The sequence below is a fragment of the Butyrivibrio hungatei genome, assembly GCF_001858005.1.
Taxonomy (GTDB): domain Bacteria; phylum Bacillota; class Clostridia; order Lachnospirales; family Lachnospiraceae; genus Butyrivibrio; species Butyrivibrio hungatei.
Genome location: NZ_CP017831.1, coordinates 288,358 through 343,718 on the forward strand (window position 1 = coordinate 288,358; position 55,361 = coordinate 343,718).

Below are 55,361 nucleotides of genomic sequence, written 5' to 3' on the forward strand. Positions count from 1 at the left end.
TGACCGCGTTCTATTAGAACACTGGGGATTCCGGCCATGGAGGCTGTGTTGTAGGCGCCTTCGGTGGTGCAGGTACTCTTTACGCAGTAGGAGGCGTTGACGCAGTCTACCATCTTTTTTGCAATATCACTGGCAGGAGAAGCTCCCACGTAGTATGCGTAGGGGATAAGAGTCTCATATCCATCTCCGCTATGCAGGTCAATGTAAGCATCAGCGTTTTTAATAAAAACATCAAACAGAAGGCTTGCCAGTCGATCGGCGGCTGAACCATCCTTGTCTCCCGGGAAGACTCTGTTGAGATTCTTGCCATCCTCATAAACAAGGGACATGGTTCTGTTTTCAAAACCTGACCTGTTGGCTAAGGGGATGATGATAAGATTTCCTGAAAGGTCTTTGGGAGAAATCTCATTAGAGAGTTCAATAGCTGCCTGAATGCCGACATATTCTGCGTTGTGAATGCCGGCTGTGACAAGAACGGTTTTGCCCGGCTTTTCTCCGCAGATGATGATGTGGGGAATGTGTATCTCAGTTCCGCCGACATGTATATGATCTTTTATCGTCTTGCCGGAGGAAAGTTCGTGTCCGGCTATATTTATTTTCTCCATAGTTTTTAAACCTCACTTCAGAGCCAAGGTTATCATGTTAGGACCGGGACTTTCAAGCCCCCTGGGGGGTTACATAGCTCCCGCGTACACAAAAAACCATAAACATCAGTACCACTTCAAGGCTTATCGTTGATAAGATTTCTCACGTTTGATAAGGATAAATAACCGATACAGATATTTATTGATTTTAACAGAACTGCGCATGTGCTTTTATTGAAGTTCCTTGATGAGTGGGGCAATAGATCCTGCTGAATAAGAATAGGAGATGAGACAGAAAAAATACTGCAGTACTATTGAAAATGGAGTTAGCGTATGCTAACATTTGAGATAGCTGATAATTATTTTCATGATATTAAATATCTATTAAAAACACCCGGTTAGTGCGGGCTTTTCTTTTGAGAATGGGTTAGCTAAAACTAACGAAATAATGTTTGGCTGGAAGTGATGGCATGATGAATAATGAGCAGATTGTTAAGGCTTTAAAAGAGAGCGGTATGAGAATAACCAGACAGAGAATGATAGTTGCAGATGTCATTGCGGATAATGACGGAGCCAGCTGCAAGGATATCTGCTGTATTGTACGAGGCAAAGATTCTTCTGTGGGAGTAGCTACGGTATACCGCATGATAAATGTACTGGAAGATATCGGAGTAATTGAGAGGATAGATATGATCAAACATAGGAGGAATGGCGATGAAGGCTGATTACAAGAATTGGATGCCGAAAGGGATGGTACTTGGGACGATTGGAATTACTGCAGCGATATTCTTTGTTGCAGTAATTGTAGGTATGGCTTCAATAGTGGGAAAGGTATTGCTGATTTTAACTGTGCTGTTTGCCTTGATATCTTTGTGGATGTACCTGATGTACAGGGCATTTTCATATAACGGAACACGTCAGATGTCTAAGCAGATAATAGAAGGTGTTTCATCCTATGTAAAAATCCCGGATGGCGGTAAATGCCTCGATGTTGGATGTGGAAGTGGAGCTCTAAGTATTGCCTGTGCAAAGAAAAATCCAGGCGCTCAGATAATTGGTATAGACAGATGGGGTAAAGAGTATGCTTCATTCAGCAAGAGTCTCTGCGAAAGTAATTCTGTTGCTGAAGGTGTAAATAACACATCTTTTCAGCAGGGCGATGCCTGTAAGCTTGATTTTGCAGATGAGACTTTTGATGCAGTAACAAGCAACTATGTATATCACAACATACCAAGTAAGGACAGACAGGCGATTCTTCTTGAAACACTAAGGACCCTTAAGAAGGGCGGAACATTTGCTATTCACGATATTATGTCCAAGGCAAAATATGGAGATATGGAAAGCTTTGTAGAAAAGCTTAAAAATATGGGATACGAAGAAGTAAAACTTGTTGATACTACTAACGGTATGTTCATGAGCAAGTGGGAGTCCACCTGGATGGCTCTTACAGGTTCTGCGCTTCTTATGGGGAGGAAATGATTTATGGGACTTTTTAAAAACTTTGTAAGTCAGACAAGAAAGCCGGAAGGTTTCCTGGGACAGATGATGGTCAATGGCATGAACAGTGGGCACGCGAAGATGGCCGACTGGGGAATGGCACATTTAAAAACTATTGCACCGGAAGAAATTCTTGAAGTTGGATGCGGTGGTGGAAGAAATGCACATGAGTTGCTACGGAAGTATCCATCTTCTAAGGTTACGGCGATTGATTATTCAGATGTTTCAGTTGCAAAAGCAGCAGCTTACAACACAGGCATGATACAGAAGGGACGCTGCAAGGTTCAGCAGGGCGACGTTTCTAATCTGAACATGAATGAGCAGTATGATCTTGCAACAGCTTTTGAGACCATTTATTTCTGGCCAGGACTTGAGAAATGCTTTTCAGAGGTAAACAAGGCACTTAAGCCTGGTGGAATCTTCATGATTGTAAATGAGTCAGATGGTACTGATGAGGCGAGCCTTAAGTTTGAAAAGATCATAGAAGGCATGACATGCCACACTGTGGAAGAAATTGAGAGAGCTTTAAAAGGAGCCGGTTTTTCCAAGGTTAAAACTGATCATCATGAGAGCAAACCGTGGATAACTGTTATAGCAAAGAAATAAGGAGCGGATTCAGTATGAATGCAATTGCTGCAGGCCTAATATGGTCGGTATTGTGGATTGGATATATATTTGTTGTTCTCAAGTGGTATCCGTGGGAACTTCTTCATGATTATCCGGAAGATATCAAAGAGACCGCTACACTTCCTGAACCTACGGACAAACAAAAGAGGCAGGCAAAACTTTCGTGCGGAATCATATGCCTTGTGATATTTGGTTCTCTGCTTGCATTTGGATTAACAAGATTTGCTGCTGCTCAGACCTCTTTTTTTGCTGTGCTTATATACGTATTTATCATAGGCATGATGTGGAACGCTATAGATCTTCTTGTCATGGACTGGCTTCTGGTATGTTCAATCACACCTAAGATTGTAGTCATTGAAGGCACAGAAGGCTGTAAGGGATATAAAGATTACATGTTCCATTTCAAAGGTTTCCTTATAGGATGTGTATATACTGCGATTATGGCAATTATATTTTCAGGAATCACTTATGGAATACTAAGATTTTTTATCTGGAATTGAGGGAGATGATGGAAATGATCAAGTTGAAGGGACTGTCAGAATCGGAAGTCGAAGTTATTTCAAAGCAGATTGCAGATGCTTTTTATGATTACAATTACAATGAGGATGATGAGGGACTGATAAAGTTCATTTCAAGCAGAGAAAAGATGTATATCTATATTGGAGCAATCGTAAGAGCTGCATACAAAAGCGGGATGCTCTACGCAACATCCAAGGACAGAGAAGGTTTCCTGGTGCTCTCTGGGGAAGGGGTGAACTCTATTGGATTTGCAGATGGGATGAAGATGATATTTGCAGAGAAAAGTGCTCTTGGCGGTTTTAAGAAGATGAAGCAGTTTATATCTGCATGCTTTGCTGAGGGTGGTTCCATAGAAACACGGATGAAAAAAGCCAAAAGAAAATTTCTGAGAATTGAAGTTTTGGTTGTGAGAAAAGAGTTCCAAAAGCAGGGCTTCATGAAACAGATGATGGATTATGCATACGAGCTTGCAGATAAACATGGTGTTCCGGTTATTCTTGATACTGATGATAAAGATAAGAGTGATCGATATGAACATCTCGGAATGAAGCTTGATAGGATCAGAAACTGTGGCGAAAGATTTCATATGTATGATCTGATAAGAGAACCTGAAGTAGCCTGATGACAGAGGTTAAGATATATGTATCATATCAAGAAAAACACAGTACAGGAGACACTGATAATACCTTTATTCGGTAGAAAAGTATGCTCGGAGCACTTTCCGGATTTGTTTGAAGACCCTGAGGCAGAGCGCATCTGCTCCATGCTTGATTATGATTTTACAGAAAAGGGTAAGAAGATGGAGAGTGCAGTAGGGCTTTTTGGTGCACTTGAAGTCGCACAAAGACAGTATGATCTTGCATGGGAGGTTAAGGATTATCTTAAGGAACATCCAGGCGCAGCGGTAGTAAACCTCGGGTGCGGACTGGATGATACTTTCAGAAAATGCGATAACGGAGTCTGCAAGGGCTACAACATAGATATGCCGGATGTAATAGAGGTAAGAAACGAGATCCTTCCTGCTGGAGAGAGGGAGATTAATCTTGGATATGACCTTAATGATGAACGCTGGATGGATGAAATAGACCCGTCTAATGGGGCTGTGTTCTTCGCATCCGGTGTTTTCTATTATTTTAAGACTGATGCGGTAAGAGAATTGTTCCAAAAGATGGCAAAAAGATTTCCCAGTGCAACAATAGTATTTGATACCTGTAATAAGCGCGGTGCAAAGATGATGACAAAGACCTGGCTGAAGGAAGCAGGCATATCAGATGTGAATGCTTTTTTCTCTATAGAGGATAAAGCTGAAATCGAGGCATGGTGCAGCGATTTTGCATCTGTAACCGCGCGAAGCTACATGAGAGGTTACAGAGATATCTACAATGAAGTGAGAATTCTGCATAAGATGATGATCAGGTTCTGTGACAGCCTTGTAAAGATGCAGATCATAAAGGTTGCGTTCAGGTGAGGTGTCCGTGATGACTATTCTGATACAGCTGATTTTATATTGCTTGTTGTTTACAGCTATGGTGAGATTTGCGGTTAGAGGTGGAGCTATTGATGGCTTGTACTTCTATCCAAGGCCGGTACAGGAAAGAGCTATAGAGATAGGCTTGACAACAAAGGAAATAATGCAGAAAAAGCGCAGGATTTTTATGACAGAGTTCTACATTGTTATGCTGGCGGCACTTGTGCTTATCATTGGATTGTGGAATAGGGTATCAGGGTTTAAAGCGGCATATTTGCAGGCATTGCTTTTTCTTGAAGTAATGAATGTTTATGACGGCATTGTCATAGATAAGATATGGGTTGGACACAGTAAGTTTTGGCTTTTGCCCGGATGTGAAGATTTGCCATACGTGCAGACCTGGGGACAGGTATTAAAGAAGCGCAGCATTCTTGCACTTATTTGGATGGCAGGCGCAGCTTTAGTTGCTGGGATAGTAGTGGTTATTTTTAAGAAGGCGCGGTTATGATGAAGTATAAAGGAACTTATCTGAAACTGTTTTCGATAATGCTTAAGAAATATCTGAAGGAACAGTATGGATCTGACGTAACAAAAAAGGCTCTAAAGGGATCAAAGAAAATTTACAGAGAAATGCTTGAAAAGGTTGATGATATAGGGGCGGATAATCCAATGGCGAGCAATATCTATTCCTGCTTTGTATTTCTTGCCATATGGAAAGCTGCTGAGGGAGCAATCGATGTCGAAAGCTTAAGGATTGTAATAAAGAAATTCATGAAAAGCCCTATGGTAAGTAAAATCATGGGCGGAACAGATTTAAACAGACCGGAAGATATGCAGAAAGCGAAAGACAAATTTCATGCCATGCAGGCATGGGCTGATGCACACCCGCAGTATAAGGATAAGACCTGGGATTTCAATTTTGATGAGACTAAGCATAAAGATGGCAGTTATTATCATTTCACTCATTGCCCATTGGAAAAATTTGCCAGGGAAAATGGTTACCTGGAAGTTTTGCCAGTGTGTTGTGAAATAGATTATTTATCCACAGAAGCTTCTCATGGAGTGCTTCACAGAGATTATACTTTGGCTACTGGAGGAAGCATCTGCGATTACTGGATTGTGCCGGATAAAATAGTGAATCCTCAGTAAAGACGGAGGATAAGGGATGAACAAAAAGATAAAAGCCTATCAAAAGATATATCGAAAAGCGCTGGTAAAAGCAGGGGTGAAAGATATAGATGCCAAGGCAGATGTATATGCTGTTCGCCTGTCAGAGATGTATGCTTCAGATAATTTCAAGAAGCATAATGTTTATCCATCAACAAGTACTCCGCATGTATATGCGGTTATCGCAATGTGCCTGGAACTAAAGAACTTTGGGCTATCAGACAGTGAAATCATGGACACTATTAATTCCGGCTTTGTAGCAAGAAGGACATTTTTCAATGTGATAATTGCAATAATCAATTTACTTCCTAACAGCTTTGACATAGCAAGGAAGTGGAATGTTGGTGACCATGAAAAGCGAGTAGCTGATGGCAGCATAACTTACGATTACTTCAATGTCACAAGGGACAAGGTAGAATATAGAATTTCTAAGTGTATGTATGTCGAAATGTTTGAAACCTATGGGATAAGACCGCTTTGTAAAATATTCTGCAATACAGATACAAGAGCCTATTCGGGACTTACACGGCATGTAGAGTTTATCAGACATTCGGATTTATCAGATGGGCCTGCATGTCATGATGAGGTGATCAGAAAATGTTAAAGAACTACATGAAGGAAGGGCAGAAGCTCCCTCTCTTTGGAGTCGGGCCATATATTGTTTATGGAATTGCTATGGTCAATGTAATAGGAATTATCTTGCTTGGCTATGTGCTTAAGATAGGAATCCTGTATGATCCATGGATACTTATTTTCCGAGTGGTTGGTACATTACTCATCATAATTGGGATCGGTGTATGGTATATAGGAGCTGTCCGGTCAGATATGGATGATTCTATAACAGAGAACAGGCTTCAGACCAATGGCATTTATTCATGGGTACGGAACCCGATGTACAGCGGCTGGTGGTTTGCGCTATCTGGGATTACCCTTATGTGGCATAATGCATGGCTGCTACTTTTTCCGATTGTTGACTGGATTATTATGACAGTTGCACTTATAAAAACGGAAGAGAAGTGGCTTTTGGATTTATATGGTGAGGAGTACGCTGAGTATAAGAAAAACGTAAACAGATGCATCCCGTGGAAACCTGGCATTGGGATATATAGAACGGAGATATCCACAGCTAAGTGGATGATATATGATTTGCTGGGGAATGCAGGCTGGATAATATGGATTGTTTGTACAGTGAAATGTTTGAGGCAAGAGGCGAATATGTATGCCGTACTTTCTGTCATAGTAGCAATTTTCATGATGATTGGCGTGTTGGAACTAATTAGTGAGAGGGTGGCAGGGCTTAACCGCATCCTTACAGCGACAAGGCTGCACAGGGGCTTTGGAGCATTGTCGCTGGGCGGACTAGTTGGAATCCCTATTTCAATATATGGAATCCTTTCAAATACTGATTATGGATTATCCCTATGGATGCTGACAGGAGCAGTATTATGTGCTCTGTTTGCAGGGCTCATCTTTGTGACCTTTAAAAGAGAGGAATGATATGAGAATACTTGTTTATGGAGCAGGAGTGTTGGGTGGAAATCTTGCAAGCAACTTGTACAGGCAGGGAAAAGATGTCACACTTCTTGCACGTGGAAAATGGTATGAAGAGATAAAAAGAAATGGGCTTAGTATTCATAATTATTTCGGCAGAAAGACCAATGTGAAGATACCTGTGATTAATGGGTTGAGATCGGATGATAGATACGACGTTATATTTGTGGTGGTCAGATATACCCAGATAGATAGTGTTGTTCAACCTCTTAAAGATAATGCTTCCAGAAACATTGTATTTGTTGGGAACAATCTTAAGACAGACGAACTCACAAAAGCACTATCGAAGAAGTCAGTTCTTTTTGCATTTGCAATGTCTGCCGGGCACAGGGAAAAGAGCTATATCAGATCAGTGTCACTGAATAAGATAACAGTTGGAAATACTAAGGGGACTCCCTCGCAGGAGAATTTTGTAAGGAATGTATTCTCCGGAACAAACTTTAAAGTAGTCTATGAATCAAATATGACAGACTGGCTCATATGCCATGCAGCATCAGTAATACCAATAGCTTTTGCCTGTTATTATGCAAATGGTGATATAAAAAAGCTTAGGCGCGACAAAGTCTATGTCAACAGGATCATGGACGCAACTATTGCGGCTTATACAGTACTGGAAGACAATGGGCATGAAATTATGCCTGATTCCGACAAAGACTTTAGGAATCCAAAGTTCAAAAAGAAATACCTTCCGTTCTATCAATTCATTTTCGCAACGAAGCTTGGAAAACTCTGCACTTCAGACCATGCGATGAATGCAGTCGATGAGATGAGTGCGCTCAACAGGGATTTCAAGGCATACATCGGGCAATACGGCGATATTCCAAAGCAGTGGACAGAACTTGAGAGGGATACTAACGGATATCTGGTGTAAATATGGAGGCCGGACGGGGAAATCCATGGATGCTTGCTGGACTATTGATTATGGCGAAAAAGGCTAAGGTTGTTGATATATGACTATACACGAATTTGGAAAAGAAAATGACAAAGTCATAGTGTTGGTACATCCATCAGTTGTCATGTGGGATTACTTCGAGTATGTTATACCACTTATGGAAAAGAAATATCATCTGATTATTCCAGCAATTCCGGGATATGACCCTGACAATAAGAGCAATTTTACAAGCGTTGAGGATATTGCAGCAGAGCTGGAAGATTGGCTTATCAAGCATGGACTAAGTGATGTTACTTGTCTCTATGGTTGTTCTATGGGTGGCAGCGTAGTGGTCAGGATGCTCGCGGATAACAGATTAAACATACGAAGCGCAGTTATAGATGGCGGTATCACTCCTTATCAGCTGCCATGGATTATTACAAGGCTGATAGCGATAAAAGATTTTCTCCTGATATACACAGGGAAGATTGGCGGGGCAAGGCTGCTGGAAAAGGCATTTTCAACTGATGAACTGTCAGAGGAAGATGCGCAATACGCGGCAAAGGTTCTTAAAATGATCAGTGCCAGAACAATCTGGAGGACATTTGAATCCTGCAACAATTATTCCATGCCGAAGTATATCCATATTGACTGTAAATACATAGAATACTGGGTCGCAGAAAAAGAGGTAAAAGATAGAAAGTGGGATGTGGAATATATAAAAAAGATCTTTCCACATACAGTATTTAGAAAGATTAAGGACACAGGCCACGGAGGGCTGGCTCCATTTAAGCCGGAAAAGTTTGTGAGGGGGATCAATAGCGTTATATGGAAAAGTATGATATCACAAGGCCGGTAATTCTGAAAAAGGGCGTATATAATCTCAATGACGAAGCAAATTTTAATTATCAGCTAAATCGCGTTATCAACTGGGATGGCGGCAGACTTGATGATGTACAAAAGGTTGCCGGCAGGATCCATAACAGTGATGATTGGAAAAGAGAACTTATCTTGCTCGGCGATGAAGCCATGAAAGAGGGCAGGACAGATAATGCCATTGCCTATTATCGAATGAGCGAGTTCTTCATGTATGACGGTGATCCTGATAAGAGAAAGTACTATGAGAAGGCAACCAAGCTCTTTTACGAGTACTATGCAGATTTCTTTGAGGGAGAAAATCCAAAGATTGAAAGATATGATGTCCCCTATGAGAATGTGAAACTCCCTGTGATGCATGTGGTGCCTTATGGTGAGAGCAAGGGGACTATACTTATCCATGGCGGCAATGACAGCTATTTTGAGGAATTTCTTTTCACTGTCCTATATATGCAGGAACAGGGCTTTGAAGTCTACATGTTTGAAGGCCCCGGGCAGGGTGGCGTAATGCGCGTTCAGGGAATGCATTTCACCCATGAATGGGAGAAACCTGTTAAGGTAATCCTGGATTATTTCAAGCTTTCTGATGTGACTATCATAGGCATATCTCTCGGAGGTTATCTTGCCCCAAGAGCAGCGGCTTTTGACAAACGCATAACTAAAGTGGTTGCCTGGTCCATATTCCCATGCTTTCAGGATATTCTTGTGAGTATGCAACCACAGGGTACGCAGAGAGCATTCCATATCCTCATGAAGCTACATGCCCGTCCACTTCTTAATCTGGTATTTGGCAAAAAAGCTAAGAAATCTCCCATAATCGACTGGGGAATCAAGCATGGATGCTATGCCTATGAGGCAAAGGATGCATATAGTTATGCCAAGAAGCTGAAGCTATATGACATTGCGCCCGTCGCAGATCAGATTACGCAGGATATGCTGATTCTTGGGGCCAGTGGAGACCATTTCATTGATTACCATCTTATCGGAAAAGAGATCAACATGCTAAGGAATGTCAGAAGCCTTACATTTCGCCTGTTTACTGACAAGGAAGAAGCGGAAAATCATTGTAATGTGGGTAATGGGAAATTAGCTATAGATGAAATACTTAGTTGGATTACACGTATTGGGAGTAAGGAATGATTGTTACAGCTGTCGCAGTGGGAACCAGGGGAGATGTAAATCCTCTGGCAGAGCTTGGCGAGGAAATGACAAAAAGGGGACATGAGTTTCGGATACTGACATCGGAGGCTTTCCGTCCGCTCATAGAAAGTAAAGGCGTGACCTTCTTAAGGCTTGATACGGATGCAGATCATGTCATGAAATATATGGTTACAGACTATAAGACTAGCCTTGATTTTGTTAATGGGCTGTTTAAGCTTAAGAAAGAAAATCCGAGGTTCATGGAGCAGACCATTGATGCTATAAAAGGCTCTGACCTTGTAATGTATGGTACGTGCTCAGCTTTTGCAAGACATGCGGCTGAGTATCTTGGAATCAAATGTGCAAGATATTTTTACAGTCCGATGGATCCGACCAGACAATACTCGCTTTATACTGATGATTTTAATTCGGACAAAGTGCTTAAAAGCTATGATGGACTTCCGGATGGAATGAGCCTCATGACAATGGTAGCTCTTAATAAATGGAGAAAGAGTGCAGGACTCTCAAAGTGGAAGATAAGCAGCAGATATACGGAACTTGATGGAAGAAAAGTACTTACTTTTTATCCGACAAGTCCACTCCTTATGCCTCCGGATCCTTCATGGGGAGACTATATACATGTGACAGGATACTGGTATCACCCGGAAGAGAGTATAAAAGATTATAAAGAACCCAAGGAACTGACGGATTTTTTGATGGCGGGTGGAAAACCCATATTTGTGGCTTTTGGAAAAGCAGAGTCACCTGAACTTGCAAGATTACAGCTGCTGACATTAGAAGCTTTGAAAAAGACTGGGATTCGTGCTATCGTGCAGGCGTTTCAGATACCTGAAAAAGACAGGATAAATACAGACAAACTATATTTTGTCGATAACGTACCATATGCTTACATCTTCGAAAAGGTTAGGGCTGTGGTTCATCATGGTGGAAACACTACGAATGGTCTGGGGCTTAGGGCAGGTCTTCCTACGCTGGTGATAGCACTGGCTCTTGATCAGCATTTCTATGGCAGGGTGGATCACAAGCTTAGATGTGGACCAAAACCTTTATACATCAGAAAGAAGTTATGTACAGCCACAGAAATCGCAGATTCTCTTAGAGACCTGGTCAGTGGAAATTACGATGTTACGGCGCAGACAATTTCTGAGCTGATAATGAAAGAAAATGGCATAGAAGAGGCTGTTAAAGCAATAGAGGACTATGTTTCAGAGGGGTAAATGAGTATGCTTTTAACTGTTTTTCTTACAATTGTTTTCTGTGCTGCGATAACGCTGATGATGTTTTCTGCGGTGGCATTTATACAGAATGAAAAGTTCTTTTCTTCAGCGCCAAAGGAAGCACAGGCGGTGCTTCGTCATAGAGACAAGGAACTTTTCTATGGGGCGAGGATAATTGGATGGACACTTATGATATTCAGCCTTCTGATGATACTTGGTGTTGGAGTGATTTCAATCTGGGATGGCTTCAGGAGTGGGTTCACGTTTGGGCAGTTCTTCTTCAGATTTGTTTTTATATTCACTGTCTATAAACTCTATGACATGATCTGTTTCGATTACTTTTTGCTGATTAAGTTTCATTTCTTTCAGTTTTATTATCCAGAGGTGGAAAATGTTTATAAGAATAGGAAGTATGGCTATAACATAAAGAGTCAGTTGCTGAAGCTATTTATAATATTCCCGGCAGCGTCAGCTATTGTGGCCTGGATATGTACATTGTTTTAAGAAACGTGGAGGAGGCAGATATGTCTGACAGGAAAACTGAGATAAAGAGTGCGTATAAGAGTCTGGGAAAGGCTCACGGCTTTTATGATGGGATGATGACCTGCAGTACCTTTATGGGCAGGTTAGTCACAAAACTTGTGTGGAACATGGACAGAGAGGATGCGCTGGAATATCAGGCGAGAGCTTTTGAGATGATACCTGCAGACTTTTCAGGGAAACTACTTGAGGTTCCGGTGGGCACCGGTGTCCTTTCAATGCCGGTTTGGAAAACGCTTCCGAACGCAGACATTACATGCCTTGATTATTCGGAAAACATGATGGCATCTGCATCTCAAAGAGCAGATGAAATGCGGATAAAGAACATAGTATTTAAGCAGGGGGATGTGGGAAATCTTCCTTTTGAAGACAGTACATTTGATGCGGTTGTTTCGCTGAATGGTTTTCACGCATTCCCGGATAAAGAAGCTGCTTATAAGGAGACATTCAGAGTTCTCAAACCAGGTGGCATTTTTACCGGATGCTTTTATGTAGAAGGCGCCAACACACATACTGATAAGATGATAGACAGGTTTTACATAAAAAGCGGATTCTTCACAAGACCGTTCGAAACAGTAGAGTCCCTGGAGAAGCGACTCAAGGGACTGTACATTGAAGTCAATGTTACAAATGTTGAGAGCATTGCGGTATTCCAGTGCAGAAAGAAGGAGCTATGAGCATTAAATATGAGATCCTTAAGCGGGTAGTGAAAGCCGCGGGTTTAAAGAAGATGTGGGATGGAAAAACTGCTGAGGAGATTGTTGCAGCAAAGAAAAAGGAAAATGCAAAGAACCAGATTCCTGAGCTTAAAGATCATGAGTTTGATATAGACCGGATCAAGGTGATGGGATTTACGGTGATCAGGATGAAGCATAAAGCTAAGGCATCTCACGCTAATCTCTTTATCATCGGTGGCGGAATGGTAATGGCACCAAGACCTGACGCTGTCAAGAAAGCACTCCGTTTTGCCAAGGAAACAGGAGTGGATGTGTACGTGCCTTACTATCCCCTTTGCACGGATTATCCCCTTACCAAAGCATATGCAATGATCCATGAGACATATAAAGAGATGCTAAAGGACTATGACGCTGGGAACATCTCGGTTCTAGGTACATCATCAGGCGGTAATCTTGCGCTGGGAATGGTTCCATACATCAATGACGGGCATGATGATACACCGATGCCTGGCTATATTCTTGCCATTTCACCCGGAACCTGCGTTGAAACAGATGAAGAGTGGGAGCGGATGCTGAAGCTTAATAAAAAAGATGTGGCAATTCCGGCAAGCTATATGAGAACCGCTGTGGATATCATGAGACATGGCGATTTGTCAGTTCCTGAATACATGATATGGCTTCAAAAGGCCGATTTTACCAATTGTCCGCAAGTGACTTTTGTTTATGGCTCCGAAGAAACGTTGTATGCCTGCGCTCCATCTTTCGAAAAAGTCATGCAAAAATATGGAGTGGATTATGAGATGATCGTAGGCGAAGGCATGTTCCACTGCTATCCGGCATTCCCAATAGTGAAAGAGGCCAAGGAAGGCTGGGATAAGATGGTGGATTTAATCAGAAATACTACAAAACAGGGGAGTATAAAAAATGCAATTTGAAGAAATTGGGAATATGTCAGGAAAGACGCTTATGCTGCTTCCCGGGACATGCTGTGACTGGCAGACAAACTTTGGAACAGTAATCGATAGGTTATCAGAGAAATATCATCTTATATGCGTGAACTATGATGGGTTTGATGGAAGTGATGGTATCTTTCCTGATATGATTACGGTAACAGAGAAAATCGAGAAATATATCTGTGAGAAGCATAATGGCAGGCTTGATGGAGCTATTGGATCTTCTCTTGGTTCAAGTTTTGTGGGTCAGCTTGTTATGAGAAAGAACGTGCATATAGATCATGCTATCTTTGGCAGTCCTGACCTTGATCAGAGCGGGCCGGTATCAGCAAAACTCCAGTCAATGCTTGTTGTGCCTCTTTTAACAAGCTTTACAGGCAGTGAAAAGAAACGGAATAAATCCAAAGAAAAGCTGAAAAAAATCTTTGAAATGGATGATGAAAATGCTGAGAAATTCATGAACTGTTTTTCCAAGTTTAATCCCCGGTCCATAAAGAATGAGTATTACACAGACCTCCTGACCCATCTTAGGGATGATATCAATGTTGAACATACAAGAGCTCATTTTATCTATGCCAACAAAATGGGTGAGAAGTATCTTGAACGCTATAAGAAGTACTTCCATGATCCTGACATCAGAGAGTTCAACATGCAGCATGAGCAGTGGCTGTTCGGTGGGAAAGAATACGCAGAACCTGTGCTGAAAGCTATAGATGAATTTATGGTAATGACAGTTTGAGGGTAATATGGGGGTGACTATGGTTCTAATATTAGAGTGCATTGTGGTTTGCTTTATACTATTTCTCCCCTGTGTAGTTGTTATAGCAAATGGAACAGAACAGGGAGCTTTTTTATATGAAAAAGATGTACAGGATCGCGTCGTAGAGATGGGACTTATAACAAAGGCACAGATCGATAAGAATTGTAAATTATTCAAGATAGGCACACTTACAGTGATGATTGCTTTTGTGCTGTGGTCAGTTTATGGCATCAATGGAGCAAGAGGATTTATAGTGCCATTTCTCCAAATATATGCTATGACAATGGCAGAAGGACTATTCGATAGATTCTTTATTGATTGGTATTGGGTGGAGCATACAAAAGCCTGGACGATTCCGGGAACCGAAGATCTAAGGCCTTACATCCCCAAAAAGACGAAGATTGTGAAGTGGCTGATTACGATTGTAGGCAATCCTATTATTGCAGCTGTACTGGCAGGGATTATGATGGTCGTATTATGAGGGAGGGAAGCAGGTAACATGGTTTGGTATGTATTGGTAATTGAAGCGATAGTATTTGCAGTATTATTTACAACAATTCTTTTTGTGTCTTTTCATGGGGAAAAAATGTACAGTCCGGCATGTATCCATAATTACCCGCCTGATATTCAAGAAGAATACTTCAAAACACATGAAAGAGTGGATGTTTCATATAAATCAAAAAAGGTAGTACTGGCGAAGTCCTGTGGAATAATCATGTTTACAGTTATTCTTACCATATGCGCGAAGTTTGCCGGGGCAGTTACATTTTGGCAGGGATTCGCGATCGCTTTTGGACTCATGGTATGGATTGGAGCCTATGACACACTCTTTCTGGACTGGGTGTTATTTGCAAATATGAAAATGTTCAGGCTGGAAGGAACAGAGCACATGGACAAGGCTTACCATCAGAAGTGGTTTCATTTAAAAGGTGCTATATTCCCAGGGCTGTTGTTTGCACTGATTCCGGCAGCGATTGTAGGACTGTTCATAAGTTTGATGGGTTGAATAAGAAAAGAGCTTTGATTAAGTGGTAAGCCAGGAACAGAGCATGAAACATGTGGGTACAAGAACGCTTGGGGAAAAGAGCTTTATGTATGATCTTGTAAGAGAAAAATGAAATGATAAATTTTTGAGAAAAGTTAGCAACAACTAACATTAAGTAGTATCATGAAGTATAGTAAGTAAAAGATTGGGGATAAAGAAGTGACGGAGAGCAGTCTGTATGAGCAATACTCTTAAAAAATCTTCTATATTTAAGCGTTTTTATTCGGAATTGGCTGAGAAATACGGAAAAGCTAAGGCAAAAGATATATGGGATTATGCTGAAGAGGAGTTTTCCAGATTAAAGAATGCTGAACCATCCGCAGATAAGGCGAGTGTGTCATATGTCTTTCCGGCAGTAGCACTGTATCGTTCAGTTGAGCATTTCTATCCCGGAGAAGCTTTGGCTGTTACAAGAGGCTTTGGAACAAAGATGGGACGCAGATTACAAGGTATCTTTAGCAAGATTACTGCTTTGCCGGGCATTCCTTCACTCATGTGGAAGAGGATGGATAGAATTGCTGCAAAACTGAGCGATGGATATGAAATAAAGAACCTTAAAATTACCAAAGAACAGTGCTTCATGGATGTGGTAAGCTGTCCTCTTTATGATAAGGCACGGGAACTTGGGACTCCGGAAGCTGTTCAGATGATCTGCTGCATGGATAAAGAATATATGAACGGCTTCAGGGGAGTTGATTATAAACGGACTAAATCAGTGGCTGAAGGTGATGACTGTTGTGACTACAGGCTCACAAAGTCGTTGTAAAGGCTATAGACATGAGAAAAAGAGAATACTATGATTTAAAGTTAGCGTGGGCTAACAATTTTAAAAAGGAGGAGTGTACAATGGAACTTACTTTTGGTGATGTACAGGAAACAGCTCTTATTCCACTTGCGATAAAGGCAAGCGAGACAGCAAGATCTAATGCCAGGATAATTGATCTTAAGGCAAAAGAGATCATTGATGCGCTTGGAGTTGACGTTAGTAAATACGATCCCTTTTTATCACATGAGGGTGTAGTGGCTAGAACAATACTATACAGAAATGAGTTGAAGCGGCTTATCAGTAAATATCCGGATGCACTCTGCATAAATCTTGGATGTGGCTTTGATGATAAGTTCTTGCAGGTAGACAATGGCAAGATCACGTGGTTTGATGTGGATCTTCCGGATCAGATAGAGAAGAGACGTAAAGTGTACTCTGACAGGGACAGGTGCACAATGCTCGATGGGAGTGCGCTTGACGGAGAATGGACAAGGAAACTTCCTAAGCGAGACATGACCATCGTGGTTATGGAAGGAGTCCTTGAATACTTTTCCAAAGACCAGGTAAAGACATGCATCAACATGCTTTGTGACAGCTTCGAACATGGATATCTTCTTGCGGAGCTTCATTCTCCGTTCCTTGAAAAGAATGGTAGCCATCACGATGCTGTGAAACATACTAATGCTTCTTTCGGCTGGGGAACAAAGTCAGGCCGTGAATATCTGGATCTTGAACCAAGGATGAGCCTTGTGTCTGAAACGAGCTATAACGAAGAAATGAAGAAGTATTCATTGCGCGGAAAACTCTTTGCTATCGTTGGAAAGAACATCAACAACAGGCTTGCTGTATTTAAATGGTAAAGCATTAAGGGCGGAATGTATGGATAAGTTTAATGACATCGGAATAGATAACAAGTTAGACTGGGACAGGATAGAAAAGCTTATGCGGATAGGCATGTTTGCCGCATGCATGGTGCTTGTGGGAGATGTGCTTATAGGTTATGGGATGCATGATTCCTCTAAAACAGGTATGGAATGGTTCTTGTCAGCATATTTGCAATTATCAGATACCAGAATGTTTTGGTCAGCATTTCTGGGATTCATAGGTATTCCGCTTGAGGCACTTTGCTATTTTGGAGTGTACAGGCTGATTGTTCCTAAATCACAGAAATATGCTCATCTTTATAGAACAGGAATACTTGGGGTATTGGCTTTCGCGGGATGTGGAGTGCATGTCCCGTGTTTGTCCACATGCTTCTTTTACAAGTATATGAACGATGCTGCCCCGGAGATTGCAGTAGATGCAGCAGTGAAATTTGGTAAATACTTTCTTTTGCCGGGAATGATAGTGTTCTTTCTATTCTGGATCATCCAACATGTGGCACATATTGCAGCATTCACAAAAGGGCTGACTCCATATCCTAAATGGTGCTGGATATTCTGTCCTGCGGTAGGAATGGCCGCAGTCATGCTGTTTAAGTTCCTTCCTGAATCAGAAGTTCGCAATGCTATTACTGCTGCTTGGATCAGTATAGGGAATTTGTGGATGTTCGTTGGACTTTTGGTTATGGCGAAGAAAGTCAAGGTTGGTGACAGATGATTATTCTGATACAGATGGTTTTATTCTGCCTGCTTTTTACTGCGATGGTCATGTACGCGGTAAGAGGGGGCGCTATTGATGGATTGTATTTCTATCCGAAAGCAGTACAGGAAAGGGCTATAGATATAGGTCTTATAACAAAAGAAACTATGCAGAAAAAGCGCAAGGTCTTCATGACAGAGTTTTACATAGTAATGCTGACAGCGCTTGTACTCATTATCGGATTATGGAACAGAGTCTCTGATTTCAAAACGGCATATTTACAGGCTCTGCTATTTCTTGAAGTAATGAATATCTATGATGGTATTGTCATAGACAAGATCTGGGTTGGACATAGCAGGTTTTGGATTTTGCCTGGCTGTGAAGATATTCCATATGTTCAGACTTGGGGCCAGGTTTTGAAAAAAAGAAGCTTGCTGGCAATGATATGGATAGCAGGAGCTGCTATAGTTGCAGGGATTGTGGTGTTTTTGTTTTGAAAGGGAAATGAGATGTATATCAACGAGTATGGAAATCCTAATAATCCAAAGCTCATATTGCTGGCGCCAATGATGATATCCGGTGCAAATCTGTATGATCTGATGAGTCCGTATCTTAAGGGAGATTACTTTATCATCGCTCCCGATCAGGGAGGCCATGGTAAAGCCGGGGCATATATCAGCGCTGATGATGAGTATAGACAGCTTAAATCGTATCTGACTGATAAAGACTATAAGGATATCAAGCTTGTATACGGAGCTTCACTTGGCGTAGCAGTTGCATGGCGGCTATTCTGGGATTCTGATTTTAATTTAGAACGTGCCTGGTTTGACGGTGTTGCACTCAATAAGAGTTCTAAGATGGCAGAAGTGCTTGTGTGTAATCTGTTCAGAAAGAGAAAGAAACAGCTGGATAAGACTCATGTGGAAGCATCAAAATCCCTAGTGGATTGGTATGGCTATGACTTCGCAAAGATGATGACTAAGAACTTTGAAAGAATCACGCTGAGTGATATCGATGCAATATGCCATGCGTGCTGTACCTACGATATGAAGCCGTTGTCAAAAGAGCATCAGGCTAAACTGCACTTGGAGTATGGCGAGAAAGACTTTGACCTGAAGCTTTCTAGAAAATCTTTTGCCAAGTATATGCCGGATGTGAAGGTGGTTATTAGAAAAGGATATCCGCATTGTGGATACATGGCTGCGCATACCAGAGAGTATGTGGAAGAGATTGAAGATTTCACAAATAGATGAAAATGAAAAAGGGGAAAGTAGTGATGAATAATAAGTGGAACAAGAAAAATGCGATATGGATGGTTGTATATGCTGTAATCTATGCGGTATTCACGGTTTTGGTTTGCGTGTTGGGAGCTATTCATCCGGTAATGTTTGTGTGCTACCAGATTACAGCAGGAATCTTGTTGTCTGGTGTTGCTTTCTACGCATTTAGAAGGATACAGGCACCGGGGTGTGCAGCCATCTTCTCTCTGATGATCATCCTGCTATTTGTGATAACAGGGGATGCTGTGCCGTGGCATGTGATTCCGGTAGTTGTGATCGGAGTTTTGGCGGAGGCTGTCAGGTTCTTGTGCAAGTATAAATGGAATGGGGATGTGATCAGCACTGTAATAATGAGCTTTTCCACGTTTGGATACTATGGGCAGATATGGTTCAATCGTACATATACTTATGAATGTGCAGTAGAGGAAATGCCAGAAGGATATGCAGATACTCTGATGGCAGTAAGCCCTTTTTGGAGCCTTATAGCAGTGTTGATTGCAGGTGTGGCTCTTTCTGTGGCAATCACTGCTGTTACAGCTAAGATATTTACCAATTGAAAAAGCGTCCCCAAATGTCACCCAGATGTCACCCAATTGGCACCTAAATGACACCCAAATGGTAGTTTCCATGCGATTTTGGGCATGATATTATTATAATGAGCCAAGGAATGAACGAGAGAACAAAATCGATTCATTCTTTGGTTTTTCTTTTGCAAAAGAATAACTGTTGTGAAGCGCTGCTTCCGGTATTCCTACCGGGGTGGCGCTTTTATAATGTCCAAAAAAGAAAGGGAAATGTATGGATTTTGAACAATTCAAAGAGGAACTTGCTTCCAGCGTGAAGGAGATCATGTATTCCAAGTATGGAATGGAGGTTGAGATTGAGGCCAGAACGATGGAGAAGATGAACTCCTCCTATGAGGCACTTACTGTTAAGCCTGAGGACAGCATCATCGGTGTTAACCTCAATGCCACAGCACTTTACCAGCAGTACGAAAAGGGAATCGATATTGATGTCATTACTTCCAAGGCTGCTGAGCTTGCAGAGAGTGCACTTAACAGCAGACCTGATTTTGATATCGACTCTTTTAAGGATTACAGCAAGATGAAGGAAACACTGACGATGGAAGTTGTTTCTGCTGAGAGAAATGCTGCACTTCTTGAGACTGTGCCTCACAGGATTATGGAGGATATGGCTGTTGTTTACCGATTTGAGGTGAACACAACTACTACGGAAAGAGGTTCAATCCTGGTAACAAACCAGATGCTGGACCAGTACGGAATCACAGCTGAGCAGCTTCATGCTGACGCGTTGATTCATGCTCCTGAGGTCAAGCCTATTGTGATCGAGGGAATGGCACAGGTCCTTGCCAAGCAGATGGGAGTCGAGGATCTTGAAATGCTTGGTCTTAATATTCCACCTGAGCAGGAACAGATCTTTGTTGCTTCTGTAGAGGGAAATGTCCACGGAGCAGGAGTAATTGCTTATCAGGATTTCATGAAGTTATGGACAGAGCCTACAAGAATAAGGATTATTATAAGAATAATCCTATGCTCAAGAGCACGTTTGATTTTCTGAAAATGGTGGTTGACAGTTGGTTTGCCCATGAGTAAAATATAGTCACAAAGAAAAAGTTTGACTTTTGCAGAGCGGCATTGCACATTGTGTGATGTTAGCTCTGTTTTTCGTTATAAAGATATTTCTCGCCCTGTTTGGGGCTTTTTTCATGTATAAGTGAAATTGGGTTTGTTTTATTATCGGAATGATAGAATAAAGAAAAATGTTGATAGATGAAAAAGGAGATATACCATGACAGATTGGAATGGGAATTATTAACGATGCTATAATAATTTAGAAATACATAGTATCAAGGGGGGATTAGTTATGGCTGACCTTTTGTCCAATCCATATACATTGCTGCTATTAGGGGATATAGTAGCTCTTTTTCTGTACTATGCCATGCATTTGAGTTTTTACGTGATGCGAGAATTCTTTAAGAAGCATAGGATTCTCGTATTTATGATATATGCATTAACTGTGCTGTCTTTCTTTTACGCCAATACGCTGGGAGTGATTTATATAAATATGATAGCATCATACCTGGCATTCCTCATTCCATTATTCATTTGCTATAAAGTAAATAATATTCGAGGCATAATATATTTCATTTTCTATCTTGCTGCCCAGAGCGTAATTGAAGTATCCATCACGTTTTATGTTCAAGGCGTTCAGAGTATGGATATGGTTAAGATAAACTATGACTTTATGAATCCTCAGAGCTATGGAATTATCTTGTCTTTGCAGATTATTGTGGTCAGAGTCATCTGTCTTTTCGGAAATAAGGATAAGGACAAGAGGCTTGATAAGGAAATTCTTCCATATGTTGTGCTGCCAATCGCTACTATCATTATTTTGGTTATTGATGGCAACAGATATCTTAGAGGAGAGGAATATAACCTTTCCCAATATACTGAACTTATGGTGGTTCTTGTAGCTATTAACATACTGGTCTTTGGATTTCTTGAAAAACACACAAGACTCATGAAAATGGAGATTGAAGCAAGGCAAAATGAGTCAAAGCTTCAATCAGATGCGGTTATTATGGAGATTGCAACCAAAGCCATGAGGGAACGACTTGCTATTTCTGAGAGCATCATGCAGCAGGACAGAGCTATGCGTCATGACAGAAGACATTTTGAGGCTCTTCTTCAAACTCTTTTACAGGATGGAAAGACGCAGGAAGCCCTGGATTGTCTTAATGAGAGGCTCAAACAGGAACCCCACTCTGTAAAAAGATATTGCGAGAATACTACACTTAATGCGGCAATCACACATTACCTGTCTATGGCCGAAAAAGAGAATATAAAGGTAAATATATCTGCTAATATCCCTGTAAATCTGAATGTGGATGAGATGCAGCTTGCCATAGTGATCAGTAATCTTATAGAGAATGCTATCCATGCTTGCGAAAAAGTTCCTGAGAGTGAGAGACGGATTGACATCACGGCAAGGTATAAAAGTCAACTTCTGTTTGAGATCACGAACTCATGCGCTGAGGAAGTAAAGTTGGATGAGGAAGGACATCCGTTTAATACTGAGGAAGAGCATGGAATAGGAACTAGAAGTGTTCTTAACTTTATAAATCAGACAGATAGCGAGATTAGATATATAGCAGAAGAGAAGACTTTTAAGGTCAGGATGCTGATAAATTAAAGAATAAGTGTAAAACAGACCTTAATCAGTGAAACTGGGGTGGTTTGTTTTATTTTTGGGGGATAATAGTATTGAGAAAGGGATGTAAAGTAATAATGAAACACTACATAATAGCTAAGTTCAAGGATAGAGATGATACAGAGAAGCTCCTTCCGGAGATTAAAGCTCTTTTCCAAAAGACTCTTAATATAAAGGGCATTGAGAGCGTGATCATTCATAAGTCAAACAGTACCAGGGATAACAGATACAGCATCATGATTGAGATGAATCTGTCTCCTGAGGGACTTGAGAACTTTGACGCGTCTGAGGTCCATAAGGAGTGGAAGGCTACTTATGGCGATAGGCTTGAGAGTAAGGCGATATTTGATTGTGATTGAGGTAAAGTTGTAAAAGGTTTGAAAAATATAACTTCCAGCATAATGTACTAAGGAGAATTTTATAACCCCCCATGGGGCTTGTGGCTGTTTTTTGGTGTTGTTATCATAATAGAAGTTTTGAAAAAAGAAACCAGGGGGTTAAGAAAAATGAAACAACAAAACTTAGTAAAAAATATGGTAACAACTGCGATGTGTATTGCGTTGTGTGTTGTACTGCCGATGGCATTTCACATGATTCCGAATGCCGGATCAGTGATCAGCCCTATGCATATTCCGGTACTTATCTGCGGATTGGTATGCGGATGGCAGTATGGTCTTGTATGTGGACTTGTCGGACCGCTTCTTTCATCGATGCTTACAGGAATGCCACCAATGGCTATTTTGCCTGCAATGATGGTTGAATTGGCTGTTTATGGTATCTGTACAGGCATTATGATAAAACTTGTAAATACAGGAAAAATATATGCGGATCTTTATATAAGCCTAGTTGTAGCCATGCTAGCAGGCAGGGTTATCGGTGGTTTGTCCCGCGCTCTTATCTTTGCAAGAGGTGAGTATTCAATAAAGGTATGGGCTACAAGCTACTTTGTAACAAGCCTTCCAGGAATTATCATTCAGCTTATATTCATTCCTACAATAGTATTTGCTTTGTATAAAGCAGGATTAGCAACAAATAGTACAGTAAAAAAGGCTGCATAACATATGGATATTGTCAGTAAAGAACAGGTAATTGAATTTTTTGATGGACTGGCTGAAAAATGGGATGACTTTGCAAACAATGATGAATCTGTTACGCGTGATATCATCAGAAATCTAGGTCAGCTTGAAGGGAAAAAGGTGCTGGATATTGCCTGTGGAACAGGCTTCATGATTCCGTATTATCTGGAAGCAGGTGCAAAAAAAGTGACCGGAGTAGACATTTCAGTTCAAATGCTGGAAAAGGCCAGGCAAAAGTTCAGAAATCATTCGAAGGTAGATTTTATTAACGGAGATGCGGAGCAGTTTGAGTTTGACGAAAAGTACGACGTATGCGTTATATATAATGCATTTCCTCATTTTCCGTCTCCGGAAGTTCTTTTGCATAATCTGTCAACAGCTTTGGCAGATAACGGGAGTATTTGCATTGCTCATGGAGCCAGCAGAGAGGTTATAGATGGCTGCCACGCAGATGGAGCCTGCCACGTGTCACGGGGACTTCCTTCAGATCAGGAATTTCACGAGCTGCTTGAGAAAGAATTTGTCATTAAGACATTCATCTCAGATGAAAGAATGATAGAACTGATTGGGATAAAAAAGTGACCTTCAAATACTTTAAATACCTTATGTTAATATTACATTAGTCTTGCGAAGATAGTCTTGAAAATTACTTGAAAGTCTTTTTTATCTGCCCCAGAAACTTTTCAGCAATAGGAGTAAAGGCCTGATATTTATTCCATATGAGATATAGTTCTGACTTCAGTTCAGGTGAAAGTGGTCTGAATACCATGTCAGTTCCTTCGGTATTTATCAGATCCTTAAATGTAAGAAGTATTCCAAGGTTTTCTCTTGCAAATACAGAGCCGTTATAAGATAGTCTGAAGGATCCTTCAAGTTTTAGCTCAGGAAATCTTTCTTTAGCCCATGTTTTGATTTCATTGTTCCAGCTTTGCTCAGAGACAAACAGAGGCTGTCCTATCAGGTCAGAGACATGGATGGATTTTTTCTTTGCAAGGGGATGTGATGAAGATATGATTGCTCCCCATACATCAGCTTCCGGAAACTTAACATATTCATATTTATTGCTGTCAGGTGTTTCACACAGTACAGCAAAGTCTAAAATGCCCTTATCAAGCTTTTCAGTAACCTGCTCGGTATCTCCGCTGGTTATGTGATAAGTGAAATTAGGGTATTTTTCTTTTAACTTATAGATCTCTCTGGCAAGGTATCTGATCTGATAGCTCTCAGCCAGTCCCAAATAAATATCTCCACCTGTTATATCATCCAGGGAGTTAAATTCCTGCTCTATTTTATCTGACATAGCCACAAGATCCTGTGCCCGGTCACGCAGAAGCATCCCCTCATCAGTAAGCGAAATACTGAAGCTGTGCCTGACAAACAGCTTCTTTCCAAGTTCTTCTTCTAATGCTTTTAATGTCTTTGAAAGAGTGGGCTGGGAAACGTGGAGCTGCTCAGCAGCTTTTGACATATTTTCTTCCCTGGCAACTGCAAGGAAATATCTGAGATTTTTTATTTCCATGAAATCCTCCTTAAAGCTGACTATTTAAGCGTTATTCCAAAAACGAATATCATGATATTTATTTTATTCATTAGCGAAAATCCGGTCAAGGTTTTAATATGAAAACTGGAAGGAGAAATAAGATGGATACAGTAAAGATTCTTGAAAACCTTTCAGATATGGGCTGTGACGAAAAACAAATATACTTCATGAAGAAAATGTATGAAGAAGGTGATACTGATACGCTTTTACGAGATCTTAGGAAATGCCGTTGTCACCTTATGGATGAGCTTCATGAGAGCCAGAAAAAAGTAGATAACATGGATTTTTTAATAAGACAGATACAAAAAGAAAAATGATTCAGGAGGATGACAAAATGATCAGAAAAGAAGAATTAAACCTTGTAACTGAGTGGGATAAGACATTTAAGAAAAGTGATAAGGTAGACCATAGCAAAGTCACTTTTGCAAACAGATATGGAATCACCCTTGCGGCAGATATGTATGTTCCAAAGAACGCGGAAGGAAAGCTCCCTGCAATTGCTGTAAGTGGACCTTTTGGCGCGGTAAAAGAGCAGTGTTCAGGCCTCTATGCGCAGACAATGGCAGAAAGAGGATTCTTAACAATCGCTTTTGATCCTTCTTTTACAGGAGAGTCCGGAGGAAATGTAAGATACATGGCATCGCCTGACATTAATACGGAAGATTTCATGGCGGCAGTTGATTTCATTTCCTTGAATGAGAAGGTTGATCCTGACAGGATTGGAATCATCGGAATTTGTGGCTGGGGTGGAATGGCTGTAAATACAGCAGCTCTTGATACAAGAATCAAGGCTACAGCTGCTATGACAATGTATGACATGACAAGAGTAAATGCCAAGGGATATTTTGATTCAGAGGACAGTGAAGAAACAAGATATCAGCATAAGGCAGCTATGTGCGCACAGAGATTGGAGGACCTTAAGGCTGGTGAATATAAGCTTGGCGGCGGAGTTGTAGATCCACTTCCGGAGGATGCACCTTTCTTTGTAAAAGATTACTATGATTACTACAAGACCGACAGAGGTTATCACAAGAGAAGTCTTAATTCTAACGGAGGCTGGAATGTGATCGGTTGTGAGTCCTTCGTTAATCAGCCAATCCTTAAGTACAGCAATGAGATCAGAAGTGCAGTGTTACTTGTTCACGGAGAAAAAGCACATTCCTGCTATTTCTCAAAGGATGCATATGCAGATATGATTAAAGACAGCAAGTACGCGGATAGTAAGGAACTTATGATTATCCCTGACGCGGTACATACAGATTTATATGATGGCGGAGATAAGGATTATATTCCTTTTGATAAGCTGGAGAGCTTCTTTAAGGAGAATCTGAAATAATGATAACGGTTGAGGAAATACTGGAATATCTTAATAGAGAATGTTAAACCGATAGAGAAGAAATAAAGGATGGGATGATATGAGTAAAGTGTTAGTGATTTCTACAAGTCTTCGTGCAAAGAGTAATTCCGACATACTTACGGAAAAGCTTATAGAGGGAGCAAAAGCTTCAGGTCATGATGTGGAACATGTAAGCCTGAAAGGGAAAAATATCGGTTTTTGTATAGGCTGTCTTGCCTGTCAGAATACTCAGAGGTGTGTCATTAATGATGATGCTGTCAAGATTGCAGAAAAAGTAAAGAACTCAGACACGTTGGTATTTGCAACTCCAATTTATTACTACGAGATGAGCGGCCAGATGAAGACTCTTTTGGACAGGCTCAATCCTCTGTATCCTTCAGACTATAAGTTCAGGAATGTATATATGCTCTCTGTTGCGGCTGAGGATGAAGAGTTTGTGCCTAAAAAGGCTGAAAGCGGACTCCAGGGATGGGTTGATTGTTTTGAAAAGGCAGAATTCTCCGGCTCCTTATTCTGTGGAGGCATAGGCAATATGGGAGAGGCTTCAAGTAAATCCGAGGAATTAAGTGAAGCTTATGATTTTGGAAAGGCTTTAAAATAAAGGGAATTGTCTATGAAAAAGAGATTGATTAAGATGGCACTCAGTGTGCTCATGATGGTTTGTGTTAGTGCCTGTTCAGGTAATGCGGAAACAGTTGATGAAAATCATGATTCGAGTGCAATATACCGCACAGAAGAAGTTGATAATCAGGCTGCTGAGAATAATACTTCTTTTGATGAAACAGACATTGGAGAAACCACTATGATAATGAAGATCGGTGATACAAAAGTAAATGTGGATTGGGAAGACAACCAGGCTGTAGCAGCACTACGGGATATGGCCAGAGAAGGTGATGTCACAATCCAGATGTCAATGTATGGAGGTTTTGAGCAGGTAGGTTCAATAGGACAGAACTTGCCACGAGATGATAAGCAGACAACAACGACTTCAGGTGACGTTGTACTATACTCCGGAAATCAGATGGTAGTGTTCTATGGTTCTAATAGCTGGTCATATACAAGGCTTGGTCACATATCTGATAAGAATGCGGAAGAAATGACTGATCTTCTGTCTAATGGAGATGTTACTATAACCATTAGCCATTGAGTGCGAGATGAATCACAACTATGAGCTGGGTAGATGGACTTGGATTAGAATAAGGAGAGGTAAGGATGAGCGAGAAAATAGTACAGACAGCTGGAAAAAATCAGCTTGGAGAATTTGCACATGAGTTTGCGCACTTTAATGATGACATTCTCTTTGGAGAAAACTGGAATAATCAGGACATTGATTTAAAAACAAGATGCATGATCACAGTTGTGGCGCTTATGGCGCAGGGTATCACTGACAGCAGCCTTAAGTATCACATTGAAAATGCAAAAAATCACGGTGTATCCCAAAAGGAAATGGCAGCAATCATAACACATGTGGCTTTCTATGCAGGATGGCCAAAAGCGTGGGCAGTGTTTAATCTGGCAAAAGAGGTTTACGGTGAACAACTTCTGGATTGACAGATAAGGAGGTTTGACACAGCTATAAAAAAGACCGGAACAGTAATGCGTATAATTACTGCTCCGGCCTTTTATGTGTCAGTCTTCCAACAGATTCGTCATGCTCTTCATACTAAGAGCAATAGTGGATGCATTGTGAAGAAATGCGGTGGTCGTTGGAGTGAAGATTCCAAGCATACCCATGATGATCAGGAATGAATTGAATCCAATAATGGAATTATAATTCAGGTTGATCCTTCTCATCAGCCCAGTACTTAGATCTCTGAGAGTCAAAAGAACTCCGAGATCATCGGAAGATATAGTTATATCTGCAATCTCTTTTGCAATGGAAGCTCCTGTGCTTACTGCTATTCCGGCATCAGCTTCGGAAAGAGCAGGGGAGTCATTGATACCATCACCGATCATGATTACCTTTCTTCCTGCCTCATGCTCTTTTCTTATGAAGTTAGCCTTGTCTTCAGGAAGGACTTCCGAGAAGTATCCGGTAACGCCGGTTTTTTCCGCAACAGACCTGGCAGTTCTGTCGCTGTCTCCGGTCATCATAACAACATTTTTAAAGCCTGCTTCTTTTAACCTTCTTATTACTGAAGGCGCCTCGTCTCTTAGAGGATCCTCGATAAGTATTACAGCAGCAAGTTCTTCGCCTATAGCCATGTACAGGTGCGAATATTCAGGCGGAAGAGAATCGAATTTCTCAGTAAATCCGCTTGGAACAGTACACTTTTCATCCTCAAAGATATAATGATGACTTCCGATGCACACTTTTTTACCATCTATTGTGCTGGAAATACCATGCGCAACGATATAGGCGGCTCTTGTGTGCTTCTCCTCATGAGTGAGTCCTTTGACTTCTGCAGCCTTTACCACGGCGTTGGCTATGGAGTGAGGGTAGTGCTCTTCAAGGCATGCAGCAAGGCGGAGCATTTCATCTTCGTGGTTGTCTCCAAAAGTAACAACCTTCGCAACTTTAGGTGTGGCATGAGTCAGAGTGCCGGTTTTGTCAAAGACGATCGTCTTTGCTTCGGCTACAGCTTCCATGAACTTTCCGCCTTTTACAGAGATCTTGTAATCACCGGCTTCTCTCATTGCTGAGAGTACAGAAATTGGCATTGCGAGCTTTAACGCGCAGCAGAAATCCACCATAAGTATGGAAGTGGCCTTGGTAGCATTTCTTGTAAACAGCCAGGTAAGAAGTGTCGCTCCAAGAGTGTATGGGACAAGTCTGTCAGCCAGATGCGCTGCCTTTGCCTCTGATTCGGACTTGAGCTTTTCGGATTCCTCTATCATGGCGACAATCCTGTCGTATCGTCCCTGACCCTGAGCCTTCTGCACTGTTATTACAAGTTCACCCTCATCAATAACGGTACCTGCATATACAAGTGACCCTTCGATTTTGTGCACCGGTTCGGATTCACCGGTCATGGCAGCCTGGTTTACAGATGCATCACCACTGCATACAACTCCATCAAGAGGAATCATTGTGCCGGTGCGGACTACGATTCTGTCATTCTCTTTTATGTCGGAGATATTGGCCAGCACTTCCTGACCGTCAGAGGAGAGCGTCCATACCTTGTCTACATTGAGGGACATGGCTCTTGCGAGGTCATCAACGGATTTCTTGTGAGTCCAGTCTTCCATCATTTCGCCCATTTCAAGAAGGAACATCACGTTGCTGGCTGTCGCATGATCACCTCTAAGCAGTGATACTGCGATGCTGGTAGCATCAAGGACAGATACCTCAAGCTTGCCGGAAAGTAGGCACTTAAGTCCCTTGATAATGTAAGGAACAGCCTTCAGGTAAATGATCACTTTTCTTATCGACAACGGGATGATGAAGCTGCGCACAAGTTTTCCTGCAATGTGGAAAAACATCCTGTCTTCGTACTCGATACGAAGATCACGACCGGTATGCTCAGGCACAGCAACATCCGTGCTTTCGCTATACTCGGAAAAAGCCTGTATCAGATCATTCCTGCACGAAGAGTCATAGAAAACTATGGCATTTGATGTTCGCTCATTGACATCAGCTTTTTTTACAAAGGGAAGTGAAGACAGATAATATTGGATTTTATCTGCTTCAAAAGAAGACATATGGCGCACAGCTATGTGTACGCGCATACGTCCCCCATTTTCATGCAATATTTTACAGTTCATAGTATGCCTTTCAAATTAAGCTTACTGATTGCTTATGCATTAGCTGCTTCTGTCTCAGCATTAGCGAGAACAGCCTTTGCATCCTCTATTTCTTTTGCCCTTTCATCAGCATATCTTTTCTCGTTGATCTCTTTAGCATCAGCGCTGATATCCTGACAGTTCTCCTTGATATTTGTATAGGTCTCAAGGCATGCGTCCTTGCATCTGTATGCTGCAGCAGTTACATGTGTGTAGCATTTCTTTGCATCTTTGCTGGAGAGAATCTTAACGCCTGCTGTACCAAGTACAAACCCGCATGCTACCTTTCCTATTGTGCTCCAATTGATCATAAAAAAGCCTCCTAACTATATGATTACAATACGTATTCTTTCGTGTTGTTGCCCTAATTATAAATCAGTAAAAAGAGTGTAGAAGCGGCTAACAAGTGATAATTTTTCTCAATAGCATGTGGATGGCCCATCTGCCTGCTTATGGAAGAGACAGCTGCTCCTTTTCTTTTGCCAATGTGATACAATTGTGTTAGTCATGACTAACTATAATCAAAGAGAAATGGTAATCTGAGGGAGAATGAATCGTTTTGGACTATAAAAAACTGAATGCAATTATATATGCATTACTTGCGGCGCTGTTCTATGCGATAAACATACCATGTTCGAAACTGCTTCTTAACAACGTGTCACCGACATTCATGGCTGCATTTCTTTATCTGGGAGCAGGTCTTGGAGTCGGGATCATGTATATTTTCCATGCAAAGAAAGAATCCACAGAAGAAAGGCTTGGAAGAGAAGACGTACCATATACTTTTGCAATGGTTGTTTTGGATATTATAGCGCCAATCCTGCTGATGATAGGCATAAAACTGGGAACAGCAGCCAACGCATCACTTCTTGGAAATTTTGAGATCGTTGCAACAACGTTGATCGCATTCGGACTCTTCAGAGAGAAAGTATCCACAAGGCTGTGGGGAGCAATATCTCTTATTACAGTGGCAAGTATAATACTTTCATTTTCAGGAGAGGGGAGCTTTTCTTTTTCACTAGGATCGGTGTTTGTCCTTGGGGCAACTGTTTGCTGGGGACTTGAAAATAACTGTACGAGAAAGATATCCGGGAAAAGCACTTATGAAATAGTGACTATAAAAGGAATCGGATCGGGGACAGGATCGTTCATAGTTGCTATGGCACTTGGAGAGAACATCCCGAGGCTTTCATATATAGGAATAATTATGATTCTTGGTTTTGTTGCGTATGAACTCAGTATATTCACGTACATCAGAGCACAGAAGACTTTGGGAGCCGCAAAGACAAGCGCTTATTATGCGGTAGCACCGTTTATTGGCGTGGTAATGTCAGCTGTATTTTTGAAAGAAAGATTTACGATGTTGTTTATAATTGCGCTGATAATAATGATTACAGGGACTGTACTTATTGTCAGGGATACACTGATACATAGCCATAAACATGCTCACACACATCTGATAACGCATACGCATGACGGATCTACACATACGCATGCTATCGAGCATTCCCATGATCACACCCATGTGATCATGGAGGGAAAACATGGGCATACACACAGTGTAGAGGAGTTGGAAACCGCTCTGGGACATAGGGGAGAATTGTAAGATAAATTGGAAGTTAATCTAATCACACCCATAAACATTTAAAGAATATTGCCGATATAAAAGATAGCAACGGAAATGCGTGTCTTTTCAATGGAATGAACATCCTTGGAAGGGCACGTTTTTTCATCCTAAATTATCTGGAGGCAAACATGGGTATAGCAGCGATAGCGAATGATTATTTAACAAGACCATTAAGATCTGCAGCTGGAAAAGAGACAACTCCCGTCATAAGTGAGACTGAAAGCTTTGGACAGAAGCTACAGGCTGAAACTGAGAAAAAATGTCCATACAGCTTTCTGGCGAAGGATGGAGTCATACAGTACAAAGGAGTTACTTTTGTCTGTGATTACAAGCAAAATGCCATAACTCTGGGAAATATGTATGAAAAGGATAAGGTCCTTAAGATTGCCCTTCCTAGTGGTGGGAGCCTTCATGTCAACGTGGACAACATTGATACTCTCGCCAAGGCAGCGAGTATGTTCACTCCAGAGGATCTCAACGCTATAATGCGTGCTATCCATGAGTATAATCATTGCACCAGGAAACGCATGGAGATAGAAGAAGAGAAAGCTGAGACTGTAGAGGAAGCTGCTGCAGAGTCAGAAACTCCTGATGCTGAGAAAGAGTCAGAGGTGGACAATACTGCACTGACAGAGCAGATCAGCGCGTTCAGGATGGAGCTGTACTACAAGCTCATCAATAATGAAACTGAGATCAAAATCCAGATAGGCAGCCAGGAGATGAGCATAAAGGAATGGGATAAGCTCATGGACAACATTGATAAAGAACTTGAGACTATTCACGAAGCACTTCTGGAGAAAGAAGAAAAGCAGTCTGAAAAAGAGCAGGAAGAACAGATCAGAAAGCTTTTTGAAGATAGAAACGCAAATGAAGAAATGACTAATGTTGTTGGCGTATAATTTGTGCCATAAAAAACGTCCCCAAATGTCAACTAAGCATATTTTTTTTACATATAAATCGGAGTTATCGCCCATAATAAATACAGTGTATTAGAAAGAAATTGCAACTTGTACTATCATTTATTTCATACTAGGATCATGATTGCATATGTGAGGTGAATCCGATGATAAATACAAAAGTAAAGAGTTTTCTAGAGGAGAATGGCTTTGGTGACAGGCTTACAGAACATGTTGAGACAATAGACACAGTAGAGCATGCCGCACAGCAGATAGGTTGTACGGAACCTGAGATTGCAAAGACCTTGTCTTTTATTGTGAATGAGAAACCTGTGATCATTGTAATGTCAGGCGATGGAAAAGTGAACAGCTCCAAGTTTAAGTCTTTATTCCATACCAAGCCTCATATGATACCCAGAGAGCAGGTCGTTGACATTACAGGCTTTCAGCCTGGTGGAGTGTGTCCTTTTGCTGTGCCAAAAGATATCCCGATATGGCTTGACGTTTCAATGAAGAGGTTTGAATACGTTCATCCTGCAGGGGGCAATGAATTCACATCAGTTAAGATAGCACCGGATGAACTTGAGAAGGTAGTAGATACTCAAGGCTGGTGTGATGTGTGCAAAGGTTGGGAAGAAGAGTAAAAGTAGAGCTTATATTGAATAACCGGCACTGTGCAGAATAAAAACAATCCCGCAATTTTTGCGTGGATTGTTTTTTTATTGCGCGTATATACTATGTATATACAGTTGTTACAAGAATACGCCAGTTCATTAGGAATTAAAACATAGACGTAATTACTTATCCCAAATTACGCAAAATTTTTTAGATAAAGCTTTTAGACGTAAAGGTACTATTAAAATATATGTGCAGGCTTGATTTTGTAATCGCAGATATTATGGGCATGAAGCTTGTAAGGACAAAGACATTGGCGGAAGGAGCGGATTTGTGTGATTTTCGCTATAGCAGGGGATAAAAGTGTAGAAGAATTAAGACTTTGAGTCCATGAACAAATATGCTCCAAGTACTGCATTGAACCCTACTGCAGCGAAAACGCTGAATCGTTCAACAATCCCAAAGTAGTCTGGCGATACCGCACTCTTGCCGATTGCACCGACAAACATCATAGCAAGTGCGATCGAAGCCCAGATACCAATTCCCTTCATGCCATTCTTTTTAAATCCTGCTACGATCAGTATGGTCAGTGATGAGATGGAAAGTAGCACGACAGCTATCGTAATAACAATATGCATTTTTTCCTGAAAAGTAGATATTTCTTTTCCACTGTCAGTAAGCGGAAACATCCTGTATCCAATCGCCGAGATCCAGTTCATAATGGCAAAAAGATAAATACCCAACCGAAACAGTTTTGTACTGACTTTTTTATCTGATACAAAGATAGAAACACACATCATGCATACCGGACTGCATACATTATATGCCGCCGCTAATTGGTTCCACAGAAGCCGCGATGGTGCCGTTTCAGCAGAAAGATCGCTTACTGCCTGTGCCATCCAGTTATATCCTGGATAAGCCAAAGGAGCAAAGATCACAGCTAAAGCGTAGCTTATTAATGATATAACACCGGTTAGTCCGGACAGGTTGATCAATTTTTTTTTCATCTTCATGCCTCCATTTGCTTACAGAACCACTGTATATATTCTATTATTTCCTTTGGCAGTTCTGCTGCCATATGCACATCACTTTGCCCTGCCGTGATCATATCCATCTGTCTGTCAACGAGAGAATGGACTGTCATGGCGTAGGAAAGTGCTGCTGTATCTACATTCTCATTCTTCATTTTCCCGTGTACTACCAGACCATAGAAGAGATTCTTCGTAAGGGAGATCATCCGGTCGGTCTCATCCAGCATGATCTGAGCCGCAACAGGGGAAATGCTCCGCTCGGAATAAAGAACCTTGAAGAACTTCATCATGTTCTCATCTGAAAGGAAACAAAAGTAAGTAGATATGCTTTCCATCAGTATCTGTGCGAGGCTCTTATCTTCCGGGAAAGCGTCAGCCTGGGATGTAGTACTGGAACCCAATTTTGCCTTTTCCCTAAGAAACGTATACATACTTTTTACAAGTTCTTCTTTGGACTTGAAATGATTGTATAGCGACGGTTTTCTGATTCCGACTTTATCTGCAATCTGAGATAGCGATACGGATTTCAGCCCATATTCAGATGCAAGCTCTAAAGTAGCATAGATTATTTCTTCTCTTCTATTCATTATTCTGTCTCACTTTCGTATGGTAGTCATTATACTACCGACTGTTAGTTTGTCAATAGAAATGTGACAGCATCATTATGAAGGCGTGAATTATGGATATATAGTCCAAACTTATAGCCAACAATAAAGATCATGTATTAGCCAGGATGAGTAAGCTCCATTATGATTATTCTCAACAAGAAACAAAAGAAATGATGGCTTGAGAAATGTTTAATTTATACTGGAGGAGGATCATTATGGAGATCAATGTATTAGAAATTGTAGCACTCATATCGGCACTGGCATTATTTGGAGTTTTGTATTTTCTTAAAAGAAAACATGTGGATTTTGGAATCAGGACACTGATTGCGACAGCCTTTGGTGTGTTATTAGGTCTGATTTTCAAAGAGAATTACAAGTATGTTGCAGCTTTTGGAACAGTGTATGTAAACGCACTTCAGGCATTTGTGGTTCCGCTTTTGTTATTCAGCGTAATAGCAAGTATCACAAATCTTGGAGATCAGGTTAAGCTTCATAAGGTAGGACTTAAATCAGTTCTTTTCCTTCTCCTGAACACTTTTACAGCAGCAGTCATTACTCTTGTAGCAGCTCTTTTACTGGGGCTTGGAAAAGGCTTCCAGTATACTGTAGAAGCAACAGAGGCAAGAGAAGTTCCTACAGCAGTTGAGGCAATTGTAGGTCTTTTCCCAAGGAATCTTATAAATGAATGGGGAAGCAACACCGTTGTACCTATCCTTATATTTGGACTGGTAGTGGCGCTTGCATATAACAAGGCTGTGAGAAAAGATGAATCGGTAAAGCCTTTTAAAGCATTTGTAGATGCGGCAAATACAGTACTCGGCAAGGCAGTAAGTTTCATTGTATCCTTCACACCTTATGCAGTAACAGCGCTTATTTCAAGGGCGGTTGGAAGAAGCAAACTCGAAGATCTTTTACCACTTCTTTCTGTACTCGTGGTTGCATACGTACTTGCAGCAATACAGCTCTTTGGAATTGAGAGCATTCTCATAGCTGCGATCGGAAAGCTTAATCCTGTCACATTCCTTAAGAAAATCGCACCTGCAGGAATCGTAGCATTTACTTCACAGAGTAGCGTTGGTACACTTCCAGTTACAGTCAGCAAATTGAAAGAGGACCTTGGAGTTGATGGAGACGTTGCAGCATTCACAGCAGGACTTGGAGCAAACCTTGGAATGCCAGGATGCGCAGGAATCTGGCCTGTACTTCTTGCAGTATTTACGATCAACCAGCAGGGAATCAGCTACTCAGCAGGACAGTATGTGCTTCTTATAGCACTTACACTTCTCGTTTCAATTGGAACAGTAGGAGTTCCTGGAACAGCAACTATCACAGCAACAGCTCTTTTCACAGCAGCAGGACTTCCAGTTGAGCTTATAGTTCTTTTCTCACCTATCTCATCAATCGTAGATATGGCTAGAACTGCGACAAATGTAGTCGGAGCAGCTACTGCAACAGTTCTGACAGCTGAGACAGAAGGACTTCTTGATCATGAAATATATAATGGCAAGGTGACAGAAAACGTAGCTGAAGCCAAGAAAGTATCAGCAGCTTAAAAGTGAATAGGGTGGTTATAAAAATTTAATAAGCTAAAGAGCGTACGTAATAACGATAATATGCTACTATAAATTGTGTAAGTATCATGTACGAAGGAGGTGCACGAGTGCAAGTTATAGTAGGTAAATCATCAAATTCTAATGCTGAACTGGCTGTAAAAGAGGCAACATCCGGAATTGCTTCTGCAGCAGGTATGTTTTTCCAATGCCCATTCGATATGTTAGAGGAAGTTTCATCCTTACTTTCTGAAAAGTATCCTGATGTCCCTCTGATTGGAACTGGTGGAACATCCTATATTGGATCAGAAGCTACAGATAAAGTCCTGGTAATAGTGGCTTTTGAATCAGGGGCAACTACGAAGGCTGGTGTTTTACGTTATCTTTCTTCATCACCTCTCTTTGATATTATGAATCTTGAAAAGGCACTTAGTGATGTAAGGCCAGGGCAGCAGGATACCGTATGTCTTGAATTTTGCACAAATGATGAAGAGCGACTGGTTACTTCTATGAATGTAGCTCTCGAGAAGTCGAATGTTCCTGTAGTCGGAGGAACTGTTTTTGGTACTCCATCTGGAAAAGTAAGTAAAGTATGCGTAAATGGTGTGCTTTATGAAGATGCATGTGCGTGGATAGTTGTAAAGAATAACACAGGCAAGATCAGGACATATTCGGAAAATATCTACGAAGTTCCTGAGAATGCCAAGACTCATGTAGCTACCAAGGTCAATGCCCAGAAGCGAGAGCTGGTAGCTCTGGATAACAGGCCTGCAGCTGATGTTTATGCAAGTGAGCTGGGCATCTCTAAGAGCAATATCGTTGGAAACGTATTTAAGAATCCTCTTGGAAGAATTGTGGGGGATGACACCTATATCATCTCTCAGTATGAGGTAAGTAGTGACGGAGGTCTTATAAATTACAAAAAAGTCTGTGAGAATGATACCATCTGTATTCTGGAGCTTCAGGATTACAGGGCTATCAATGAGAGCACAAGAGATAAGATAAAATCTGAAAACGGTAGGATCTCCTTTATTTATTCCGTTAACTGTATATATAGACATCTGTTTTTCAATAATGAGAAATACCTGGGCACTTTCCTAAGTGATATGGCAAGAGTTGGCAATCATGTAGGCATTGTAGGAGGCGGCGAGCAGTACAAAAAGCAGCACGTCAATCAGACAATGGTATGTGCAGTGTTTGAATGAAAAATGGAGGGATAATACATGTTTTGGAATAGAAATAACGAAGAACAGTCAGTTCAAAAAGAGTTAAAATCCCCATCAAAGTCGCTGAAAGAGCAGCTTGCACCTCTTAGTGAGATTGGACGTTTTGCGATAGAGCAAAAAAACAAGCTCCAGGAAGAGGAATCTGTGACAATTGAAGGAATAGAGACTATCGAGAACTCTTTTGGCCTTGTTCAGCAGAAGTATGGAAACATCGTAGGAAGTGTTGATAGTTTCCAGAGCCAGTTTAGCTCTATCAGAGAGGTTACAGACCATTTTGACAACATCATAAATGAACTTATGAAAACTGCAGATAATTCCAATGCAGGAATGAAGAAGGTTGATGAGAGTTCAGACTCTGTTTCTGAGACCATAACAACAATGCAGTCGGTATTTGATGAGTTCCAAAAGAGCTTTGATGATATCAAGGACAAAGTTAATCAGATCAATTCCTTTGCATCTCAGACAAATCTTCTTGCTTTAAATGCTTCTATCGAAGCGGCAAGAGCTGGAGAAGCAGGAAAAGGATTTGCAGTTGTTGCAACTGAGGTCAATTCTCTTTCTCAGGAGATAAAAGCACTGGTAAATGAGATTGGAACCAGCATGGCAGAGCTTCTTGAGAATAATAACAGGCTAATGTCTTCCCTTGAGGATACCAGAACAGCTATCGAGCAGTCACATGAGAGGATCACAGAAACGGAAGAAGTGATCAATTCCATCAGAGAGGTTGCTGATAATGTTAGGGAAGAAGGCGAGCAGATGAGCCGCGTCATCAAGAGCTGTGATGATGAGATGGATAACGTTGCCGGAAATATCGAGGAATCAAAAGGATACTTCAGCGATGTGGAGAGAAATGTCAAACAGCTCAAGAACAAGATAACCATGAAGGGATACATGTTTGAGGACATGAACAACGTACTCGAACAGATCTCACCTCTGGTAACCAAGATAGTTGAGGAATCAGGAAAATAAATATTTTAAAGTAAAGCTCACGATCTGTGAGCTTTATTTTTTTGGATTGAAAAACAGACAGGTTTTGTGAATTCTTTGTAAAATATTTTAAAAACAACTTGAATAAAGGACTTTATCGTGGTAAAGTGTTTCCTGTTGCGCGTAAGCGCTGGGTTTGGCATACCTAAAGATCTTATATATTGGCCACTTAGGAGGAAATATTATGAAAAAGTTTTTAGAGTCCATTACCTTTCAAAATCTGTTTGTCTATTCACTCATCCTGGTAGCATTCATAAGCTACGCACTGGTAGTCAACTCATCTATGACGGCTATCGTATCACAAGCAGTTATCGCAAGTACCAACGTATCTGAGGTACAGTCTCAGGAATCAACCCTTAGACAGGATATTATCCACATTTCAGCAGAGATCAACAAGAACCTCGGTCAGTTTAGTGCCGGAACCAAACTGACACAAAGCGACTTTGCAGATTATGATGCATATGTAGCCGACATCGAGACACGCATCAGCTATCTGGAAGGAAGTCTTGTGGCTACCAATACAGCGGAAGGCGCTGAGCAGGTGGCAACACTTCGTGCAGCGTTAACTGAATACGTTGCAGGCGCGGAGGAACTTGAGAAATATATTCTTGGCAATAACCTGGCGGGAGCCATGGGCTACGTATCTACAGGTTATGGAACAAGCCTTGATAATGTGAATTCAGCTCTTTCAGCTGTGGAAGAATCTATCACAGGCCTTGTAGAAGGCATGGATGCATATCTTACAGGTGAAAAGCATAATGCAAATGCCAAGGGAAGTGTGATCCTTGCAATCGTTATCCTGGTGATCATTGCATCATACCTACTGAGCTATTTCAGGATCAACAAAGTTGTCACTGGAATATCAAAAGAAGTAAGGACGATCATTTCTGACATCGACGAAGGAAGGGGTGATCTTACTTCACGAATCCAGACAAGGACTAATACAGAGCTGGCTATGATCTCAGATTCTTTTAACCAGTTCATGGAAACATTACAGGGAGTCATCCGTGACGTGAAGAGCGGAGCAGATGTTCTCACAACATCAAGCGGCAGTGTCCTTAGCAGGATCCAGAACGCTGGAGATAACGTAACTAATACAACAGCAGCAATGGAAGAGCTCTCAGCTTCTATGGAAAGCGTAGCAACAGCAACAAATGAGCTTCAGGAAAGAGTTCAGGTTGTTCGCGAGGCATCAGATGCCATCGATGTTCAGGCCAAAGCCGGTGAAGAAAAAGCTAACGTGATCAAAGAAGAAGCAGATGTCATCAGACAGGAAGCTACAGCCAAGAAAGAAAATACAGGCGTTAAGATGAAGGAACTTTCTGAAGTTCTGGAAGCATCTGTAGCAGAGTCAGAGCAGGTTAATCATATCAGTGAACTTACTAATGAGATCCTTGAGATCGCAAACAAGACAAATCTCCTTGCGCTCAACGCATCAATCGAAGCTGCAAGAGCAGGCGATGCAGGTAAAGGTTTTGCAGTAGTTGCTGATGAGATCAGTAAGCTTGCTGCTAATTCAAAGGAAACAGCAGGTAACATCCAGCAGATTTCTGACATTGTTACAACAGCAGTCAAAACCCTTGCTGATAACGCAATTCAGGTCATCGAGTTCATCAATGAAAACGTACTTGCTGACTATGATGCCTATGTTGAGACAGGTGCCAAGTATGAAAATACAGCACTCCTTATTGAGGAGATGCTCGTTAACTTCTCTTCAGGTGCCAACAAGCTCAATGAAGTTGTGGGCGATATGACAGAGCGTATCAACAGCATTTCATCATCAGTTCAGGAGAGCTCAAATGCGATCAATATGTCTGCTGCATCTTCTACAGAGATCGTTGGTGAGATCCAGGGTATCAACGAAGCTATGGAAAAGAATACAGAAGTAACAAGACAGCTCAACGAGCAGACACAGAAGTTTGAAGTAGTATAAGAATCATAACCTCCACTTACGATCAGAGATGATGCCCCCTAGGTTTATGCCTGGGGGTATTTTTGTTATAGGAGAATGAGTATAATGTACTTATGGCAGGAAATATGTTAGGAGGAGTTAAGGGATAATGGTAAAAAAATACAGACTTGGAAATCCGATAGAAACAGATTCAGTAGTGGTTTCAATACAGGAAGAAAAAAGCACTATCCCATATTTTGATATAGTACAGGGAAAAAATGAGCTTAGATTCGACATGGATGAAAATGACCATGTATTTGGACTTGGCGAAACTGTACGAGGAATTAACAAAAGAGGTTATATCTTTACCAGCAAGTGCGCAGATGATCCAAATCATACTGAGGATAAAAGATCTCTGTATGCTGCTCAGAACTTTTTTGTCATCTGGGGAAACGGCAAGGGATTCGGAATGTACGTGGATACACCAGGATGTGTATCCTTTGATATAGGCTATACAGATACAAATGTCTTTTTCATTGAGTTTGAAGATTTTGATGCCAACATATATGTGATCGATGGCGCAAGTATCCTTGATATCGTAAAAGAGTTCAGGGGCATTATCGGAAAGAGCTATATTCCTCCAAGATGGGCATTTGGCTTTGGTCAGAGCAGATGGAGCTATATGAATGAGGACCAGGTCAGAGAAGTTGTAGATAATTACGACAAGAATGATATTCCAATCGATAGTGTTTATCTTGATATCGATTACATGGAAAGATACAAGGACTTTACAGTCAGCGATGAGAGATTCCCTGATTTTAAGGCCTTTGTAGAGGAGATGAAAAAGAGAAACATACACCTTGTTCCTATCATCGATGCCGGTGTTAAGATCGAAGAAGGCTATGATGTATACGAAGAAGGCGTAAAGAACGACTATTTCTGTAAAAAAGAAAATGGTGAAAACCTTGTTGCCGCAGTCTGGCCGGGCAAGGTTCACTTCCCTGATTTTTTGAACGAAGATGCAAGAAAATGGTTTGGGGATAAGTATAAAGTTCTTTTGGACTACGGAATAGACGGCTTTTGGAATGATATGAATGAGCCAGCTATCTTTTATACAGAAGATCATTTAAAAGAAGTATTTGAAAAGATAAAGGAATATGAAGGAAAGAATCTTGATATCAGATCCTTTTTTGACATGCAGGGCATGGTTGGAGGCCTTGCCAACAACGATGAAGACTACAGGCGATTCTATCATGAGTACAAGGGAAAAAGATACAGACATGATAAGGTTCACAACCTGTTTGGCTACAATATGACAAGAGCTGCAGGTGAGGCTTTTGAGAGACTTTCTCCTGACAAGAGGATCCTTATGTTCTCCAGATCTTCATATATCGGAATGCATCGCTATGGTGGAGTCTGGTGCGGAGATAATAAGTCCTGGTGGAGTCATCTGCTTCTTAATATCCAGCAGATGACTGCACTTAACATGTGCGGATTTATTTATAGCGGAGCTGACGTTGGAGGCTTTGGAGCTGATGTCACAGAGGATCTTTTGCTGAGATGGGCTGAGTTTGGCATATTCACACCTCTTTTCAGAAATCATTCTGCAGAAGGCACAAGAAGACAGGAATTCTACAGATTTACTGATACTGAGAGTTTCAGAAATATCTCAAAGCTAAGATATGCTCTGATCCCATACCTTTACTCTGAATTTATGAATGCAGTCGATAATGATGAAATGCTCTTTAGACCTCTCTGCTTTGATCATCCCGAGGATGACATGGCATATGAAGTTGAAGACCAGCTATACGTAGGCTCCAGCATCATGATCGCACCAGTTTACAAGCAGAACGCAAACGGCAGATACGTATACCTTCCAGAAGACATGAAGCTTTGCAGATTCAGAAGCTACAACGACTACGACGTTGAAGTCCTCGGCAAAGGGCATCACTATGTAAAAGCTGCTCTGAACGAAGTACTGGTATTTATCAAAAAAGGTCATGAACTTCCTCTTGCTACACCGGCAAGCAGAACAGAGGACATCGACTACAACAACCTAAACTACGAACGCTTTTAATCCAAAATGAGCCCTAGGGACGGAGGTTAGGGCTCATTTTGCTATTTAATTGCAACGAGACATGAGTGTGCTATAATCCTTTCAAAAGAGATTTAAGATATCAAAAGAAATTGAGGATTAGCTATGAGCACAATGCAAAAACCAAATGAGATGCTTCTTGATAAATATGAAAAACTTAAAGGCTACCTGCGCTCTTTAGAGAGCGTAGCGGTAGCTTTTTCTAGTGGAGTTGATTCAACATTCTTGCTGTATGCGGCAAAAGAGGCTCTTGGCGATAAGGTTATGGCAGTTACGGCATCCTCTTGCTCTTTTCCTAAGAGAGAACTTAATGAGGCGCTTGAGTACTGCAAGTCACAGGGAATCAAGCACGAAGTTGTAGAGTCAGAGGAACTTAAGATAGAGGGATTCTCTCATAATCCTAAGAATAGATGTTATCTCTGCAAACACGAGCTATTTGAAAAAATCCGTAAGATAGCAGATGACAATGGAATGAAAGAAGTAGCTGAAGGTTCTAACCTTGATGACAATGGCGATTACAGACCAGGACTTCAGGCAGTTGCAGAGCTTGGGGTAAAGAGTCCGCTTCGTGAGATCGGCTTTTCCAAGGAGCAGATAAGGATAATGTCCAATTACCTTGGACTACCTACCTGGGATAAACAGTCCTTTGCCTGCCTTTCAAGCCGCTTCCCTTATGGTGAAGAGATCACAGAAAAAAAGCTTTCTATGGTGGATAAGTCAGAGCAGCTCCTGTTAGACCTTGGCTTCCATCAGCTGAGAGTCCGTATCCACGGCGACATGGCAAGGATTGAGCTTGATCCAGCTGAGTTCGACAAATTCATGCAGGAAGATGTCAGAACTAAAGTCTATGACAAACTCAAGGAGTTCGGATTCACCTACGTTACTCTTGATCTCAAAGGCTATCGTACTGGCAGCATGAATGAGACTCTTTCTGCAGATGAGCTAAAGAGCGCAACAAGAAATTGAACTTAATTTTGCGATAACCATTGCTTATTGCAGACAATAAATCTTAAGTATTAGCCAACTAGTAGCACTGGCGCTATCATTTATTTCAACAAAACGACTTGAACAAAAAAATGTGTGAAAAGAGTAGGAGGAAGTTGAAATGAGTGATTACAGATTTGAGACATTACAGTTACATGTAGGACAGGAACAGCCTGATCCAGCAACAGACGCTAGAGCAGTACCTATTTACCAGACAACTTCATACGTATTTAGAAATTCACAGCATGCAGCCGACAGATTCGGACTTGCTGATGCAGGAAATATTTACGGAAGACTTACAAATTCAACTCAGGACGTATTTGAAAAGAGAATCGCAGCTCTTGAAGGCGGATCAGCAGCACTTGCAGTTGCATCCGGAGCAGCAGCCATCACATATACGATCGAAGCTCTTGCAGCAAACGGTGGCCACATCGTAGCTCAGAAGACAATCTACGGTGGAAGCTACAATCTTTTAGCACACACACTTCCACAGTACGGCGTTACAACTACATTTGTTGATGCACATGATCTTGAGGAAGTTGAGGCAGCTATCAAGGACAACACAAGAGCAATCTATCTTGAAACACTTGGAAATCCTAACAGTGATATCCCAGATATCGACGCCATCGCAGAGATAGCTCACAAGCACGGACTTCCACTTGTGATCGACAACACATTCGGAACACCATATCTCATCAGACCAATCGAGCACGGCGCAGATATCGTAGTTCATTCAGCAACTAAGTTCATCGGCGGCCACGGCACAACACTTGGTGGTGTAATTGTAGAAGCAGGTAAGTTCAACTGGAAGGAAAGCGGCAACTACCCACAGATCGCAGCTCCAAACCCAAGCTATCACGGAGTTTCTTTCTATGACGTAGTAGGACCAGCAGCTTTCGTGACATATATCAGAGCAATCCTTTTAAGAGACACCGGAGCTACAATCTCTCCATTCAATGCTTTCCTCCTACTGCAGGGAGTGGAGACATTGTCACTCCGTCTCGATAGACACGCTGAGAATACCAAGAAGGTAGTTGAGTTCCTTAAGAACCATCCAAAGGTGCAGAAGGTGAACCATCCTTCACTTCCTGATCACCCAGATCACGCCCTTTATGAGAAGTACTTCCCTAACGGCGGCGCTTCAATATTCACTTTCGAGATTAAGGGAGGAAAAGAGGCTGCTTGGAAGTTTATCGATAACCTCGAGATCTTTTCACTTCTTGCTAACGTAGCAGATGTAAAGAGCCTTGTGATCCATCCTGCAACAACAACTCACTCACAGCTTAGCGATGAGGAGCTTCTTGATCAGGGCATCACACAAAGCACCATCAGACTTTCAATCGGTACAGAGCATATCGATGACATCATTGCTGACCTTGAAAAAGGATTTGCAGCAATATGATATAATAACTGAATAAGTCAAAGCGGCAGGCCAAGGCTTGCTGCTTTTTTATTTATAAAAGGGAAAAGAGTTATGGAAACAAGAAAAAGAATTACTATTTCAATCGACGTTATTTTGTGGATAATCACAGCGATTCCAGTCATCAATGTGCTTAAGGAATGCCTTTATTCTGCAATTCACGGAACTATACCTTTTGTACAGTCATTCGGAAATGTACAGACTGAGATGGTATATGGTTTCGCTGCATTTATGGATACTTTGCAGTTTTACTGCATTTTCTTTATTGTATTTGTAATTGCCTGGGGCGGATTACTTGTCTTTACCCTTGGATTTACAGCCTACACTTACATCTTTTGCAAAGATGCCAAAAAACTTGAAGCACATTTTTGAGCCCTAGGGACGGAGGTTGGAGCTCATTTTGGGAAAAATGAGCTCCAACCTCCGTCCCTAGGGGTCATTATGTCAGATATTGTCCTCACCCCATTTTTTTAATTCTAAAAGAATTGGGATGAGGCTTTTTGCTTTTTTAGTAAGATTATATTCAACTCTGACGGGCATCTCGTCGTACTGCTTTCGTTCAACCAGTCCGTCTGTCTCAAGCTCTTTTAACGAATTAGCCAGCATAGTGTTAGTAATGCCGTGTATCGCGCGGCGAAGTTCACCGTATCTCACAACTTCATTATTGTCGATGACGCATAAGATCATGATCTTCCATTTGCCACCGACGATGTTTATTACCTTTTTGAGGCCGCAGCCTTCTCCTGCGATGTTGTCGCATAAAGGCTCTTTTTTCTTGTTATTTCCCATGGTATGTTTTTCCTTACTAGGTACATATATTCTGCGTACTTGATATATTTTTTATACCACTATAATATTGGCATTGTTCTAAAAAGACAAGTTCAAATTATAAGGAGATTGGTTATGAGGAAGGCGGCAAATAACATAAGCAGATGTGTTGCCTGCGGAGTATGTGCACTGCAGTGTCCGCGAGATGCAATAACTATTTATAAAGGCTGCTACGCTGTTGTGAACACTTCTAAATGCGTTGGTTGCGGTATATGTGAAAAAGCGTGTCCTGCAGGATCAATCGCAGTATGTGATACAGATAGGGAGGCTCGAGATGGCAAGTAAAAAGAATAAGCATTGGTATGACTACCTGTGGATCTGTTCAATAGTATATTTTGCCTTGGGCTTTTTTAACATCTTATTTGCCTGGCTTGGAATGATAGATTTTATCTTGCCGCTGATATTTGCTATCGCTGGAGGTAATAAGTGGTTTTGTAATCACATGTGCGGCAGAGGGCAGCTCTTTTGGGTACTAGGTAGGAATCTTAAATGTTCGAGAAAAAAGCCTGCTCCTAAATGGATGGCATCTAAATGGTTCAGGTATGGATTCTTGGCATTTTTCCTGACAATGTTTGGGACTATGGTATTTCAGACATATCTAGTTTTTTCAGGAACTGAATCACTTCGCAAAGCTATCAAACTGTTCTGGACATTTAAGGTTCCTTGGAAATGGGCGTATAATGGAAGTGTATTCCCGGATTGGGTTGCACAATTTGGATTTGGATTTTACAGTCTGATGCTGACTTCAACACTTATCGGACTGATAGTGATGGCACTTTATAAAGAGAGAACCTGGTGTACGTTTTGTCCGATGGGAACAATGACTCAGGGAATCTGCAAGATAAGGAAAGGTGGAGAATTATGACTTTACAAGAAAGAGCTGAAAAAGCTGTAGAAATGAAACTTTCAGGCAAGTACAACTGCGCTCAGGCAGTCACTACTGCGTTGGCAGATCAGACTAGCTTATCAGAAGAAAAGTTAAAACAGATATCTGCTGGCTTTTGCGCAGGTATGGGAAATCTTGAGGCAACCTGCGGAGCACTAATTGGCGCAGGTATGATCACTGGTCTTAAGACAGAAGGACAGGGAACACTTGGACTTACAAGACAGATCCAGGAAGAGTTTGCAAGAAGATGTGGAGCTTTGAAATGCAAGGATCTGAAGGCAATGACAGACGGTAAACCATTATGTCCATGTGAAGACTGTGTGCGAAATGCAGTACTTGTATTTGGCGAAACTTTCGGATTAAACTAATTGTTTCTTTTCGAAAAAAAGTTTATAATTTCTCCTTGGTGGGTATTCACTAAGGAGGAGAGAGAATGGCAAAGTTTGAAAAAGTATTCGACTTTACAAAGGAAAAAAATGTTGAAAATGTAATGAAAGCATTACAGGGCGGACGCGGACAGGAGTATCTCAACGCTATGTGCACAGAGGCACAGGCAGCAGGTGCAATGAACCTTTCCAAAGCCCAGATCATGATCACAGCAAATTATGTTTGCTACTATGGAGATTTCAAGAGATCCATCGTGATCCTTCCTATTCAGGATATCGTTAACGTTTACAGATCTAACTGCTTCTACGGATCATACGATTACAATTACATGGCAATCGCAGTTGAGACCAAGAACAACGAATTGTTCTACTTCTCAAAATGTTCTAAGAACCAGAACGTGCCTGATTTCATAACAGCGCTCGGAACACTTATGCAGCGCGCACAGGCTAATGCAGCAAATCTTGTAGGTTAATAGGAGGAAGGTCAGATGATAATCGTATACGGAACCAAAAAGAAAATGAAAATAGATAGAAACTATGGCACAGAGGTTTGTCCAAACTGCCATCACCAGGTACAGCGTAGTCTTGCTAGACAGAAGACTTACTTTACACTGTTCTACATCCCAGTACTTGGATGGACATCAAAGCGTCTTTTGCTTTGCCCATGCTGTGGTGATTCACAGGTTCTCACAGGTGCTCAGTACAAAGAGCTCAAGAACGCACAGTAAAAAATATAGATTCGAAAGGCCAGTTACTCATTGGGAAGTAGCTGGTTTTTTGTTTAAAATTTTTTCTGTGAATTCATCTTATATGATGCTAGATATTGAGTACTCCGAAAAAATTATATACCAAATATTGACTACTGTATTGACATAACAAAAAATAGTAAATACAATAAAATTGTACAAACAATTTTAAAGTACAAAAAGAGGGAATGATATGGGAAATCAATTTTTTGCAACGAGAATTAAGCAGTTGAGACAGGACCGAGGGATAACAATGGAAAAGCTTGCACAGGAGCTGAATGTTACAAAGAGTAGGGTAAACATGTGGGAAAATGGTGGTGCTATTCCTCGAAGCCAGACATTGATAGATTTAGCGAATTATTTCGGCGTTTCAACTGATTATCTTGTTGGAAATGATTGCGAGAAAAAATCTGACCCATCAAGCGATAAATTGCATACGTTACAGAGAAATCTAGGAAAACTTAATGAAAAAGATTTAGAAAGAGCTGAAGGAATGCTAAAAGCAGTATTCATGGACATCTTTGAAGATGATGAGGAGGATGAAGATGACATGTAGGAAGCCAGACTTTAAGAAAGTATATACGTTAGCGAATGAGATATTAGTATCTAATAAGAGTATTGATACTTTTCCATACAGCATCAAGAAATTAGTTAAGGAACAATCAGATATACAAACATGCTCCTTTTCGAAAGCAGAAGAAAAATATCATATTCCTATAAAGAATTTTGGAAGTGAGTCCGCTCATTTGGAGCAATACTTAGGGGCGAGTATCATCTTTTATAATGAAAAAGAGCCTAAATATAGAATAAGATTTGATTTAGGGCATGAATTTGGCCATTTCATGCTTGGTCATGAAACTGATTTAGCTAAAGACAATCCGTTGTATGCAATTCAAGAAATAGAAGCGAATTGTTTTGCTGCGCAGCTCTTAATGCCAGAACAATTAATAAGAGAGTGTGGAAATAGAGGCTATACTATTACCCCAGATTTTATAAGAAGAGCTTTTGAAGTTTCGGATGCAGCTGCTTCAATGAGAAAAGCCACTTTAGCAAAAACAAACTATGAGTGGAGAGATCGTACAGAAAAGCTTTTTGATGATATTATCATAAGTCGATATGGAGATTTTTTGGATAAAGTTGCTCCAAAGAGACGTATAGAGATATTTAACAGTTTTTATTATGATGAAGAATTTGACAAGCAGCGAGAAAGAGATAGCTGGTTGGATCCAAGAAGGAGGTGAAGAAGTTTCTCTTTCAAACATATTAAAAAGTAGAGAAGGGCGTGCTATGTAACCTCACCTAGACAATGACTTACATAGTATCCTTTCTGAATTGTACCGCTGAAGCGGAGAAAGAAGCTAGGTATGACTAGCAAAGAAATGCGGGAAAACCCGCTTTTTATGAGAAATGAATTTGAAGTTGAAGGAAAGTGGGGATTCCCGCTTGTGCGAAAGCAGGATATTGATTTAGCTCATATTGAGCTAATAGCTTGTTCTGATGTTAGTTCGCATGATACCAAGAATCTTCATAAGGGGGTACACTTCTTTGTTGATGATTTTAGGTTTGATAAAATCTATGATCATCCTGAAAGATCCTTTAAAAGATTTGAGAAATATCGTTTTTTGTTAACTCCCGATTACTCATTATATGCAGAAATGAATCCATGGAGACAAATAGAATCCGTAGGAAAAAGCAGATGGGTTGCGGCAAAATGGCAACAGTTAGGTGCTTTAGTTATTCCGACAATAAGTTGGGGATTAGCTAGAACATTTGAGTTTTGCTTTGATGGAATTGAGAGGCACAGCATAGTTGCTGTTGGAATGATAGGGTGTAAGCGTAACAAAAGAGACTTTTTAAGAGGCTATTCAGTTATGCTTGATAAGATTGAGCCTGAAGCCATCATTTGCTTAGGAAAACCTTTTGAGGAGATGAAAGGTAACATAGTTGAAGTTGACTATCGTTCTTCAAGAAAGGTGGTGAGATAATGGGAGGTCGAGGCACATTTGCAGCTGGGAATCCGGTACCTTACGTTTATGAAGTTGACACATCCTTTTTTTCAGAAGGAAAATATAATGGAATAAAAGTATTGAAAGGAAAAGATGGAACAGGCAAACATGGACTTCCTGAGTCATCACATTCGAGTATTGCGTATTTGAAAATGAATCCGGATGGTACATTCAATACAATGAGAATATATGACGAGAAACATAGGCTGAGAGTTGAGATTGCTTATCATTCAGAACAATCAATAGGTAAAGGTCAGCAGAGAGTACTACATTATCATACATATGGAAAAGAGTTTAGTTCTGGGCAATCTACAGAATTTTCTAGAACAACACACATATTGCATAAGAACTCGAAGCTATATAAAAAGTACAAGAAATTTTTTAGAGGTGTGAACATATGATTAATGGGAATACAGATGACTTTGTTAGTAAACTATGGGATGGAGAAGAGGTAATTTATATTTATAATGGAAAAAAATACTTCTCTCAGGGATACAATTTGGATGATGGAAGGTACAGATTTGAATTGCAGCTTTGGGAACCACAAGGTGAAATGCTCTGGAAAGTGGAAGGGCTGAATAGACAGGAGAGCTTGGAAGCATTTCTAAAAGAACCTCTTTTTGATGGTAAGACTTTTTGGGAAGTTGAAAAAGAAATAGAATGGGTTGATTATTAAAAAACGCACTAACTGTGCTAAAAAGCAACAATCAATGCGTTAATGTAAGGTATGCTATGCAACCTCACCTAGACAAGGTAAGCATAGCATATCTTAATTTTTTTTTCTAGAGAAAGTGTATTTGTTTATTTTTGAGCTCTAACCTCCGTCCCTAGGGCTCATTTTTTCTTCATCTCATTCCAGCACTCCACAACCTTCCCCAGATGCTTGTGGTTTATCTTATTGGAGCCATCGATCTTCTGTGCGAAAAGAGCTTCAATCCCCGAAACAGCAGTAGCCCCCAGGGAATCGTAAACGGAAGATTTATGTTTGCATAGATAAAAGCGGATGCTGGTGGAAAGCTCGGAAGACTTGTGTGGAGTCTTGTCGTATAAAACAGCAAGATCGTAAGAAGCACGAACACACTCTTCCATGGCGTCGTAGTCCTTGAGACATGCAAACCACCAGGCCTTTATGATGAGTGATATGGTCTTTAATTTATGAGTATATCCAATAGAATCAGGAACAGCATAGGCATCAAGCATGACGATCGACGCATCCAAAAGGTCAATGGCCATCTTGAAATCCTTGGCTTTACCTGAAGAAGCAACGGCAAGAGACATATTCGTCATAAGCTGGTACTGAGCCCCAAAGTTGCGGAGTAGTGCCATAGAACTGAACTCAAGACATTCCTCTCTATTGTTCATATCTAAAAGGAGCTGACCAATAATAGCGTCATTGCAGCCGTTGTAGTTGATATTCTTAAGCTCAGCAAGGGCTTTGTCAGGATCTTTTTTCATATAAAGCTCAGCAATGTAAAGGCGTATAGTGAACTCCTTGACCGCGGGATCAGTGTTCTGTGAAAAGTACTCAAGACAGCGATTCATAAGGTCAATAGCCGTGTCACAGTCCTTGGAGTTCATGTCTGCGTAAGACTTGTAGTAGTACAGCTTGGCGCAGGCCAAAAGAACCTTGAAGGTATGAGGATAGCGAGTAAGAGCACTATTAGCCTCTAGAACTGCCTCATCAAATTTGTGTTCGTCGCAGAGATTTTCGATAGTCTCTACCATCTTGTCTATATTCTTGGAAGATTTGTCATAGCTAAGGAGCTCATCCATAGAGATGTTATAAAGATTTGCAAGCTCCATGAGTGTCGTGATATCCGGCACATTGTTGCCGTTTTCCCACTTGGAGACCGCGCCAATGGTAACACCCAGGGCTTCTGCAAGTCCGTCCTGGGTAAGGCCCATTTCCTTTCTATATCTCTTGATGTTTTCCGCTAGCTTAAGTTGCATCTGGCAATTCTTCCTTCAATTCGAAATTCATATGACTAAATGCTACGAGAACAAAGAGTAGTATCGCAAGTACAGCGCTTCCGCCAATAAGAGTAGCTGCGCTAAGTTTTAATGCGGCAAAAGAGATGAGAAGTGAGCCAAGTGGAGTTGCAGCAGAAGATGAAGCATTGAATACCGCAGCAGCTCTGGCAAGGAAGCTCTGATCTACGCTTTTAACAAACTGAATGCTAAGAGTTCCGCCGATTATGGACGCTGAGCACATCATGATCATGAAACTAAGCGCTGTCAAAAGATATCCTGGAATAGCCGCGCCATTTGTATATTTGCCAAGTGTAATAAGGTACATTCCCGCTCCAAGAGCAATTCCGCAGATTACCAGAATCTGCTTGGCTGACATTTTCTCAGCAAACATAGGAACAAGAGCTGAACCAATGATAGCGCCGATCGCAGCAGCCATACCCATTACGCTCAAAAGCTCTGAGCCCATCTTGAACACATCCTCTACGATAGGAGCCTGAAGTGAATTAAGTGGCACCAAGAGGAAATTAAGAACTATAGCAATAAGGCAGTAGTTCAGGATTACACGGCTCTTTTTAACGTAATCAAATCCACCCTTCAAAAGAGAAAGATATGATTCCTTGGCAGCAGGTACAGCTTGCACAGTTTCTGAAGCCTCAGTAGTAGGTACTTCCGGAGTAGTAGTCTTAAGCGACCAGGTTCCAATAGCAGCCATGAAGAAGGTAGCCGCATCAATGAGCATTGCAGTATATACTCCAAACTTTGCAATGATGATACCTGCAAGACCAGTACCGATAAGAGCTACAGTGTTAGAAAGAGTTGAGTTAAGGCTCATTGCATGAGTTAAGTGCTCCTTTCTTATAACTGTAGGGATAAAAGCTGTAGATGCAGGCAGGTTAAATGACTCGATAGTTGTGATAGCAAGTGTGAACACAGCCATCATGATAGGGTTTACCACGCCCATAAGGTACATAGCCACAAAGCCAGAGATCACGAGACCTCTCAAAATATGTGTGCCAACGATGACCTTCTTTTTGTCCATCTTTTCAACAAGTGCTCCGGAAAAAGGCTGCACGATAATGTTTGGAAGTACGTTAAGTCCAAATATCAGCGCAGACCATGAGGCGCTGTGAGTGATCTGATACACCAGCCAGGTGAAGGCAATTGCATCCACTGAATCACCAAATCTGTTGATCAGGTTAGTAAAAAGAAGCTTTCTATATTCTCTGTTCTTGATAATATCCTTGTACTTTAGTTCCTTAGCCATAGTTTCTCCTCATTTCATTTATATTCTATGACTAAGTGTACAAGCTCTTTACTTGCATTTTAACATACCATTTATCCAGTTGCGAGAGAAAAAACTTTCCAATACGGAAAGATGACTACAAACCTAAAAAACCTTGTGCCGACAGTTCTGTTCACGATATAATATACATAACATTACGTGTATTGGGGAATGCATCAAATTAAATACGGAAGGAGAAGGTATATGAAGGGTTTTGCAATGCTCAAGATCGGCGAAGTTGGATGGATTGAGAAAGAACGCCCAACTTGCGGCCCAATGGACGCTATCTGCCGTCCTCTCGCAATCGCAATCTGTACATCTGATGTACACACCGTTTGGGAAGGCGCAGTAGGCGACCGTCACAACATGATCCTTGGCCATGAAGGATGTGCTGAGGTCGTAGAAGTTGGTAGTATGGTAAAAGACTTTAAGCCAGGCGATAAGGTACTGGTACCAGCTATCACCCCAGATTGGAATTCACTTGAAGCTCAGGCAGGATATTCAATGCACTCAGGCGGAATGCTTGCGGGCTGGAAGTTCTCAAACTTCAAAGATGGTCTCGATTCAGAATTTTTCCATGTAAATGATGCAGACGGTAACCTTGCACACATGCCAGAAGATATGAGCCTTGAGGATGCGTGTATGCTTTCAGATATGGTTCCTACAGGCTTCCACGGCGTAGAGCTGGCTGACATTCAGTTTGGAGATACAGTTCTTGTGATCGGTATCGGACCTGTTGGTCTCATGAGCGTTGCAGGCGCACGTTTGCGTGGTGCTTCACGTATCCTTGCAGTAGGAACACGTCCTACTTGCGTAGAAGCAGCTAAGTTCTATGGAGCAGATGAGTTTATCAGCTACAAAAATGGAACTATCGAAGATCAGGTTCTTGCTATGACAGACGGTAAGGGCGTTGACAGAGTAGTTGTTGCTGGCGGCGGAGTTCAGACCTTTGAGTCAGCTGTAAAATCCCTTAAGCCAGGCGGCAAGATCGGTAACGTCAACTACCTTGGAAGCGGTGACTATATCACTATCCCTCGCGTAGAGTGGGGTGTAGGAATGGGACACAAGCAGCTTCAGGGCGGCCTCATGCCAGGTGGAAGACTCCGTATGGAGAAACTGGGCGCGCTTGTTTCATCAGGTAAGCTCGATGTCAGCAAGCTTTCAACTCACGTATTCCACGGATGGGAGCATATCCCAGAAGCTCTGCAGCTCATGAAAGATAAGCCAGCAGACCTCATCAAGCCAGTTGTCATCTTAGACAATCAGCCATGATAACAAAACTTAAGGGCGGTCCAAGGGCCGCCCTATCTAATTGATAGGACCGACTACTATGCAGATATTACTCGTATCAGGCTTCCTGGGGGCAGGTAAGACCACATTCATCAAAGAACTCATTACAAGAACCAATAAGCGTCCCGTCATAATGGAAAATGAGTACGGAGCCAACAATCTTGATGCTCGGGAGCTCCAGAATGCATCCGCAGGGAGTGACAATGAAATAAAGATCTTGGAATTCATGGAAGGCTGCGTGTGCTGTACCATGAAAGACAGCTTTGTAAATTCCGTTCTGGCAATCTTTTCATCCCTAAGTCCTGAGTACCTCATAATAGAGCCAACAGGCGTAGGAAGGCTCAGCAGTATCATAGAGAACCTAAAGCCTATACTTGGAAGGGCAGTTTTTCTCCTAGAGCCCATCGTAGTTCTTTGTCCTGAGACCTTTAGGAGCAACATGAAGGAATACCCTGAACTTTATAGGGACCAGATTGCAAACGCATCTCGCGTAGTTTTTTCTAAATGTGAACATACAGATCCAGACCAGTTAAAAGAAGTAACGAATGAGATCTTAAAAATAAATCCAAAGGCCAAGATCACTGATCGCCACTACTCTCAGATGGATGGCAAGTGGTGGGATAGTCTCATGGAAACAGAAGTAGATGAGACGTCTTTAGAAAAGAAAGAAAAGCTTAAGGACCCAAAGGATGTCTTTTCCCAGGTAACAGTCACTAAGGCAGGACTTCAAAATCCCGGTCAGCTGGTGCAACTCCTAGAAGACTGTCTCCACGGCGAGTTTGGGCTTATCTCAAGGGCCAAAGGCACTATCTGGGTGGGAAGTGAACTCCTTCGCTTTGACCTTGCTGACAAAATGTACGCCATAACTGATTCGCCAGATGATGGGACCCAGTGCGTTTTCATTGGCAAAGGACTCAATGAAAAGAGGATAAGGGACAGACTCATACCTACTGACCGACATTCAATTTT

At 41.3% G+C, this 55,361-nt stretch carries 68 protein-coding genes and 2 pseudogenes (2 of these 70 only partly in view); 61 read left to right on the plus strand and 9 right to left on the minus strand.

What is annotated here, in order from left to right; genetic code table 11:
• Window positions 1–605 carry the 5' portion of a succinylglutamate desuccinylase/aspartoacylase family protein gene (locus bhn_RS01670; protein WP_071175074.1) on the minus strand. 352 nt of this gene lie to the left of the window's left edge, so the window shows 605 of its 957 coding nt (coding positions 1–605); the start codon lies at window positions 603–605; its stop codon lies beyond the left edge, outside the window.
• A 431-nt stretch (window positions 606–1,036) separates the two neighbouring features.
• Here bhn_RS01670 and bhn_RS01675 point away from each other — a divergent pair, with 431 nt between their 5' ends.
• The 31 genes from bhn_RS01675 (at window position 1,037) to bhn_RS01825 (ending at window position 24,029) form a co-directional block, all read left to right on the plus strand.
• Window positions 1,037–1,309 (plus strand): Fur family transcriptional regulator, encoded by a 273-nt coding sequence (locus bhn_RS01675; protein WP_236845948.1) that lies wholly within the window; start codon window positions 1,037–1,039, stop codon window positions 1,307–1,309.
• Window positions 1,299–2,063, plus strand: a complete 765-nt coding sequence (locus bhn_RS01680) for a class I SAM-dependent methyltransferase (protein WP_022766179.1) — start codon at window positions 1,299–1,301, stop codon at window positions 2,061–2,063. Before bhn_RS01675 ends, bhn_RS01680 begins: the two co-directional genes overlap by 11 nt.
• A gap of 3 nt (window positions 2,064–2,066) precedes the next feature.
• Entirely contained in the window at window positions 2,067–2,687 is a 621-nt protein-coding gene (locus tag bhn_RS01685) for a class I SAM-dependent methyltransferase (RefSeq protein WP_071175075.1), read from the plus strand.
• A 14-nt stretch (window positions 2,688–2,701) separates the two neighbouring features.
• On the plus strand, window positions 2,702–3,208 hold the full coding sequence (locus tag bhn_RS01690) for a hypothetical protein (protein ID WP_071175076.1): 507 nt from the start codon (window positions 2,702–2,704) through the stop codon (window positions 3,206–3,208).
• A 14-nt stretch (window positions 3,209–3,222) separates the two neighbouring features.
• On the plus strand, window positions 3,223–3,849 hold the full coding sequence (locus bhn_RS01695) for a GNAT family N-acetyltransferase (protein WP_071177387.1): 627 nt from the start codon (window positions 3,223–3,225) through the stop codon (window positions 3,847–3,849).
• A gap of 18 nt (window positions 3,850–3,867) precedes the next feature.
• Window positions 3,868–4,695: a class I SAM-dependent methyltransferase gene (locus bhn_RS01700; protein ID WP_071175077.1), complete on the plus strand. Its 828-nt coding sequence runs from the start codon at window positions 3,868–3,870 to the stop codon at window positions 4,693–4,695.
• Between the two features lie 10 nt (window positions 4,696–4,705).
• Window positions 4,706–5,203 carry a hypothetical protein gene (locus bhn_RS01705; RefSeq protein WP_071175078.1) on the plus strand — a complete coding sequence of 166 codons (498 nt, stop codon included), beginning with the start codon at window positions 4,706–4,708 and terminating at the stop codon, window positions 5,201–5,203.
• Between the two features lie 38 nt (window positions 5,204–5,241).
• On the plus strand, window positions 5,242–5,844 hold the full coding sequence (locus tag bhn_RS01710; protein ID WP_236845949.1) for an L-2-amino-thiazoline-4-carboxylic acid hydrolase: 603 nt from the start codon (window positions 5,242–5,244) through the stop codon (window positions 5,842–5,844).
• A 16-nt stretch (window positions 5,845–5,860) separates the two neighbouring features.
• Window positions 5,861–6,466: an L-2-amino-thiazoline-4-carboxylic acid hydrolase gene (locus tag bhn_RS01715; RefSeq protein ID WP_071175079.1), complete on the plus strand. Its 606-nt coding sequence runs from the start codon at window positions 5,861–5,863 to the stop codon at window positions 6,464–6,466.
• Window positions 6,460–7,359 (plus strand): methyltransferase family protein, encoded by a 900-nt coding sequence (locus bhn_RS01720; RefSeq protein ID WP_071175080.1) that lies wholly within the window; start codon window positions 6,460–6,462, stop codon window positions 7,357–7,359. The genes bhn_RS01715 and bhn_RS01720 overlap by 7 nt, the downstream gene beginning before the upstream one ends.
• Before the next feature lies 1 nt (window position 7,360).
• Window positions 7,361–8,284, plus strand: coding sequence for a ketopantoate reductase family protein (locus tag bhn_RS01725; RefSeq protein WP_071175081.1), 924 nt, complete (start codon window positions 7,361–7,363; stop codon window positions 8,282–8,284).
• Window positions 8,285–8,363: 79 nt separating this feature from the next.
• Entirely contained in the window at window positions 8,364–9,143 is a 780-nt protein-coding gene (locus bhn_RS01730) for an alpha/beta fold hydrolase (RefSeq protein WP_071175082.1), read from the plus strand.
• Complete coding sequence (locus bhn_RS01735) at window positions 9,113–10,300, plus strand: alpha/beta hydrolase (protein WP_035770828.1); 1,188 nt, start codon at window positions 9,113–9,115, stop codon at window positions 10,298–10,300. Before bhn_RS01730 ends, bhn_RS01735 begins: the two co-directional genes overlap by 31 nt.
• Entirely contained in the window at window positions 10,297–11,538 is a 1,242-nt protein-coding gene (locus bhn_RS01740; RefSeq protein ID WP_071175083.1) for a glycosyltransferase, read from the plus strand. The genes bhn_RS01735 and bhn_RS01740 overlap by 4 nt, the downstream gene beginning before the upstream one ends.
• Window positions 11,539–12,042 (plus strand): hypothetical protein, encoded by a 504-nt coding sequence (locus tag bhn_RS01745; RefSeq protein ID WP_236845950.1) that lies wholly within the window; start codon window positions 11,539–11,541, stop codon window positions 12,040–12,042.
• A 20-nt stretch (window positions 12,043–12,062) separates the two neighbouring features.
• Window positions 12,063–12,755 carry a class I SAM-dependent methyltransferase gene (locus bhn_RS01750; RefSeq protein WP_022753571.1) on the plus strand — a complete coding sequence of 231 codons (693 nt, stop codon included), beginning with the start codon at window positions 12,063–12,065 and terminating at the stop codon, window positions 12,753–12,755.
• Window positions 12,752–13,690 carry an alpha/beta hydrolase gene (locus tag bhn_RS01755; protein WP_071175084.1) on the plus strand — a complete coding sequence of 313 codons (939 nt, stop codon included), beginning with the start codon at window positions 12,752–12,754 and terminating at the stop codon, window positions 13,688–13,690. The genes bhn_RS01750 and bhn_RS01755 overlap by 4 nt, the downstream gene beginning before the upstream one ends.
• Window positions 13,680–14,447, plus strand: a complete 768-nt coding sequence (locus bhn_RS01760; protein WP_022766189.1) for an alpha/beta fold hydrolase — start codon at window positions 13,680–13,682, stop codon at window positions 14,445–14,447. Before bhn_RS01755 ends, bhn_RS01760 begins: the two co-directional genes overlap by 11 nt.
• Window positions 14,448–14,466: 19 nt before the next feature.
• Window positions 14,467–14,949, plus strand: coding sequence for a hypothetical protein (locus bhn_RS01765; RefSeq protein WP_236845951.1), 483 nt, complete (start codon window positions 14,467–14,469; stop codon window positions 14,947–14,949).
• Between the two features lie 18 nt (window positions 14,950–14,967).
• Window positions 14,968–15,474: a hypothetical protein gene (locus bhn_RS01770; RefSeq protein ID WP_026519420.1), complete on the plus strand. Its 507-nt coding sequence runs from the start codon at window positions 14,968–14,970 to the stop codon at window positions 15,472–15,474.
• 217 nt (window positions 15,475–15,691) lie between these two features.
• A complete protein-coding gene (locus bhn_RS01775) occupies window positions 15,692–16,279 on the plus strand; it encodes an L-2-amino-thiazoline-4-carboxylic acid hydrolase (RefSeq protein ID WP_071175085.1) in 588 nt (195 codons plus the stop codon).
• Window positions 16,280–16,359: 80 nt separating this feature from the next.
• Entirely contained in the window at window positions 16,360–17,139 is a 780-nt protein-coding gene (locus bhn_RS01780) for a class I SAM-dependent methyltransferase (protein WP_026518380.1), read from the plus strand.
• Between the two features lie 19 nt (window positions 17,140–17,158).
• A complete protein-coding gene (locus tag bhn_RS01785; protein ID WP_026519417.1) occupies window positions 17,159–17,878 on the plus strand; it encodes a DUF6796 family protein in 720 nt (239 codons plus the stop codon).
• A gap of 50 nt (window positions 17,879–17,928) precedes the next feature.
• Window positions 17,929–18,357 (plus strand): hypothetical protein, encoded by a 429-nt coding sequence (locus bhn_RS01790; RefSeq protein ID WP_330393229.1) that lies wholly within the window; start codon window positions 17,929–17,931, stop codon window positions 18,355–18,357.
• Between the two features lie 12 nt (window positions 18,358–18,369).
• Window positions 18,370–19,113: an alpha/beta fold hydrolase gene (locus tag bhn_RS15840; protein ID WP_202816789.1), complete on the plus strand. Its 744-nt coding sequence runs from the start codon at window positions 18,370–18,372 to the stop codon at window positions 19,111–19,113.
• Between the two features lie 23 nt (window positions 19,114–19,136).
• The gene (locus bhn_RS01800) at window positions 19,137–19,697 is read left to right on the plus strand and encodes an MptD family putative ECF transporter S component (RefSeq protein WP_071177391.1); all 561 of its coding nucleotides are present in this window, start codon (window positions 19,137–19,139) and stop codon (window positions 19,695–19,697) included.
• Window positions 19,698–19,938: 241 nt separating this feature from the next.
• Complete coding sequence (locus bhn_RS01805; protein ID WP_071175086.1) at window positions 19,939–20,718, plus strand: DUF5688 family protein; 780 nt, start codon at window positions 19,939–19,941, stop codon at window positions 20,716–20,718.
• Between the two features lie 306 nt (window positions 20,719–21,024).
• Window positions 21,025–22,353 (plus strand): sensor histidine kinase, encoded by a 1,329-nt coding sequence (locus bhn_RS01810; RefSeq protein ID WP_071175087.1) that lies wholly within the window; start codon window positions 21,025–21,027, stop codon window positions 22,351–22,353.
• Window positions 22,354–22,448: 95 nt separating this feature from the next.
• The gene (locus bhn_RS01815) at window positions 22,449–22,730 is read left to right on the plus strand and encodes a Dabb family protein (RefSeq protein ID WP_071175088.1); all 282 of its coding nucleotides are present in this window, start codon (window positions 22,449–22,451) and stop codon (window positions 22,728–22,730) included.
• Window positions 22,731–22,877: 147 nt separating this feature from the next.
• Window positions 22,878–23,429 carry an ECF transporter S component gene (locus bhn_RS01820; protein ID WP_071175089.1) on the plus strand — a complete coding sequence of 184 codons (552 nt, stop codon included), beginning with the start codon at window positions 22,878–22,880 and terminating at the stop codon, window positions 23,427–23,429.
• A gap of 3 nt (window positions 23,430–23,432) precedes the next feature.
• Complete coding sequence (locus bhn_RS01825; protein ID WP_071175090.1) at window positions 23,433–24,029, plus strand: class I SAM-dependent methyltransferase; 597 nt, start codon at window positions 23,433–23,435, stop codon at window positions 24,027–24,029.
• Window positions 24,030–24,093: 64 nt separating this feature from the next.
• On the opposite strand, the gene bhn_RS01830 is transcribed toward bhn_RS01825, so the two are convergent.
• On the minus strand, window positions 24,094–24,966 hold the full coding sequence (locus tag bhn_RS01830; protein WP_071175091.1) for a LysR family transcriptional regulator: 873 nt from the start codon (window positions 24,964–24,966) through the stop codon (window positions 24,094–24,096).
• Window positions 24,967–25,088: 122 nt separating this feature from the next.
• On the opposite strand from bhn_RS01830, the gene bhn_RS01835 reads away from it, so the two are divergent.
• The 5 genes and pseudogenes from bhn_RS01835 to bhn_RS01855 all read left to right on the plus strand — a co-directional run.
• A complete protein-coding gene (locus bhn_RS01835) occupies window positions 25,089–25,304 on the plus strand; it encodes a hypothetical protein (RefSeq protein WP_071175092.1) in 216 nt (71 codons plus the stop codon).
• A gap of 17 nt (window positions 25,305–25,321) precedes the next feature.
• Entirely contained in the window at window positions 25,322–26,323 is a 1,002-nt protein-coding gene (locus bhn_RS01840; protein WP_071175093.1) for an alpha/beta hydrolase, read from the plus strand.
• Between the two features lie 79 nt (window positions 26,324–26,402).
• Window positions 26,403–26,945, plus strand: a complete 543-nt coding sequence (locus bhn_RS01845; RefSeq protein WP_071175094.1) for a flavodoxin family protein — start codon at window positions 26,403–26,405, stop codon at window positions 26,943–26,945.
• Window positions 26,946–26,957: 12 nt separating this feature from the next.
• Complete coding sequence (locus bhn_RS15340; protein ID WP_083385616.1) at window positions 26,958–27,491, plus strand: cyclophilin-like fold protein; 534 nt, start codon at window positions 26,958–26,960, stop codon at window positions 27,489–27,491.
• 65 nt (window positions 27,492–27,556) lie between these two features.
• Window positions 27,557–27,874: pseudogene (locus bhn_RS01855) on the plus strand (carboxymuconolactone decarboxylase family protein); the annotation flags it as partial.
• A gap of 99 nt (window positions 27,875–27,973) precedes the next feature.
• Here the strand turns inward: bhn_RS01855 and bhn_RS01860 are convergent.
• Window positions 27,974–30,049, minus strand: coding sequence for a heavy metal translocating P-type ATPase (locus bhn_RS01860; protein WP_071175096.1), 2,076 nt, complete (start codon window positions 30,047–30,049; stop codon window positions 27,974–27,976).
• Window positions 30,050–30,081: 32 nt separating this feature from the next.
• A complete protein-coding gene (locus bhn_RS01865; protein WP_071175097.1) occupies window positions 30,082–30,378 on the minus strand; it encodes a DUF6110 family protein in 297 nt (98 codons plus the stop codon).
• Between the two features lie 248 nt (window positions 30,379–30,626).
• On the opposite strand from bhn_RS01865, the gene bhn_RS01870 reads away from it, so the two are divergent.
• The 4 genes from bhn_RS01870 (at window position 30,627) to bhn_RS16090 (ending at window position 33,566) form a co-directional block, all read left to right on the plus strand.
• On the plus strand, window positions 30,627–31,673 hold the full coding sequence (locus bhn_RS01870; RefSeq protein ID WP_071175098.1) for a DMT family transporter: 1,047 nt from the start codon (window positions 30,627–30,629) through the stop codon (window positions 31,671–31,673).
• Window positions 31,674–31,822: 149 nt separating this feature from the next.
• On the plus strand, window positions 31,823–32,593 hold the full coding sequence (locus bhn_RS01875) for a hypothetical protein (RefSeq protein ID WP_071175099.1): 771 nt from the start codon (window positions 31,823–31,825) through the stop codon (window positions 32,591–32,593).
• Between the two features lie 164 nt (window positions 32,594–32,757).
• Complete coding sequence (locus bhn_RS01880) at window positions 32,758–33,234, plus strand: YbaK/EbsC family protein (RefSeq protein ID WP_071175100.1); 477 nt, start codon at window positions 32,758–32,760, stop codon at window positions 33,232–33,234.
• A 185-nt stretch (window positions 33,235–33,419) separates the two neighbouring features.
• Entirely contained in the window at window positions 33,420–33,566 is a 147-nt protein-coding gene (locus bhn_RS16090) for an L-2-amino-thiazoline-4-carboxylic acid hydrolase (protein ID WP_257786649.1), read from the plus strand.
• Between the two features lie 13 nt (window positions 33,567–33,579).
• Here bhn_RS16090 and bhn_RS15350 read toward each other — a convergent pair whose 3' ends face one another.
• Both bhn_RS15350 and bhn_RS01890 read right to left on the minus strand, forming a co-directional pair.
• Window positions 33,580–34,212: a DUF998 domain-containing protein gene (locus tag bhn_RS15350; protein WP_148661891.1), complete on the minus strand. Its 633-nt coding sequence runs from the start codon at window positions 34,210–34,212 to the stop codon at window positions 33,580–33,582.
• A 2-nt stretch (window positions 34,213–34,214) separates the two neighbouring features.
• Window positions 34,215–34,823 (minus strand): TetR/AcrR family transcriptional regulator, encoded by a 609-nt coding sequence (locus bhn_RS01890; protein ID WP_071175101.1) that lies wholly within the window; start codon window positions 34,821–34,823, stop codon window positions 34,215–34,217.
• A gap of 236 nt (window positions 34,824–35,059) precedes the next feature.
• Between bhn_RS01890 and bhn_RS01895 the strand changes: the two genes are divergently transcribed.
• The 9 genes and pseudogenes from bhn_RS01895 (at window position 35,060) to bhn_RS01930 (ending at window position 45,369) form a co-directional block, all read left to right on the plus strand.
• A complete protein-coding gene (locus tag bhn_RS01895; protein ID WP_071175102.1) occupies window positions 35,060–36,397 on the plus strand; it encodes a dicarboxylate/amino acid:cation symporter in 1,338 nt (445 codons plus the stop codon).
• A 107-nt stretch (window positions 36,398–36,504) separates the two neighbouring features.
• The gene (locus tag bhn_RS01900; RefSeq protein WP_161487278.1) at window positions 36,505–37,599 is read left to right on the plus strand and encodes an FIST N-terminal domain-containing protein; all 1,095 of its coding nucleotides are present in this window, start codon (window positions 36,505–36,507) and stop codon (window positions 37,597–37,599) included.
• A gap of 18 nt (window positions 37,600–37,617) precedes the next feature.
• The gene (locus tag bhn_RS01905; protein ID WP_071175103.1) at window positions 37,618–38,589 is read left to right on the plus strand and encodes a methyl-accepting chemotaxis protein; all 972 of its coding nucleotides are present in this window, start codon (window positions 37,618–37,620) and stop codon (window positions 38,587–38,589) included.
• A gap of 745 nt (window positions 38,590–39,334) precedes the next feature.
• Window positions 39,335–39,592 (plus strand): annotated as a pseudogene (locus tag bhn_RS16115) (hypothetical protein); the annotation flags it as partial.
• A gap of 144 nt (window positions 39,593–39,736) precedes the next feature.
• Window positions 39,737–40,540 carry a methyl-accepting chemotaxis protein gene (locus tag bhn_RS16120; protein ID WP_408608003.1) on the plus strand — a complete coding sequence of 268 codons (804 nt, stop codon included), beginning with the start codon at window positions 39,737–39,739 and terminating at the stop codon, window positions 40,538–40,540.
• 127 nt (window positions 40,541–40,667) lie between these two features.
• The gene (locus bhn_RS01915; RefSeq protein ID WP_071175105.1) at window positions 40,668–42,575 is read left to right on the plus strand and encodes a glycoside hydrolase family 31 protein; all 1,908 of its coding nucleotides are present in this window, start codon (window positions 40,668–40,670) and stop codon (window positions 42,573–42,575) included.
• Window positions 42,576–42,698: 123 nt separating this feature from the next.
• Entirely contained in the window at window positions 42,699–43,559 is an 861-nt protein-coding gene (gene larE / locus bhn_RS01920; protein ID WP_083385624.1) for an ATP-dependent sacrificial sulfur transferase LarE, read from the plus strand.
• A gap of 139 nt (window positions 43,560–43,698) precedes the next feature.
• Entirely contained in the window at window positions 43,699–44,979 is a 1,281-nt protein-coding gene (locus tag bhn_RS01925; RefSeq protein ID WP_071175106.1) for an O-acetylhomoserine aminocarboxypropyltransferase/cysteine synthase family protein, read from the plus strand.
• Window positions 44,980–45,051: 72 nt separating this feature from the next.
• Window positions 45,052–45,369 carry a hypothetical protein gene (locus bhn_RS01930; RefSeq protein WP_071175107.1) on the plus strand — a complete coding sequence of 106 codons (318 nt, stop codon included), beginning with the start codon at window positions 45,052–45,054 and terminating at the stop codon, window positions 45,367–45,369.
• A gap of 72 nt (window positions 45,370–45,441) precedes the next feature.
• On the opposite strand, the gene bhn_RS01935 is transcribed toward bhn_RS01930, so the two are convergent.
• On the minus strand, window positions 45,442–45,786 hold the full coding sequence (locus bhn_RS01935) for a winged helix-turn-helix transcriptional regulator (protein WP_071175108.1): 345 nt from the start codon (window positions 45,784–45,786) through the stop codon (window positions 45,442–45,444).
• 114 nt (window positions 45,787–45,900) lie between these two features.
• Here bhn_RS01935 and bhn_RS01940 point away from each other — a divergent pair, with 114 nt between their 5' ends.
• The 10 genes from bhn_RS01940 (at window position 45,901) to bhn_RS01985 (ending at window position 50,525) form a co-directional block, all read left to right on the plus strand.
• Window positions 45,901–46,110: a 4Fe-4S binding protein gene (locus bhn_RS01940; RefSeq protein ID WP_071175109.1), complete on the plus strand. Its 210-nt coding sequence runs from the start codon at window positions 45,901–45,903 to the stop codon at window positions 46,108–46,110.
• A complete protein-coding gene (locus tag bhn_RS01945; protein WP_071175110.1) occupies window positions 46,100–46,690 on the plus strand; it encodes a 4Fe-4S binding protein in 591 nt (196 codons plus the stop codon). Before bhn_RS01940 ends, bhn_RS01945 begins: the two co-directional genes overlap by 11 nt.
• The gene (locus bhn_RS01950) at window positions 46,687–47,079 is read left to right on the plus strand and encodes a C-GCAxxG-C-C family protein (protein ID WP_071175111.1); all 393 of its coding nucleotides are present in this window, start codon (window positions 46,687–46,689) and stop codon (window positions 47,077–47,079) included. The genes bhn_RS01945 and bhn_RS01950 overlap by 4 nt, the downstream gene beginning before the upstream one ends.
• 65 nt (window positions 47,080–47,144) lie before the next feature.
• Window positions 47,145–47,570, plus strand: a complete 426-nt coding sequence (locus bhn_RS01955; RefSeq protein WP_071175112.1) for a hypothetical protein — start codon at window positions 47,145–47,147, stop codon at window positions 47,568–47,570.
• A 15-nt stretch (window positions 47,571–47,585) separates the two neighbouring features.
• Window positions 47,586–47,825, plus strand: coding sequence for a zinc-ribbon domain-containing protein (locus bhn_RS01960; protein WP_071175113.1), 240 nt, complete (start codon window positions 47,586–47,588; stop codon window positions 47,823–47,825).
• Between the two features lie 211 nt (window positions 47,826–48,036).
• Window positions 48,037–48,399: a helix-turn-helix domain-containing protein gene (locus bhn_RS01965; RefSeq protein WP_071175114.1), complete on the plus strand. Its 363-nt coding sequence runs from the start codon at window positions 48,037–48,039 to the stop codon at window positions 48,397–48,399.
• The gene (locus bhn_RS01970; RefSeq protein WP_071175115.1) at window positions 48,389–49,084 is read left to right on the plus strand and encodes an ImmA/IrrE family metallo-endopeptidase; all 696 of its coding nucleotides are present in this window, start codon (window positions 48,389–48,391) and stop codon (window positions 49,082–49,084) included. Before bhn_RS01965 ends, bhn_RS01970 begins: the two co-directional genes overlap by 11 nt.
• A gap of 123 nt (window positions 49,085–49,207) precedes the next feature.
• Window positions 49,208–49,828, plus strand: coding sequence for a DUF4417 domain-containing protein (locus bhn_RS01975; RefSeq protein WP_071175116.1), 621 nt, complete (start codon window positions 49,208–49,210; stop codon window positions 49,826–49,828).
• Window positions 49,828–50,250 (plus strand): hypothetical protein, encoded by a 423-nt coding sequence (locus bhn_RS01980; RefSeq protein WP_071175117.1) that lies wholly within the window; start codon window positions 49,828–49,830, stop codon window positions 50,248–50,250. Before bhn_RS01975 ends, bhn_RS01980 begins: the two co-directional genes overlap by 1 nt.
• Window positions 50,247–50,525, plus strand: coding sequence for a hypothetical protein (locus bhn_RS01985; protein ID WP_071175118.1), 279 nt, complete (start codon window positions 50,247–50,249; stop codon window positions 50,523–50,525). Before bhn_RS01980 ends, bhn_RS01985 begins: the two co-directional genes overlap by 4 nt.
• 158 nt (window positions 50,526–50,683) lie before the next feature.
• On the opposite strand, the gene bhn_RS01990 is transcribed toward bhn_RS01985, so the two are convergent.
• Both bhn_RS01990 and bhn_RS01995 read right to left on the minus strand, forming a co-directional pair.
• The gene (locus tag bhn_RS01990; RefSeq protein WP_071175119.1) at window positions 50,684–51,799 is read right to left on the minus strand and encodes a helix-turn-helix domain-containing protein; all 1,116 of its coding nucleotides are present in this window, start codon (window positions 51,797–51,799) and stop codon (window positions 50,684–50,686) included.
• Complete coding sequence (locus tag bhn_RS01995; RefSeq protein ID WP_071175120.1) at window positions 51,789–53,084, minus strand: MFS transporter; 1,296 nt, start codon at window positions 53,082–53,084, stop codon at window positions 51,789–51,791. The genes bhn_RS01990 and bhn_RS01995 overlap by 11 nt, the downstream gene beginning before the upstream one ends.
• A gap of 222 nt (window positions 53,085–53,306) precedes the next feature.
• On the opposite strand from bhn_RS01995, the gene bhn_RS02000 reads away from it, so the two are divergent.
• Window positions 53,307–54,374 carry an NAD(P)-dependent alcohol dehydrogenase gene (locus tag bhn_RS02000; RefSeq protein WP_071175121.1) on the plus strand — a complete coding sequence of 356 codons (1,068 nt, stop codon included), beginning with the start codon at window positions 53,307–53,309 and terminating at the stop codon, window positions 54,372–54,374.
• Window positions 54,375–54,432: 58 nt separating this feature from the next.
• Window positions 54,433–55,361, plus strand: partial view of a CobW family GTP-binding protein gene (locus bhn_RS02005; protein ID WP_071175122.1) — the 5' portion only. The gene runs 4 nt beyond the window's last position; the window shows 929 of its 933 coding nt (coding positions 1–929); its start codon is at window positions 54,433–54,435; the stop codon falls past the right edge of the window.

Excerpts from the sequence above, each read along its gene's own strand:
- bhn_RS01680 (WP_022766179.1), top strand. The coding sequence starts at position 1,299 with ATGAAGGCTGATTACAAGAATTGGATGCCGAAAGGGATGGTACTTGGG.
- bhn_RS01685 (WP_071175075.1), top strand. The coding sequence starts at position 2,067 with ATGGGACTTTTTAAAAACTTTGTAAGTCAGACAAGAAAGCCGGAAGGT.
- bhn_RS01690 (WP_071175076.1), top strand. The coding sequence starts at position 2,702 with ATGAATGCAATTGCTGCAGGCCTAATATGGTCGGTATTGTGGATTGGA.
- bhn_RS01695 (WP_071177387.1), top strand. The coding sequence starts at position 3,223 with ATGATCAAGTTGAAGGGACTGTCAGAATCGGAAGTCGAAGTTATTTCA.
- bhn_RS01700 (WP_071175077.1), top strand. The coding sequence starts at position 3,868 with ATGTATCATATCAAGAAAAACACAGTACAGGAGACACTGATAATACCT.
- bhn_RS01705 (WP_071175078.1), top strand. The coding sequence starts at position 4,706 with ATGACTATTCTGATACAGCTGATTTTATATTGCTTGTTGTTTACAGCT.
- bhn_RS01710 (WP_236845949.1), top strand. The coding sequence starts at position 5,242 with ATGCTTAAGAAATATCTGAAGGAACAGTATGGATCTGACGTAACAAAA.
- bhn_RS01715 (WP_071175079.1), top strand. The coding sequence starts at position 5,861 with ATGAACAAAAAGATAAAAGCCTATCAAAAGATATATCGAAAAGCGCTG.
- bhn_RS01720 (WP_071175080.1), top strand. The coding sequence starts at position 6,460 with ATGTTAAAGAACTACATGAAGGAAGGGCAGAAGCTCCCTCTCTTTGGA.
- bhn_RS01725 (WP_071175081.1), top strand. The coding sequence starts at position 7,361 with ATGAGAATACTTGTTTATGGAGCAGGAGTGTTGGGTGGAAATCTTGCA.
- bhn_RS01730 (WP_071175082.1), top strand. The coding sequence starts at position 8,364 with ATGACTATACACGAATTTGGAAAAGAAAATGACAAAGTCATAGTGTTG.
- bhn_RS01735 (WP_035770828.1), top strand. The coding sequence starts at position 9,113 with ATGGAAAAGTATGATATCACAAGGCCGGTAATTCTGAAAAAGGGCGTA.
- bhn_RS01740 (WP_071175083.1), top strand. The coding sequence starts at position 10,297 with ATGATTGTTACAGCTGTCGCAGTGGGAACCAGGGGAGATGTAAATCCT.
- bhn_RS01745 (WP_236845950.1), top strand. The coding sequence starts at position 11,539 with ATGAGTATGCTTTTAACTGTTTTTCTTACAATTGTTTTCTGTGCTGCG.
- bhn_RS01750 (WP_022753571.1), top strand. The coding sequence starts at position 12,063 with ATGTCTGACAGGAAAACTGAGATAAAGAGTGCGTATAAGAGTCTGGGA.
- bhn_RS01755 (WP_071175084.1), top strand. The coding sequence starts at position 12,752 with ATGAGCATTAAATATGAGATCCTTAAGCGGGTAGTGAAAGCCGCGGGT.
- bhn_RS01760 (WP_022766189.1), top strand. The coding sequence starts at position 13,680 with ATGCAATTTGAAGAAATTGGGAATATGTCAGGAAAGACGCTTATGCTG.
- bhn_RS01765 (WP_236845951.1), top strand. The coding sequence starts at position 14,467 with ATGGTTCTAATATTAGAGTGCATTGTGGTTTGCTTTATACTATTTCTC.
- bhn_RS01770 (WP_026519420.1), top strand. The coding sequence starts at position 14,968 with ATGGTTTGGTATGTATTGGTAATTGAAGCGATAGTATTTGCAGTATTA.
- bhn_RS01775 (WP_071175085.1), top strand. The coding sequence starts at position 15,692 with ATGAGCAATACTCTTAAAAAATCTTCTATATTTAAGCGTTTTTATTCG.
- bhn_RS01780 (WP_026518380.1), top strand. The coding sequence starts at position 16,360 with ATGGAACTTACTTTTGGTGATGTACAGGAAACAGCTCTTATTCCACTT.
- bhn_RS01785 (WP_026519417.1), top strand. The coding sequence starts at position 17,159 with ATGGATAAGTTTAATGACATCGGAATAGATAACAAGTTAGACTGGGAC.
- bhn_RS01790 (WP_330393229.1), top strand. The coding sequence starts at position 17,929 with ATGTACGCGGTAAGAGGGGGCGCTATTGATGGATTGTATTTCTATCCG.
- bhn_RS15840 (WP_202816789.1), top strand. The coding sequence starts at position 18,370 with ATGTATATCAACGAGTATGGAAATCCTAATAATCCAAAGCTCATATTG.
- bhn_RS01800 (WP_071177391.1), top strand. The coding sequence starts at position 19,137 with ATGAATAATAAGTGGAACAAGAAAAATGCGATATGGATGGTTGTATAT.
- bhn_RS01805 (WP_071175086.1), top strand. The coding sequence starts at position 19,939 with ATGGATTTTGAACAATTCAAAGAGGAACTTGCTTCCAGCGTGAAGGAG.
- bhn_RS01810 (WP_071175087.1), top strand. The coding sequence starts at position 21,025 with ATGGCTGACCTTTTGTCCAATCCATATACATTGCTGCTATTAGGGGAT.
- bhn_RS01815 (WP_071175088.1), top strand. The coding sequence starts at position 22,449 with ATGAAACACTACATAATAGCTAAGTTCAAGGATAGAGATGATACAGAG.
- bhn_RS01820 (WP_071175089.1), top strand. The coding sequence starts at position 22,878 with ATGAAACAACAAAACTTAGTAAAAAATATGGTAACAACTGCGATGTGT.
- bhn_RS01825 (WP_071175090.1), top strand. The coding sequence starts at position 23,433 with ATGGATATTGTCAGTAAAGAACAGGTAATTGAATTTTTTGATGGACTG.
- bhn_RS01830 (WP_071175091.1), bottom strand. The coding sequence starts at position 24,966 with ATGGAAATAAAAAATCTCAGATATTTCCTTGCAGTTGCCAGGGAAGAA.
- bhn_RS01835 (WP_071175092.1), top strand. The coding sequence starts at position 25,089 with ATGGATACAGTAAAGATTCTTGAAAACCTTTCAGATATGGGCTGTGAC.
- bhn_RS01840 (WP_071175093.1), top strand. The coding sequence starts at position 25,322 with ATGATCAGAAAAGAAGAATTAAACCTTGTAACTGAGTGGGATAAGACA.
- bhn_RS01845 (WP_071175094.1), top strand. The coding sequence starts at position 26,403 with ATGAGTAAAGTGTTAGTGATTTCTACAAGTCTTCGTGCAAAGAGTAAT.
- bhn_RS15340 (WP_083385616.1), top strand. The coding sequence starts at position 26,958 with ATGAAAAAGAGATTGATTAAGATGGCACTCAGTGTGCTCATGATGGTT.
- bhn_RS01860 (WP_071175096.1), bottom strand. The coding sequence starts at position 30,049 with ATGAACTGTAAAATATTGCATGAAAATGGGGGACGTATGCGCGTACAC.
- bhn_RS01865 (WP_071175097.1), bottom strand. The coding sequence starts at position 30,378 with ATGATCAATTGGAGCACAATAGGAAAGGTAGCATGCGGGTTTGTACTT.
- bhn_RS01875 (WP_071175099.1), top strand. The coding sequence starts at position 31,823 with ATGGGTATAGCAGCGATAGCGAATGATTATTTAACAAGACCATTAAGA.
- bhn_RS01880 (WP_071175100.1), top strand. The coding sequence starts at position 32,758 with ATGATAAATACAAAAGTAAAGAGTTTTCTAGAGGAGAATGGCTTTGGT.
- bhn_RS15350 (WP_148661891.1), bottom strand. The coding sequence starts at position 34,212 with ATGAAAAAAAAATTGATCAACCTGTCCGGACTAACCGGTGTTATATCA.
- bhn_RS01890 (WP_071175101.1), bottom strand. The coding sequence starts at position 34,823 with ATGAATAGAAGAGAAGAAATAATCTATGCTACTTTAGAGCTTGCATCT.
- bhn_RS01895 (WP_071175102.1), top strand. The coding sequence starts at position 35,060 with ATGGAGATCAATGTATTAGAAATTGTAGCACTCATATCGGCACTGGCA.
- bhn_RS01905 (WP_071175103.1), top strand. The coding sequence starts at position 37,618 with ATGTTTTGGAATAGAAATAACGAAGAACAGTCAGTTCAAAAAGAGTTA.
- bhn_RS16120 (WP_408608003.1), top strand. The coding sequence starts at position 39,737 with ATGGAAAGCGTAGCAACAGCAACAAATGAGCTTCAGGAAAGAGTTCAG.
- bhn_RS01915 (WP_071175105.1), top strand. The coding sequence starts at position 40,668 with ATGGTAAAAAAATACAGACTTGGAAATCCGATAGAAACAGATTCAGTA.
- larE (WP_083385624.1), top strand. The coding sequence starts at position 42,699 with ATGAGCACAATGCAAAAACCAAATGAGATGCTTCTTGATAAATATGAA.
- bhn_RS01925 (WP_071175106.1), top strand. The coding sequence starts at position 43,699 with ATGAGTGATTACAGATTTGAGACATTACAGTTACATGTAGGACAGGAA.
- bhn_RS01930 (WP_071175107.1), top strand. The coding sequence starts at position 45,052 with ATGGAAACAAGAAAAAGAATTACTATTTCAATCGACGTTATTTTGTGG.
- bhn_RS01935 (WP_071175108.1), bottom strand. The coding sequence starts at position 45,786 with ATGGGAAATAACAAGAAAAAAGAGCCTTTATGCGACAACATCGCAGGA.
- bhn_RS01940 (WP_071175109.1), top strand. The coding sequence starts at position 45,901 with ATGAGGAAGGCGGCAAATAACATAAGCAGATGTGTTGCCTGCGGAGTA.
- bhn_RS01945 (WP_071175110.1), top strand. The coding sequence starts at position 46,100 with ATGGCAAGTAAAAAGAATAAGCATTGGTATGACTACCTGTGGATCTGT.
- bhn_RS01950 (WP_071175111.1), top strand. The coding sequence starts at position 46,687 with ATGACTTTACAAGAAAGAGCTGAAAAAGCTGTAGAAATGAAACTTTCA.
- bhn_RS01955 (WP_071175112.1), top strand. The coding sequence starts at position 47,145 with ATGGCAAAGTTTGAAAAAGTATTCGACTTTACAAAGGAAAAAAATGTT.
- bhn_RS01960 (WP_071175113.1), top strand. The coding sequence starts at position 47,586 with ATGATAATCGTATACGGAACCAAAAAGAAAATGAAAATAGATAGAAAC.
- bhn_RS01965 (WP_071175114.1), top strand. The coding sequence starts at position 48,037 with ATGGGAAATCAATTTTTTGCAACGAGAATTAAGCAGTTGAGACAGGAC.
- bhn_RS01970 (WP_071175115.1), top strand. The coding sequence starts at position 48,389 with ATGACATGTAGGAAGCCAGACTTTAAGAAAGTATATACGTTAGCGAAT.
- bhn_RS01975 (WP_071175116.1), top strand. The coding sequence starts at position 49,208 with ATGACTAGCAAAGAAATGCGGGAAAACCCGCTTTTTATGAGAAATGAA.
- bhn_RS01980 (WP_071175117.1), top strand. The coding sequence starts at position 49,828 with ATGGGAGGTCGAGGCACATTTGCAGCTGGGAATCCGGTACCTTACGTT.
- bhn_RS01985 (WP_071175118.1), top strand. The coding sequence starts at position 50,247 with ATGATTAATGGGAATACAGATGACTTTGTTAGTAAACTATGGGATGGA.
- bhn_RS01990 (WP_071175119.1), bottom strand. The coding sequence starts at position 51,799 with ATGCAACTTAAGCTAGCGGAAAACATCAAGAGATATAGAAAGGAAATG.
- bhn_RS01995 (WP_071175120.1), bottom strand. The coding sequence starts at position 53,084 with ATGGCTAAGGAACTAAAGTACAAGGATATTATCAAGAACAGAGAATAT.
- bhn_RS02000 (WP_071175121.1), top strand. The coding sequence starts at position 53,307 with ATGAAGGGTTTTGCAATGCTCAAGATCGGCGAAGTTGGATGGATTGAG.